The 54985-nt window shown below is 63.3% G+C and carries 56 protein-coding genes, 1 tRNA gene and 1 riboswitch (1 of these 58 only partly in view); of the genes, 29 read left to right on the forward strand and 28 right to left on the reverse strand.

Annotated elements, in window-relative coordinates:
• Positions 1 to 28: 28 nt before the first annotated feature.
• Both AACZ65_RS10620 and AACZ65_RS10625 read left to right on the forward strand, forming a co-directional pair.
• Positions 29 to 1495 (forward strand): divergent polysaccharide deacetylase family protein, encoded by a 1467-nt coding sequence (locus AACZ65_RS10620; protein ID WP_339670644.1) that lies wholly within the window; start codon positions 29 to 31, stop codon positions 1493 to 1495.
• 120 nt (positions 1496 to 1615) lie between these two features.
• Positions 1616 to 2359, forward strand: coding sequence for a 1-(5-phosphoribosyl)-5-[(5-phosphoribosylamino)methylideneamino] imidazole-4-carboxamide isomerase (locus AACZ65_RS10625; RefSeq protein ID WP_339670793.1), 744 nt, complete (start codon positions 1616 to 1618; stop codon positions 2357 to 2359).
• Between the two features lie 10 nt (positions 2360 to 2369).
• Here the strand turns inward: AACZ65_RS10625 and AACZ65_RS10630 are convergent, their stop codons facing one another.
• The 8 genes from AACZ65_RS10630 to fabI form a co-directional block, all read right to left on the reverse strand.
• Positions 2370 to 2912: a pseudouridine synthase gene (locus AACZ65_RS10630; RefSeq protein ID WP_297539614.1), complete on the reverse strand. Its 543-nt coding sequence runs from the start codon at positions 2910 to 2912 to the stop codon at positions 2370 to 2372.
• A 38-nt stretch (positions 2913 to 2950) separates the two neighbouring features.
• Complete coding sequence (locus tag AACZ65_RS10635; protein WP_339670647.1) at positions 2951 to 3568, reverse strand: sulfurtransferase; 618 nt, start codon at positions 3566 to 3568, stop codon at positions 2951 to 2953.
• Between the two features lie 91 nt (positions 3569 to 3659).
• Positions 3660 to 5171: an anthranilate synthase component I gene (trpE, locus tag AACZ65_RS10640; protein WP_339670650.1), complete on the reverse strand. Its 1512-nt coding sequence runs from the start codon at positions 5169 to 5171 to the stop codon at positions 3660 to 3662.
• Positions 5172 to 5182: 11 nt separating this feature from the next.
• Positions 5183 to 7027: a peptidyl-prolyl cis-trans isomerase gene (locus tag AACZ65_RS10645; protein ID WP_339670652.1), complete on the reverse strand. Its 1845-nt coding sequence runs from the start codon at positions 7025 to 7027 to the stop codon at positions 5183 to 5185.
• Between the two features lie 47 nt (positions 7028 to 7074).
• A complete protein-coding gene (locus AACZ65_RS10650; protein WP_339670654.1) occupies positions 7075 to 8280 on the reverse strand; it encodes an aminotransferase in 1206 nt (401 codons plus the stop codon).
• 1 nt (position 8281) lies between these two features.
• A complete protein-coding gene (gene gpt / locus AACZ65_RS10655; protein WP_037270818.1) occupies positions 8282 to 8779 on the reverse strand; it encodes a xanthine phosphoribosyltransferase in 498 nt (165 codons plus the stop codon).
• A 4-nt stretch (positions 8780 to 8783) separates the two neighbouring features.
• On the reverse strand, positions 8784 to 9389 hold the full coding sequence (locus AACZ65_RS10660) for a LysE family translocator (RefSeq protein ID WP_339670657.1): 606 nt from the start codon (positions 9387 to 9389) through the stop codon (positions 8784 to 8786).
• Between the two features lie 11 nt (positions 9390 to 9400).
• Positions 9401 to 10207: an enoyl-ACP reductase FabI gene (gene fabI, locus AACZ65_RS10665; RefSeq protein WP_339670659.1), complete on the reverse strand. Its 807-nt coding sequence runs from the start codon at positions 10205 to 10207 to the stop codon at positions 9401 to 9403.
• A 166-nt stretch (positions 10208 to 10373) separates the two neighbouring features.
• Here fabI and pdxH point away from each other — a divergent pair, with 166 nt between their 5' ends.
• The 5 genes from pdxH to AACZ65_RS10690 all read left to right on the forward strand — a co-directional run bounded on the left by pdxH (position 10374) and on the right by AACZ65_RS10690 (position 16418).
• Entirely contained in the window at positions 10374 to 10976 is a 603-nt protein-coding gene (pdxH, locus tag AACZ65_RS10670) for a pyridoxamine 5'-phosphate oxidase (protein WP_037270826.1), read from the forward strand.
• Positions 10977 to 11097: 121 nt separating this feature from the next.
• Positions 11098 to 11631: a cold shock domain-containing protein gene (locus AACZ65_RS10675; RefSeq protein WP_339670662.1), complete on the forward strand. Its 534-nt coding sequence runs from the start codon at positions 11098 to 11100 to the stop codon at positions 11629 to 11631.
• Entirely contained in the window at positions 11631 to 12095 is a 465-nt protein-coding gene (locus AACZ65_RS10680; protein WP_037270831.1) for a DUF192 domain-containing protein, read from the forward strand. The genes AACZ65_RS10675 and AACZ65_RS10680 overlap by 1 nt, the downstream gene beginning before the upstream one ends.
• A 64-nt stretch (positions 12096 to 12159) precedes the next feature.
• A tRNA-Pro gene (locus AACZ65_RS10685) sits at positions 12160 to 12236 on the forward strand.
• 504 nt (positions 12237 to 12740) lie between these two features.
• Positions 12741 to 16418: a vitamin B12-dependent ribonucleotide reductase gene (locus AACZ65_RS10690; RefSeq protein ID WP_339670664.1), complete on the forward strand. Its 3678-nt coding sequence runs from the start codon at positions 12741 to 12743 to the stop codon at positions 16416 to 16418.
• Positions 16419 to 16684: 266 nt separating this feature from the next.
• Here the strand turns inward: AACZ65_RS10690 and AACZ65_RS10695 are convergent, their stop codons facing one another.
• Together AACZ65_RS10695 and fsa are read right to left on the reverse strand one after the other, a co-directional pair.
• Entirely contained in the window at positions 16685 to 17155 is a 471-nt protein-coding gene (locus AACZ65_RS10695; RefSeq protein WP_339670666.1) for a copper chaperone PCu(A)C, read from the reverse strand.
• A 95-nt stretch (positions 17156 to 17250) separates the two neighbouring features.
• Positions 17251 to 17904: a fructose-6-phosphate aldolase gene (fsa, locus tag AACZ65_RS10700; protein ID WP_339670667.1), complete on the reverse strand. Its 654-nt coding sequence runs from the start codon at positions 17902 to 17904 to the stop codon at positions 17251 to 17253.
• A gap of 94 nt (positions 17905 to 17998) precedes the next feature.
• Between fsa and AACZ65_RS10705 the strand changes: the two genes are divergently transcribed.
• The 4 genes from AACZ65_RS10705 (at position 17999) to AACZ65_RS10720 (ending at position 22884) form a co-directional block, all read left to right on the forward strand.
• The gene (locus tag AACZ65_RS10705) at positions 17999 to 20200 is read left to right on the forward strand and encodes a primosomal protein N' (protein ID WP_339670668.1); all 2202 of its coding nucleotides are present in this window, start codon (positions 17999 to 18001) and stop codon (positions 20198 to 20200) included.
• A gap of 102 nt (positions 20201 to 20302) precedes the next feature.
• Complete coding sequence (locus AACZ65_RS10710; protein WP_339670670.1) at positions 20303 to 21535, forward strand: MFS transporter; 1233 nt, start codon at positions 20303 to 20305, stop codon at positions 21533 to 21535.
• Positions 21536 to 21558: 23 nt separating this feature from the next.
• A complete protein-coding gene (locus tag AACZ65_RS10715; RefSeq protein WP_339670672.1) occupies positions 21559 to 22431 on the forward strand; it encodes a 50S ribosomal protein L11 methyltransferase in 873 nt (290 codons plus the stop codon).
• 108 nt (positions 22432 to 22539) lie between these two features.
• Positions 22540 to 22884, forward strand: coding sequence for a hypothetical protein (locus AACZ65_RS10720; protein ID WP_339670674.1), 345 nt, complete (start codon positions 22540 to 22542; stop codon positions 22882 to 22884).
• Positions 22885 to 22962: 78 nt separating this feature from the next.
• On the opposite strand, the gene AACZ65_RS10725 is transcribed toward AACZ65_RS10720, so the two are convergent.
• Positions 22963 to 23160 (reverse strand): DUF1127 domain-containing protein, encoded by a 198-nt coding sequence (locus AACZ65_RS10725; protein WP_339670676.1) that lies wholly within the window; start codon positions 23158 to 23160, stop codon positions 22963 to 22965.
• A gap of 310 nt (positions 23161 to 23470) precedes the next feature.
• Between AACZ65_RS10725 and ruvC the strand changes: the two genes are divergently transcribed.
• The 6 genes from ruvC (at position 23471) to AACZ65_RS10755 (ending at position 28621) form a co-directional block, all read left to right on the forward strand.
• Positions 23471 to 23977, forward strand: a complete 507-nt coding sequence (ruvC, locus tag AACZ65_RS10730; protein WP_339670678.1) for a crossover junction endodeoxyribonuclease RuvC — start codon at positions 23471 to 23473, stop codon at positions 23975 to 23977.
• A complete protein-coding gene (gene ruvA / locus AACZ65_RS10735) occupies positions 23974 to 24639 on the forward strand; it encodes a Holliday junction branch migration protein RuvA (RefSeq protein WP_339670680.1) in 666 nt (221 codons plus the stop codon). Before ruvC ends, ruvA begins: the two co-directional genes overlap by 4 nt.
• Before the next feature lie 3 nt (positions 24640 to 24642).
• Positions 24643 to 25671, forward strand: coding sequence for a Holliday junction branch migration DNA helicase RuvB (gene ruvB, locus AACZ65_RS10740; RefSeq protein ID WP_339670682.1), 1029 nt, complete (start codon positions 24643 to 24645; stop codon positions 25669 to 25671).
• 80 nt (positions 25672 to 25751) lie between these two features.
• Positions 25752 to 26423, forward strand: a complete 672-nt coding sequence (locus AACZ65_RS10745; RefSeq protein ID WP_339670683.1) for a hypothetical protein — start codon at positions 25752 to 25754, stop codon at positions 26421 to 26423.
• An 88-nt stretch (positions 26424 to 26511) separates the two neighbouring features.
• On the forward strand, positions 26512 to 27594 hold the full coding sequence (locus AACZ65_RS10750) for a transporter substrate-binding domain-containing protein (protein WP_339670684.1): 1083 nt from the start codon (positions 26512 to 26514) through the stop codon (positions 27592 to 27594).
• A 4-nt stretch (positions 27595 to 27598) separates the two neighbouring features.
• A complete protein-coding gene (locus tag AACZ65_RS10755) occupies positions 27599 to 28621 on the forward strand; it encodes a transporter substrate-binding domain-containing protein (RefSeq protein WP_339670685.1) in 1023 nt (340 codons plus the stop codon).
• A 66-nt stretch (positions 28622 to 28687) separates the two neighbouring features.
• Here the strand turns inward: AACZ65_RS10755 and AACZ65_RS10760 are convergent, their stop codons facing one another.
• The 4 genes from AACZ65_RS10760 to AACZ65_RS10775 all read right to left on the reverse strand — a co-directional run bounded on the left by AACZ65_RS10760 (position 28688) and on the right by AACZ65_RS10775 (position 31572).
• Entirely contained in the window at positions 28688 to 29227 is a 540-nt protein-coding gene (locus AACZ65_RS10760) for an adenine phosphoribosyltransferase (RefSeq protein WP_339670687.1), read from the reverse strand.
• Between the two features lie 60 nt (positions 29228 to 29287).
• The gene (locus AACZ65_RS10765; RefSeq protein WP_037270865.1) at positions 29288 to 29668 is read right to left on the reverse strand and encodes a hypothetical protein; all 381 of its coding nucleotides are present in this window, start codon (positions 29666 to 29668) and stop codon (positions 29288 to 29290) included.
• A gap of 76 nt (positions 29669 to 29744) precedes the next feature.
• Positions 29745 to 30620, reverse strand: coding sequence for an S-methyl-5'-thioadenosine phosphorylase (locus tag AACZ65_RS10770; protein ID WP_339670688.1), 876 nt, complete (start codon positions 30618 to 30620; stop codon positions 29745 to 29747).
• A 139-nt stretch (positions 30621 to 30759) separates the two neighbouring features.
• Positions 30760 to 31572 carry a cysteine hydrolase gene (locus AACZ65_RS10775; RefSeq protein ID WP_339670690.1) on the reverse strand — a complete coding sequence of 271 codons (813 nt, stop codon included), beginning with the start codon at positions 31570 to 31572 and terminating at the stop codon, positions 30760 to 30762.
• Positions 31573 to 31701: 129 nt separating this feature from the next.
• On the opposite strand from AACZ65_RS10775, the gene AACZ65_RS10780 reads away from it, so the two are divergent.
• A complete protein-coding gene (locus AACZ65_RS10780; protein WP_339670692.1) occupies positions 31702 to 32616 on the forward strand; it encodes an AraC family transcriptional regulator in 915 nt (304 codons plus the stop codon).
• On the opposite strand, the gene AACZ65_RS10785 is transcribed toward AACZ65_RS10780, so the two are convergent.
• The gene (locus AACZ65_RS10785) at positions 32617 to 34002 is read right to left on the reverse strand and encodes a diguanylate cyclase (protein WP_339670694.1); all 1386 of its coding nucleotides are present in this window, start codon (positions 34000 to 34002) and stop codon (positions 32617 to 32619) included. It abuts the gene before it with no gap.
• A gap of 92 nt (positions 34003 to 34094) precedes the next feature.
• Between AACZ65_RS10785 and AACZ65_RS10790 the strand changes: the two genes are divergently transcribed.
• The 4 genes from AACZ65_RS10790 to AACZ65_RS10805 all read left to right on the forward strand — a co-directional run bounded on the left by AACZ65_RS10790 (position 34095) and on the right by AACZ65_RS10805 (position 37609).
• Positions 34095 to 34373, forward strand: coding sequence for a DUF3572 domain-containing protein (locus AACZ65_RS10790; protein ID WP_206018431.1), 279 nt, complete (start codon positions 34095 to 34097; stop codon positions 34371 to 34373).
• A complete protein-coding gene (locus AACZ65_RS10795; RefSeq protein ID WP_339670697.1) occupies positions 34370 to 35062 on the forward strand; it encodes an HAD family hydrolase in 693 nt (230 codons plus the stop codon). The genes AACZ65_RS10790 and AACZ65_RS10795 overlap by 4 nt, the downstream gene beginning before the upstream one ends.
• Positions 35059 to 35946 (forward strand): DMT family transporter, encoded by an 888-nt coding sequence (locus AACZ65_RS10800; protein WP_339670699.1) that lies wholly within the window; start codon positions 35059 to 35061, stop codon positions 35944 to 35946. Before AACZ65_RS10795 ends, AACZ65_RS10800 begins: the two co-directional genes overlap by 4 nt.
• Positions 35947 to 36046: 100 nt before the next feature.
• Entirely contained in the window at positions 36047 to 37609 is a 1563-nt protein-coding gene (locus AACZ65_RS10805; RefSeq protein WP_339670701.1) for a trimethylamine methyltransferase family protein, read from the forward strand.
• A 129-nt stretch (positions 37610 to 37738) separates the two neighbouring features.
• Here the strand turns inward: AACZ65_RS10805 and AACZ65_RS10810 are convergent, their stop codons facing one another.
• Positions 37739 to 38467 carry an NYN domain-containing protein gene (locus tag AACZ65_RS10810; protein WP_339670703.1) on the reverse strand — a complete coding sequence of 243 codons (729 nt, stop codon included), beginning with the start codon at positions 38465 to 38467 and terminating at the stop codon, positions 37739 to 37741.
• Between the two features lie 280 nt (positions 38468 to 38747).
• Here AACZ65_RS10810 and AACZ65_RS10815 point away from each other — a divergent pair, with 280 nt between their 5' ends.
• Positions 38748 to 39218 (forward strand): VOC family protein, encoded by a 471-nt coding sequence (locus AACZ65_RS10815; RefSeq protein ID WP_297539542.1) that lies wholly within the window; start codon positions 38748 to 38750, stop codon positions 39216 to 39218.
• Positions 39219 to 39315: 97 nt separating this feature from the next.
• Here the strand turns inward: AACZ65_RS10815 and AACZ65_RS10820 are convergent, their stop codons facing one another.
• Genes AACZ65_RS10820 through AACZ65_RS10830 form a run of 3 tightly spaced genes read right to left on the reverse strand, consistent with a single transcriptional unit; the run spans position 39316 to position 41450 of the window.
• Positions 39316 to 40059 (reverse strand): ABC transporter permease, encoded by a 744-nt coding sequence (locus tag AACZ65_RS10820; protein ID WP_339670705.1) that lies wholly within the window; start codon positions 40057 to 40059, stop codon positions 39316 to 39318.
• Positions 40056 to 40712 (reverse strand): TenA family protein, encoded by a 657-nt coding sequence (locus AACZ65_RS10825; RefSeq protein WP_339670707.1) that lies wholly within the window; start codon positions 40710 to 40712, stop codon positions 40056 to 40058. The genes AACZ65_RS10820 and AACZ65_RS10825 overlap by 4 nt, the downstream gene beginning before the upstream one ends.
• A 12-nt stretch (positions 40713 to 40724) precedes the next feature.
• Positions 40725 to 41450 (reverse strand): ABC transporter ATP-binding protein, encoded by a 726-nt coding sequence (locus AACZ65_RS10830; protein WP_339670709.1) that lies wholly within the window; start codon positions 41448 to 41450, stop codon positions 40725 to 40727.
• Positions 41451 to 41495: 45 nt separating this feature from the next.
• A riboswitch (TPP riboswitch) is annotated at positions 41496 to 41595 on the reverse strand.
• A 127-nt stretch (positions 41596 to 41722) separates the two neighbouring features.
• Here AACZ65_RS10830 and AACZ65_RS10835 point away from each other — a divergent pair.
• Positions 41723 to 42325 carry a heme NO-binding domain-containing protein gene (locus AACZ65_RS10835; RefSeq protein WP_297539534.1) on the forward strand — a complete coding sequence of 201 codons (603 nt, stop codon included), beginning with the start codon at positions 41723 to 41725 and terminating at the stop codon, positions 42323 to 42325.
• Entirely contained in the window at positions 42322 to 43332 is a 1011-nt protein-coding gene (locus tag AACZ65_RS10840; RefSeq protein ID WP_339670712.1) for a diguanylate cyclase, read from the forward strand. The genes AACZ65_RS10835 and AACZ65_RS10840 overlap by 4 nt, the downstream gene beginning before the upstream one ends.
• A 164-nt stretch (positions 43333 to 43496) precedes the next feature.
• Here AACZ65_RS10840 and bchO read toward each other — a convergent pair whose 3' ends face one another.
• The 4 genes from bchO to AACZ65_RS10860 are packed head-to-tail and all read right to left on the reverse strand — an operon-like array spanning position 43497 to position 47775.
• On the reverse strand, positions 43497 to 44369 hold the full coding sequence (gene bchO, locus AACZ65_RS10845) for an alpha/beta fold hydrolase BchO (protein ID WP_339670714.1): 873 nt from the start codon (positions 44367 to 44369) through the stop codon (positions 43497 to 43499).
• A 3-nt stretch (positions 44370 to 44372) separates the two neighbouring features.
• Complete coding sequence (locus tag AACZ65_RS10850) at positions 44373 to 46031, reverse strand: magnesium chelatase subunit D (RefSeq protein WP_339670715.1); 1659 nt, start codon at positions 46029 to 46031, stop codon at positions 44373 to 44375.
• Positions 46028 to 47032, reverse strand: a complete 1005-nt coding sequence (gene bchI / locus AACZ65_RS10855; protein WP_339670716.1) for a magnesium chelatase ATPase subunit I — start codon at positions 47030 to 47032, stop codon at positions 46028 to 46030. The genes AACZ65_RS10850 and bchI overlap by 4 nt, the downstream gene beginning before the upstream one ends.
• Positions 47029 to 47775, reverse strand: a complete 747-nt coding sequence (locus AACZ65_RS10860; RefSeq protein WP_339670718.1) for a spheroidene monooxygenase — start codon at positions 47773 to 47775, stop codon at positions 47029 to 47031. Before AACZ65_RS10860 ends, bchI begins: the two co-directional genes overlap by 4 nt.
• 70 nt (positions 47776 to 47845) lie before the next feature.
• Between AACZ65_RS10860 and AACZ65_RS10865 the strand changes: the two genes are divergently transcribed.
• The 4 genes from AACZ65_RS10865 (at position 47846) to AACZ65_RS10880 (ending at position 51814) form a co-directional block, all read left to right on the forward strand.
• The gene (locus tag AACZ65_RS10865; RefSeq protein WP_339670720.1) at positions 47846 to 49402 is read left to right on the forward strand and encodes a phytoene desaturase; all 1557 of its coding nucleotides are present in this window, start codon (positions 47846 to 47848) and stop codon (positions 49400 to 49402) included.
• On the forward strand, positions 49399 to 50448 hold the full coding sequence (locus AACZ65_RS10870) for a phytoene/squalene synthase family protein (RefSeq protein ID WP_339670722.1): 1050 nt from the start codon (positions 49399 to 49401) through the stop codon (positions 50446 to 50448). The genes AACZ65_RS10865 and AACZ65_RS10870 overlap by 4 nt, the downstream gene beginning before the upstream one ends.
• Positions 50445 to 50906 carry a TspO/MBR family protein gene (locus tag AACZ65_RS10875; RefSeq protein ID WP_339670724.1) on the forward strand — a complete coding sequence of 154 codons (462 nt, stop codon included), beginning with the start codon at positions 50445 to 50447 and terminating at the stop codon, positions 50904 to 50906. The genes AACZ65_RS10870 and AACZ65_RS10875 overlap by 4 nt, the downstream gene beginning before the upstream one ends.
• 98 nt (positions 50907 to 51004) lie before the next feature.
• Positions 51005 to 51814, forward strand: coding sequence for a DUF2189 domain-containing protein (locus AACZ65_RS10880; protein WP_339670726.1), 810 nt, complete (start codon positions 51005 to 51007; stop codon positions 51812 to 51814).
• Between the two features lie 21 nt (positions 51815 to 51835).
• On the opposite strand, the gene AACZ65_RS10885 is transcribed toward AACZ65_RS10880, so the two are convergent.
• From AACZ65_RS10885 to AACZ65_RS10900, 4 genes are all read right to left on the reverse strand, one after another.
• On the reverse strand, positions 51836 to 52048 hold the full coding sequence (locus AACZ65_RS10885) for a hypothetical protein (protein WP_339670728.1): 213 nt from the start codon (positions 52046 to 52048) through the stop codon (positions 51836 to 51838).
• On the reverse strand, positions 52048 to 53202 hold the full coding sequence (locus AACZ65_RS10890; RefSeq protein WP_339670730.1) for an aromatic ring-hydroxylating dioxygenase subunit alpha: 1155 nt from the start codon (positions 53200 to 53202) through the stop codon (positions 52048 to 52050). Before AACZ65_RS10890 ends, AACZ65_RS10885 begins: the two co-directional genes overlap by 1 nt.
• Positions 53203 to 53318: 116 nt before the next feature.
• Positions 53319 to 53879, reverse strand: coding sequence for an acetolactate synthase small subunit (ilvN, locus tag AACZ65_RS10895; RefSeq protein ID WP_297539513.1), 561 nt, complete (start codon positions 53877 to 53879; stop codon positions 53319 to 53321).
• A 52-nt stretch (positions 53880 to 53931) separates the two neighbouring features.
• Positions 53932 to 54985 carry the 3' portion of an acetolactate synthase 3 large subunit gene (locus tag AACZ65_RS10900; protein ID WP_037270901.1) on the reverse strand. It continues 701 nt past the right edge of the window, so only the last 1054 of its 1755 coding nucleotides appear in the window; its start codon lies off the right edge, out of view; it ends in the stop codon at positions 53932 to 53934.

Genomic DNA, 54985 nt, shown 5'->3' on the forward strand with positions numbered 1-54985 from the left:
AGTGGCACGCGGAGTATTGGCAGGCATGATGACGGGAACGCTGGTCTCGGGGCTGGCGTTGGGTACACTGTCTGTGCTGAGCGGCGCACCGGGCGAGGCCCCGCCCGAGGCGGTCAGCCTTGAAGTTCCGGCGGGATCGGGGTTCGATCTGCGGCGCGAGGATGCGGAGGCGGATCTGCCCGAAACACAGCCCGCGCCCGAGGCGACGGGGGTGTCGCAGGTGTCACCGCCCACGCCGGATGACAGTGCGGGGATCGGTGCGGTCGAGACTGCGCCAGCGGCAGCCCCCGAGACGGGCGACGTGGCGGCCTTGGCCGAGGCCCCCGAGGTGGCAGTTGAGGGGGCTGGTGTGACGGTCGAGAGCGATGATCCGGTGTTGCCCAGTCCGCAGGGAACGCCGCCGGTGGTGCCGTCGAGCGAGGGGGCCGTGGCGATTTCGACTGATCCGGCGCAGCCACCCGCACCTGAGGCAGCTGAGGAGAGCGCGGGGCTGAGCGCGCCAGATGAGGAAACGGAGGGGACAGAGGCCGGGTCGATCTTTCCGCAGGAAGAGCCGGCACCGGTGCTGATCCCTGACGCCTCTGGCGCAGAGGGAGAGGGGGTGAAGGATATGTCGCCCGAAGCCGAGGCGCAGGCCGAGGCGGCACCCTTGCCCGAGATTGACGCAGAGACCGAGAGCGCAGCCAAGACCTTGCCTGCGTTGGGCACAATCGGCAACCGGGCCGAGGGGGTGACAACCAACCGTTTACCCAGTGTCGGCGCACCCACGCCGGATACGCCAGAGACTACGGTGGAGAGTGTTGCAGAGCCTGAGACGGTGAAAGGCGCGCTCGCGCGCAATCGGGTGGCGTTCGACAATTCCGAGGGCAAGCCGCTGATGGCGATCATCCTGATGGATGACGGGCAGAGCCCGATCGGGATAGAGGCGCTCCAGAGCTTTCCCTATCCGCTGAGTTTCGCGGTCGATGTGACCTGGCCTGGTGCGGCGGCGGCGGCGGAACGCTATCATGCGGCCGGGTTCGAGGTCTTGGCGATGGCCGATCTGCCAGAGGGCGCGCGGCCCGAGGATGCCGAGGTGGCGATGCAGGCGTGGTTTGCGCAGGTGCCGCAGGCAGTGGCGGTGCTGGAGGGCACGGGCACTGGCCTGCAATCGAGTCGCGAGGCCACGGCGCAACTCGCCCCGATCCTGAAAGAAAGCGGGCATGGGTTGGTGATGCATCCGAGCGGGCTCAACACCGCGCAAAAGCTGATTGCGCGCGAGGGCGTGCCCTCGGCCAGCCTGTTTCGGGATTTCGACGGGCAGGGGCAGAATGCCGCCGCGATCCGCCGCTTTCTGGATCAGGCCGCGATGCGGGCCGATCAGCAAGAGGACGGCGTGATCATGCTGGGCCGTTTGCGGGCAGATACGATCAGCGCGCTTCTGCTGTGGGGTTTGGCGGACCGGGCGGCAAGCGTGGCGCTGGCACCGATCTCGGCGGTGTTGGAGGCGGAATAGCCCCCGAGGGCCGGTATCCGACTCAGGCCGCGAAAGGGCCTCATGATGCCGCACCGGGGACAGCCGGGATTGCGGATTGCCCCCAATTTGCGCCCACACGCATAGCAAAAGGGCATGGCGATGATCCTCTATCCCACCTTGGAAATTCTTGACGGCAAATGTGTCACCCTGACTCGTGGACGGCTGGAGGAACCGGTGCGTTGGCATGTGGACCCGGTCGAGACTGCGCGCGGGTTTGTGGCGGCGGGTGCCGAGTGGATGCACCTGACGGATATGAACGGGCTGCGCGGTGCGGGCGACAATGATGATCTCATCGAGCAGATCATCCGTGCCGTGGGTATTCCGGTGCAGCTTGGGGGCGGGTCCCGCACGCGCGAGGCGGTGGAGCGCTGGATCGACAAGGGCGCAGGGCGGATCGTGCTGGGCACAATGGCCGTGCAGAACCCTGATGCGGTCAAGGCCTTGGCCAAGTATCACCCGGATCAGATCGTTGTGGCCGTCGACATATATCAAGGGCAGTTGATGACCGATGGTTGGCGCACGGCGTCGGCCTTTGGCCCGGCCGAGTTCATCGCAGCCTTTGACGGTGTGCCGCTGGCGGGATTGTTGATCACCGATATTGACGCCGATATCGAGGATAGCGATGGCAGTTTGGGGCTGATTTCCGGGCTGGCGGCAGGCACGCGGCATGCCGTCATTGCGCGCGGCACGGTTCGCACGGTCGATGATGTGGCGCGGCTGCGCTATATTCCGAATATCGCCGGCACAATGATCGGACGCGCGCTGATGTCCAAGGATGTCGATCTGGGCGAGGCTCTGGCGGTTGCGCGGGCGGTGCCCGAGGCGAAGGCGGAGTTTCTCTGAGTGCGACGTCTCAGCCCCGCCATTGACCGGGGCTGAGGCCATCCAGCGTCCACTCTCCGATGCGCCAGCGGATCAGGCGTAGCGTGGGGTGGCCGATATGGGCGGTCATACGGCGCACTTGGCGGTTGCGCCCCTCCGAGATGGTCAGCTTCAGCCAGCAATCGGGCACGGATTTGCGAAAGCGGACGGGCGGTGTGCGCGGCCAGAGGATTGGAGGCGCCGCCCGTTCCACGCGCGCGGGGCGCGTTGGGCCGTCGTTGAGCGTGACACCGGCACGCAGGGCGGCGAGGGCCGCGTCATCGGGCAGGCCCTCGACCTGGGCGTAGTAGGTTTTTTCCATTTTGAAACGCGGGTTTGCGATGCGCGCTTGAAGTTGGCCGTCATCCGTCAGCAGCAGCAGCCCCTCGCTGTCACGATCCAGCCGACCGGCGGGATAGACGCGCGGCACGTCGATGAAATCCGAGAGCGTGGCGCGGGGGCTGCCTGCGCTTCCACGGTCGGTGAATTGCGACAGCACGTCATAGGGCTTGTTGAAGAGGATGAGGCGGGCCATGTGCCTGTCTTGCCCGAGGGCACAGCCTGCCGCAAGTCTCAGTTATAGCCGGGGCGCAGACCCGCGCGCACCTTGTAGGTCCAGGGCAGACCAGCATTGCGCCAGCCGTTGACGACGCGCGCGCCTGCGTCGTTCGTGTCGCCTTCGAACCCGTCCACAACATTGTAGAGCGTCACATCCACCCCGGCCTCTACCAGCCGGGAGATTGCCGCCGCGCTGCGTGAACCGGAGCGGCACATCACCAGCAGGGTATCCACGCCTGCGGCGGCATCGCTGGCGAGCCAGGCCTTCATCTCGTCTACGAATGCGGGATTATCGACCATTTTATACATGCCCTTCTTGGCGTCGAAGGAGAGGGCAGGGTCCATCAGTTTCGAGGGGATATTGGCGGCGGCGGCGGTGGCATAGCCGATCAGGTTCACCTCGGACGGGGTACGCACGTCGATGAGCGCAACATTGGGGTTGTCGGCCAGCACGCGGCCGGCATCGGCGGCGGTGATATAGAGACCGGGGGTGGTCTGTTTGCTCTTGCTGAGCGTTTCGGCGGCCACGGGCTCTTGCAGGGGCAGGGCCTCGCTGGCGGCGCTGGCGAGTGGGGTTAAAGCCAAGGCCAGAGCCAAGAGGGCCGGGGTGGCGAATCGGGTCATGCGGATCATGGGCTTCCCTCCATTATATTCCTTAATTGGAATATGATGTGGTAGACCTACGCCCGCAAGAGCGCGCGCGCTTTGACCTGAGTCAAATGGCTCAGCCGTTGGCGTCACCACCAAAGCGCGCGGCATCGGCCGCTGCACGGCGGATGGCGTTCGATTTATGGACGGTTTCCATATATTCCGCCTCGGGGTCGCTGTCATAGACCACGCCGCCGCCGGCCTGAATATAGAGGTTCTCCTCCTTGACCACGGCTGTGCGCAGGGCGATGCAGACATCCATGTCGCCGCCCGAACTGAAATAGCCGACACCGCCGCCATAGACGCCGCGCTTCTCGGGCTCCAACTCGTCGATGATCTCCATCGCGCGGACCTTGGGTGCGCCGGACACGGTGCCTGCGGGCAGACCGGCCAAAAGGGCGCTGAGCGCATCCTGATCCTCGGCCAAGTCCCCAACCACGTTCGAGACGATGTGCATGACGTGGCTGTAGCGCTCGATGATGAATTTTTCGGTCGGATGCACTGTGCCGATCTTGCAGACGCGGCCCGCGTCGTTGCGGCCCAGATCGAGCAACATGAGATGCTCGGCCAGTTCCTTTTTGTCGGCCAGAAGATCTGCCTCGAGCGCGCGATCCTCTTCGGGAGTGGCACCACGGGGCCGGGTGCCTGCGATGGGACGGATCGTCACCTCTTGGCCAAAGACGCGCACGAGGATTTCGGGGCTGGCCCCGATCACCTGAAAGCCGCCGAAGTTGAAATAGAACATGAAGGGCGACGGGTTGGTGCGCCGCAAGCTGCGATAGAGCGAGAAGGGCGGCTGGCGAAAGGTCTGCGTCCAGCGCTGGCTGGGCACGACCTGAAAGATGTCGCCTGCGCGGATGTAGTCCTTGGCCTTTTCCACGGCGGCCTTGTAGCCTTCGCGGGTAAAATTCGACACCGGGGCCGCGTCTTCGCGGGCTTCGCCAAGTGCGCGGCTGGATTGCGGCAAGGCGCGTTCGAGATCGCGGACCGCGTCCATCACCCGTTCGGCGGCCTGTGCATAGGCCGCACGCGCCGATTGTCCGCTGCTGACCCAAGCGGGGGCCACCACCATCACCTCACCCTTTACGCCATCCAGAACGGCCACGACAGAAGGGCGCAGCATCACGGCATCGGGCAGGCCAAGCGGATCGGGGTTCACATCTGGCAGGTGTTCGACCAACCGGATCATGTCATAGCCCAGATAACCAAAGAGACCGGCACTGGCAGCAGGCATGCCTTCGGGCAGGGCGATGCGGCTCTCGGCGATGAGGGCGCGCAGGTTGGCCAAGGGATCGCCTTGCTGATCCTCAAAGGCGTCGTGATCGAAACGGGCCTGACGGTTGATTCGGCTGGTGGTGCCGTGGCACTGCCAGATCACATCGGGTTTCATGCCGATGATGGAATAGCGCCCGCGCAATTCGCCGCCCGTCACGGATTCGAGCAGGAAGGCATCACGCGCCGCCCCAGTCAGCTTGAGCATCAGCGATACGGGCGTGTCGAGATCGGCCGCAAGCCGCGCATGCACCACCTGATTTTCCCCCGCCTCATAGGCGCGGGCGAAATCCTCGAACGACGGGGTCAGTTCCAATTGCGCGGTCCTCAGTTGAAATTGGCATGCACGGCGTTGAGGGCCGCTTGATCCAGCTCTACGCCCGCGCGGGCGCGGATGTCATTGGCCAGCACCTGAAAGAGATCCTGCCCGAGATCGGCGGCGACCTGATCCTGAAGGGCGCTGCGCAGGCGGGCGAGATCCTCGTCCTCGTCTGCGGGAAGGGGCGGTTCGATACTGTCGAGGCGCAGCACGAAGAGCCGGCCTTCGCCCTCGATCACGCGGACCTCGCCCTCGGTCATGGCAAACACAGTGTCGATGAATTCGGCGGGTGCGTCGGGGCGGTAGTCGCGGCGGGTCATGTCGGTCACTTCGGTTGCGGTCAGCCCAAGATCGGCAAAGCTCGCGCCTGCCCGCAATTCGGCAAGCTGCGGTTCCAGTTGGGCGCGCAGCGCGGCCACCGTGGCCTCAGCCCGCCAGCCGGCCAGCACCGCGTCGCGCACGTCTTCGAGCGGTTGGATGCGCGGCTCCTGGATGCCGTCGAGGCGCAGGGCGAAAATGCCACCATCGGCGAGCTGCGCAACCTCGGGGTAGTCGCCTTCGGCCACGGATTCGGCGGCGGTGCGGAAGCTGTCATAGCCCGCCATGCCTTCGGTCAGACCAGAGTGCCAATCGATGCTCCCGAGTTCGAGATCGGTTTCCTTGGCCACATCTTCGAGCGTGGCCCCTCCGGCGAGGAGGTCATCCACCGTGTCGATCTGAGCCTCGATCACGCGGCGGGCGCGGTCAGTGGCAAGCTCTTCGCGCAGCCGCGGTTCCGCCTCTTCAAAACTCGTGACCTGAGCGGCGAGCACGGCGTTGACGCGAAAGAGCGCGGGGCCAAGATTGGTGTCGATCGGGCCGACCACATCGCCGGCCTCGGCGGAGAACACCGCATCACCGGCTGCGCCCAGTTCCTCGCGGGTGACATCGCCCATGTCGATATCTGCCATGTCGAGCCCCCGTTCGGAGACCAGCATTTCAAGGGCGATGCCCTCGTCTATCCGGGTACGGGCGCGGGCGGCGGCCTCGGTATCGGCAAAGGCCAGGCGTTCCACCAGTCGGCGTTCGGGCATGTTGAATTCCGCCTCGCGCTCGGCATAGGCCTCGCGCAGCGCGGCCTCGTCCACTTCGACGCTGTCGAGGATCATCGCGGGCGTGACCCAGGCATAGGTAATGGTCTTGGTTTCGGGCGTGGTGAAATCGGGCAGATGGCTCTGGTGATAGGTCTTGAGGTCATCCTCTGACGGGACCGGCAGGCCGGTTTGCAGCGCGTTGCGGTCGAGCACGGCAAAGGCAAGGCTGCGCCGCTCGGCCAGATAGGTCATCATCGTGTCCATATAGGTGCTGGGCGTCTGCAATCCTGCCAAGGCGGCGGCCTGCACCAGCGTGCTGGCTGTTTCGGCGCGGATGTTTTCCTCGAACTGGGATTCGTTCAGCCCTGCCTGATCGAGGGCAAAGCGATACGCCTCGCGATCAAAGCTTCCGTCGAGACCCTGAAACGCGGGGATGTCGAGGATCTGCTCGCGCAGGTTCTCGTCGCCGACCGAGAGGCCAAGGCGATTGGCCTCATGTTCCAGCGCAGCGCGCGCCACCAGACGTCCCAGCACATCGGTATCGACCCCGGCGGCGCGGGCCTCGGCAAAGGTCATGGAAGAGCCGCGTTCGGCCTCGAGCGCGCGGATTTCGTTTTGCAGGGCGCGGGCGTAGGTGGTCACGTCAATCTCGGCGGTGCCGACATGGCCGATGCTGCGCACATTGCCCGAGAGGTTGGTTGCGCCGAACCCGGCAAGGCCGACGATCAAGAGGCCCATGAGAACCCACATCGCGCCCTTGTAGATACCTTTGCCCGCCATGATGGCCCCCTCACTGTTGGTGGCTTGCGCCCGTGTTGGGCGACTGTCTACGCGCTGTGACCGCCCGCGACAAGGGGCCAGCGGAGGGCTGCGAGCCGGTCAAAGAGCGTGTCGATCCCCGCGCGATCGAGATTGGCGAAGGCCACGCGCAATTCGCGCGCGCCCTGTGCGTCATCGGCGGGCCGGAACATGGTGCCGGGGAGCAGAAGAACGCCCGCCTCGGGCACCAGCGCCTGTGCCAATTGGGCCGAGTCCATGGCGAAAGGATGTGCCATATAGGCAAAATAGGCACCGCAGCCCAAGAGGCGCCAGCCTTGGCTTGCAAGTTTCGGCATGTTGTCGTGGATCGCCGCGCGCCGGTCGAGGATTTCGGCGCGTTCACCGGCCAGCCATTGCCCAAGGTTGCGCATCCCCCAGAGGGCCGCGATCTGGCCCAGTTGGTTGGGGCAGATGGTGACGGTGTCGAGGAATTTCTCGACCTCGGCCAGACGGGTCGGAGAGGCCACCATCGCGCCGACGCGATGCCCGGTCAGCCGGTAGGCCTTGGAAAAGGAATAAAGCTGGATGAGTGTCTCGGCCCAGTCGGGATCGTGAAAGAGATCATGGCCCGCGCCGGGGCGGGCATCGAAATCGCGGTAGGTTTCATCGACGATGAGGGCGATGCCGCGCTCTTGCGCCAGCGCGTAAAAGGCGCGGGTGAGGTCGGCGGGATATTCCACGCCGCCCGGATTGTTGGGGGTGACGAGCACGATGGCGCGGGTGCGCGGCGTGATGAGCGCCGCTGCGTGATCCGGATCGGGCAAGAGTTCGGCCCCCGCAGGCAGCGGAACTGCGCGCACGCCTGCCATGTCGAGCCACATTTTATGATTGAAATACCAAGGGGTTGGAAGGATAACTTCATCCCCTTCGCCGCAGAGCGTGGTGATCGCCGCGCAAAAGGCCTGATTGCAGCCCGAGGTGATGGCGACCTGAGCGGGTGCGACGGTGCCGCCATAGCTGGCAGACCACTGCGCCGCCACTTCGGCGCGCAGGTCGGGCAGGCCCAGCACGGGGCCATAAAGATGCGCCTGCGGCTCATTGAGCGCCGCCTCGGCCACCGCGCGGCGCAGCGCCTCGGGGGGCGGGGCGACGGGGGCGGCCTGGCTCACGTTGATAAGCGGGCGGTGGGGCGGGAATGTCACCCCATCGAGCCAACGCCGCGCCTCCATCACGGGGGGCGAAAAGGTGCAGGCAGTGCGGGGCAGGTTGGTCATGTCAGGCGCCCCGATAGGGTTCGACATATTGCAGGGCCATATCCCAGGGGAAGAAAATCCAGGTGTCCTGGCTGACTTCGGTCACGAAGGTGTTGACCTGCGCGCGGCCCATCGGCTTGGCGTAAACGGTGGCGACATGGGCACGCGGCAGGTGCTGGCGCACCACCTCGAGGGTGCGACCCGTGTCCACGAGATCATCCACGATGAGCACGCCCGCGCCGTCACCCATGATGGACATATCGGGGGATTTGATCACCACGGGGGCGGTCTGGGTCTGGTGGTTGTAGGATTTCACGCTGATCGTATCGACGGTGCGGATGTCCAACTCGCGCGCCACGATCATCGCCGGGGCCATGCCGCCGCGCGTGATCGCCACGACCGCGCGCCAGCCGCCTTCGGGAGCTTCGCCCTGAAGCCGCCACGCAAGCGCGCGGGCGTCGCGGTGAAGTTGATCCCAGCTTACGTGAAAGCCTTTTTCATGGGGGAGGCGGTCCATCATGGTGTTACCTGCTCAAGAGAAGTTTCAGCCCGAGCGCGCCCAGCAAGAGGGCCGCCACGCGGTCGATGATCGGTTTCGCGCCAAGATAGGCGCGGCGGGCGGCGGCCCCGCTCAGCAGGGTGGCAAAGCCTGCGTAAAAGAGCCACTCCACCAGCATGTGATTGGCGGTGATGAGCGCGATTTCCGCGGCGGTGAGGCCCTTGGGAAAGATCACAACCAGCACAGAGGCGGCAAAAAGCACCGATTTGGGATTGCCGAGGTTGATCAGCACCCCGTCAAGAAAGGCGCGGCCGCGTGGTTTGCGCGGACCTTCGGTCACGGGCTGTCGCGCGGTGCGCCAAGTGGTCCACGCGATATAGAGGAGATAGGCCGCTCCTGCGATTTTGAGCGCGAGATATGCCCATGGAAAGAGGGTAAAGAGTGCCTCGAGACCAAGAAGCGCCGCGAGGGTCCAGAGGGCCGCGACAAGACCAAGGCCCATGCCCGCCGCAATGCCTGCAGCGCGGCCATCGGCCAGTGCGGTGCGCAGGGCAAAGAGCAGGGCCGGGCCGGGGCTGAGGATGGCGGCGGCCAGAACCGCGTTGAAGGTCAGAAGATCGAGCGCGGTCATGGGCTGTCCTTTCAGGTGGCGTCGATGTCGGGGGCGTCGACGGCCTTCATGCCGACGATATGGTAGCCCGCATCGACATGCAGCGTCTCGCCGGTCACGCCAGAGCCCAGATCACTGAGCAGGTAAAGTGCGGAACGGCCCACGTCGTCGATGGTCACGTTGCGGCGCAGCGGCGAGTTCAACTCGTTCCATTTCAGGATATAGCGGAAATCGCCGATGCCGGAGGCGGCCAGTGTCTTGATCGGACCGGCGCTGATAGCGTTGACGCGGATGCCGTCCTTGCCCAGATCCTCGGCCATGTATTTCACGGAGGCCTCAAGCGCGGCCTTGGCTACGCCCATGACGTTGTAATGCGGCATCACCTGTTCGGCACCGTAATAGGTGAGGGTCAGGGCCGATCCGCCCTCGCCCATCATCTTTTCTGCGCGCTGCATCACGGCGGTAAAGGAATAGACCGAGATGTCCATGGTCATCAGAAAATTGTCGCGGCTGGTGTCGACGTAACGCCCGCGCAATTCGTTCTTGTCGGAAAAGCCGATGGCGTGCACCACGAAATCGAGGCTGTCCCAATGGGTGGCGAGATCGACAAAGAGTTGGTCGACCGAGGCCATATTGCCCACGTCGCAGGGCAGAACGATGGTCGAACCCAGTTCTGCCGCCAGCGGATCGACCCGCTTTTTCAGCGCATCGCCCTGATAGCTGAAGGCCAGTTCCGCGCCGGCATCGGCGCAGGCGCGGGCAATACCCCAGGCGATTGATTTGTCATTGGCGAGCCCCATGATAAGCCCGCGTTTTCCCGCCATCAGATTGTTCGACATTCCCAGCCCCCGACCATCAGATTTTTCTGACCTTTAGGCGATTGGGGGGATTGCATCAAGGGCTGGTCATTTTCCAGGGCAGGGTGTCAAATGCCGTTCAGAACACTAGTTTGACACATATGGTAACATAAGAGCGAATTCTCGCAGGCAGCATCAAGGGAAGTTCATGGAACGCGACGGACTATTTGCAGGGGATGACCCGTTCGAGATTGCACGCGGCTGGCTGGCCGAGGCTGAGAAATCAGAGATGAACGATCCCAATGCCGTCGCGCTGTCGACGGTGGATGCCGATGGGTTGCCGAATGTGCGGATGGTGCTGCTCAAGGAGATTTCCGAAGACGGCTTCATCTTTTACACCAATTACAACAGCGCCAAGGGGCGCGAACTGACCGCCAATCCCAAGGCGGCGATGGTGCTGCATTGGAAATCCTTGCGCCGTCAGGTGCGTATTCGTGGTATGGTGAGTCGGGAAGAGGGCGCGCGCGCGGATGCCTATTATGCCTCGCGCTCGCTCAAGAGCCGTCTTGGGGCCTGGGCATCGGAGCAATCGCAGCCGCTCGACAGCCGGACGACCTTGATGGCGAAGGTGGCCAAGATCACGGCGCAGAAAGGTCCGAATCCGCCGCGGCCACCATTTTGGGGTGGTTTCAAGATCGCTCCGGTGGAAATCGAATTCTGGGCTGACGGAGCGTTTCGGTTGCACGACCGCTTTGTGTGGCGGCGAAAAGGCATAGGGGAAAACTGGGAAATTCAACGCCTGAACCCATGAATTTCACGTTGCGTGAAATGCAAGGCATTGAAAGTAATTGATATTAACCGCTTGCAAGCGGGGGCGAATATGACGCAAGTGTTACACAGTCTTGGGGATGAAGGCTGTTAGGTAGGACAAAGTGACGATACAGGATGACGATATTCGCAGATTGAAAGGGCGTGTTAAGTGGTTTGACCCTGTAAAAGGGTTTGGGTTTGTGATCGCCGATGAAGGTGGCCCAGATATTTTGCTACATGCCAATGTTCTGCGGAACTTTGGCCAAAGTTCGGTTGCGGATCGCGCCGGAGTTGAATTGGACGTGCAGCAAACCGAACGCGGTCGGCAGGCCGTGGCGGTGCATGCCATCAGCCCGCCGGATGATCTTGAACACACAGGGCTTGCCGATCTCGACGAGATTGATCCCGAGATCATTCGCAACGCGCCGCTGCAACCCGCCCGCGTCAAATGGTTCGACAAGGGCAAGGGATTTGGCTTTGCCAATACCTTTGGTCGCGACGAAGACGTATTCGTGCATATCGAGGTTTTGCGCCGCTCCGGTCTTGCGGATGTTCAGCCCGGCGAGGCGCTGGCAATCCGCGTGATTGATGGTAAAAGGGGGCGAATGGCAACCGAGGTGTGTGGATGGGAAACGGCGGTAAAAGTGTCCGAGTGATGGCGGCCGTCGTGCTTGCCGGTCTGGCAAGCACGGCAGCGGCGGAGAGTTGCCGCGAAGACGTGGTGATGCTGCGCAGCGATGCCGGCACCGCGCGTTTCCGCGTCGAGGTGGCCGATGACAAGGCCGAGCGCGCCCAAGGCCTCATGAATCGCGAGACGATGTCGATGAGCGCGGGCATGCTCTTTGTCTATCCCGAACCGCAGCCGGTTGGGTTTTGGATGAAGAACACGCTGATTCCGCTCGACATGATTTTCATGGACGAGACAGGCACCGTGAAGAAGGTACATCACGAGGCGCAGCCGCTGGACGAGTCGCCGATTTTTGGCGGTCAGGACATTTTGGCGGTGCTGGAGATCAATGGTGGTCTGGCGCGTAAAATCGGAATTCGCGAAGGTTGGACCATGCGGCATGCCGCGATTGACCAGACCAAGGCGGCCTGGCCCTGCGCCGAGAGCCAATAAAGCGTCACGAGGCCGGTTTTTGGCTTTTCAAGCTCGGTAATCACCAGTATGGAGGCGCACGGTCCGGGGCGTAGCGCAGTCTGGTAGCGCACCTGTTTTGGGAACAGGGGGTCGTAGGTTCGAATCCTATCGCCCCGACCATTTCACCCACACGCTTATGTCAGGTCCCCTCCGGGGTCTCTTTTCCAAGGCGCGCGCGCCGCATTTTGCGGCAGGCGCAAAGCGCACCAAACTTCAACCTCTGTGATAGCTATGCCCGGCAAATGCGCCGGAAATAACGGCTTCTTTACGGGGCTGGCTGTGGATGAATCACGTCCGCGATCGAGGGGGCGTGACCTGAGACTTAGTCAAACGTTTTTTCTGCCAAAATCCGAAAAGTTTTCGTTGACCGCCTATGGCAATATACGTCAGTTTGTGTGGGCGGGCAGCAAGGCCACAACATATAGTGGCTCGCCCCGGCAGGGACATGACACCGACACTCAGGACGACCAGACAGTGACCACTCCGCACGGCAGGGCCAGACGGCGTTTCGCAACGCCTGACAAGCGCCGTCCATGGGGAAAACGACAAACTCACATCAGGCCAAACGCCTGAAAATCACACTGGGCCAAAAGGCCAGAAAACGATTGCGATGGGGCAGAAGAGATGAAGATCGAAAGAAAATTCACCACCGCCGGACAAGACGCCTATGCAGCGCTCGAATTCGTGACCACGAGTTCCGAAATCCGTAACCCGGATGGCACGACGGTTTTCCGGCTGGATGACATCGAAGTGCCCCGCGGCTGGAGCCAGGTCGCAAGCGACGTGATCGCGCAGAAGTATTTCCGCAAGGCGGGCATCCCCAACCGGATCGAAAAGGTCAAGGAAGAGGGCGTGCCTGAGTTCCTGTGGCGCTCGGTGCCTGCGGCGGACAATGACGGCTTTGGTGGCGAGACGAGTGCCAAGCAGGTGTTTGACCGGCTGGCGGGCGCCTGGTGCTACTGGGGCTGGAAGGGCGGCTATTTCACCAAGGAATCGGACGCCCGCGCCTATTTCGACGAGATGCGCTATATGCTGGCGCGCCAGATGGCGGCGCCCAACAGCCCGCAGTGGTTCAACACCGGGCTGCACTGGGCCTATGGCATCGACGGTCCGAGCCAAGGGCATTACTACGTCGATTTCCAGACCGGCGAATTGACCAAATCCAGCTCGGCCTATGAGCATCCGCAGCCGCATGCCTGCTTTATCCAGTCGGTCAAGGATGATCTGGTGGGCGACGGCGGGATCATGGACCTCTGGGTGCGTGAGGCGCGTCTGTTCAAATACGGCTCTGGCACGGGCACCAATTTCAGCAGCCTGCGCGCCGAGGGTGAAAAGCTGTCGGGCGGTGGCAAGTCGTCTGGCCTCATGGGCTTCTTGAAAATTGGCGACCGTGCGGCTGGCGCGATCAAGTCGGGCGGCACCACGCGGCGCGCGGCCAAGATGGTGATCTGTGATGCCGATCACCCCGATATTCAGGAATTCATCAACTGGAAGGTCAAGGAAGAGCAGAAGGTTGCCAGCATCGTCGCAGGCTCGAAGATGCACGAGCAGAAGCTCAACCAGATCTTCGCCGCGATCCGGGCCTGGGATGGCAGTTCCGAGGATTCCGTCGATCCCAAGAAGAACGAGCAACTCAAGGCTGCCATTCGCAGTGCCAAGCAGGTGCAAATCCCCGAAACCTACGTCAAGCGGGTGTTGGACTATGCCAAGCAGGGCTATGAGAGCATCGAATTCCCGACCTATGATACGGATTGGGATTCGGAGGCTTATGCCAGCGTGTCGGGTCAGAATTCCAACAATTCGATCCGCGTTACTGATGCGTTTCTGAAGGCGGTCAAGGACGATGCCGATTGGGCGCTGATCAACCGCACCGATGGGTCGGTTGCCAAGACGATCAAGGCGCGTGATCTGTGGGAAGATGTGGGGCACGCGGCCTGGGCCTGCGCTGATCCGGGTATTCAGTATCACGACACGGTCAACGCGTGGCACACCTGCCCGGAAGATGGTGAGATCCGGGGGTCCAACCCCTGTTCGGAATATATGTTCCTGGATGATACGGCGTGCAACCTGGCCTCGATGAACCTCTTGAAGTTCTACGCGGATGGCAAGTTTGACGCAGATGCCTATATGCATGCGACGCGCCTCTGGACCGTGACGCTGGAAATCTCGGTGACGATGGCGCAGTTCCCGTCGAAGGAGATTGCGCAACTCAGCTATGAGTTCCGCACCCTGGGTCTGGGCTATGCCAATATCGGCGGTTTGCTGATGAACATGGGCTTTGGCTATGACAGCGACGAGGGCCGCGCGCTTTGCGGGGCGTTGACGGCGATCATGACCGGCGTGGCCTATGCCACAAGCGCCGAGATGGCCGGAGAGTTGGGGGCATTTGCGGGCTACAAGCGCAATGCCAAGCATATGCTGCGCGTGATCCGCAACCACCGCAATGCGGCTTATGGGGCCACCGAGGGGTATGAGGGGCTGGCCGTGAAACCGGTGCCGCTCGACCACAAGAATTGCCCCGATGCGCGGCTCGTTGATCTGGCGATGGCATCCTGGGATGAGGCGCTGAAGCTGGGCGAAAAGCACGGCTATCGCAATGCCCAGACTTCGGTCATCGCGCCGACGGGCACCATCGGTCTGGTGATGGATTGCGACACCACCGGGATCGAGCCCGATTTTGCGCTGGTCAAGTTCAAGAAGCTGGCAGGCGGCGGTTATTTCAAGATCATCAACCAGTCGGTTCCGGCCGCCTTGGAAAAGCTGGGCTATGGTTCGGCGCAGATCGAGGAAATCGTGAGCTACGCTGTGGGTCACGGCTCCATTGGCAATGCGCCGGGGATCAACCACACCTCGCTAATCGGTCACGGATTTGGACCCAATGAGCTGACCAAGGTGGATGCGGCCCTGGGTTCGGCGTTTGATATCCGGTTCGTGTTCAACCAGTGGACGCTGGGCGCGGAGTTCTGCACCAATGTTCTGGGTATTCCGGCGGAAAAGCTGAACGATCCGACCTTCGATATCCTGACGCATCTGGGTTATTCCAAGCGTGATATCGAATTGGCCAACGACCATGTGTGCGGTACCATGACGCTGGAAGGCGCGCCGCATCTCAAGGTGGAGCATTACAAGGTCTTTGATTGCGCCAATCCCTGCGGCAAGAAGGGCAAGCGCTATCTTGGGGTCGAGAGCCATATCACCATGATGGCGGCGGCACAGTCGTTCATCTCAGGCGCGATTTCCAAGACCATCAACATGGCCAATGACGCCACCATCGAGGATTGCCAGAAGGCCTATGAGCTGTCGTGGTCGCTGGGCGTCAAAGCCAACGCGCTCTACCGTGATGGATCGAAGCTGAGCCAGCCGCTTGCGGCAAGTCTGGTCGAGGATGATGACGAGGCCGCCGACATTCTGGAATCCGGCACACCGCAGCAAAAGGCGCAGGTGCTGGCCGAGAAGATCGTCGAAAAGGTGATCATCAAGGAAATCCAGAAATCGCATCGCGAAAAGCTGCCGGAGCGGCGCAAGGGCTATACGCAGAAGGCGATTGTCGGCGGTCACAAGGTGTATTTGCGCACCGGTGAGTACGAGGATGGCAAGCTGGGTGAAATCTTCATCGACATGCACAAAGAGGGCGCTGGCTTTCGTGCGATGATGAACAATTTCGCCATCGCGGTGTCGGTTGGCCTGCAATATGGCGTGCCGCTGGAAGAATTCGTCGATGCCTTTACCTTTACCAAGTTCGAACCGGCGGGCATGGTGCAGGGCAATGACAGCATCAAGAATGCGACCTCGATCCTTGACTATATCTTCCGCGAACTGGCGGTGAGCTATCTGGATCGCACCGATCTGGCGCATGTCAAACCCTCGGGGGCCAGCTTTGACGATCTGGGGCGCGGCGAGGAAGAGGGCGTGCGCAATGTTTCGGAAATGAGCGAGGCAGCCGCCAACCGCTCGCTGGAGGTGCTCAAGCAGATCAGTTCAACCGGCTATCTGCGCAAGCGTCTGCCGCAAGAGTTGGTGGTGTTCCAAGGCGGACAGGCCATGGCGCGCGCCGCAGGCGATGGCATGGATGCGATGAGCATGCTGGCCACGCTGGTGCCTGAAACGGCCAGTGCGACGATGTCGACCATGACCACGACTACGGCGGTCGCCTCTGGCTCGGTCAGCATGGATGCCCGCACCAAGGCGCGGCTTCAGGGCTACGAGGGCGAGGCCTGTGGCGAATGCGGCAACTACACGCTGGTGCGCAACGGCACCTGCATGAAGTGCAACACCTGTGGCTCTACGAGCGGGTGTAGCTGAGGAAATTGAGACACGGGGCGGGTGCGCTCGCCCCGGACGCGGATTGGAAGCAGGCAACAACCACAGTCGGGCAGTGAATGACACCCGATCCGCGAGACTCGAGGGGGCCTAGTGCCCCCTCTTTTTCGTCTGGGGCGTGTCGCGCCCAATCAAAACCGTCCCGGGCTTGACCCGGGACCTCGCCGACGCAGATCAAAGGCCCCGGCTCGGGGCCGGGGCGACAGAAGCCTGATCGGAGGAAAAATGCTGGTGCCCAACAGGGGGGGTCAGTGACCCATCTTGGAATGGTCCGCCCCATCCGCCGGGTCGATCATGAACTCGACCGCAATCGGCCCCGCAGGCTCGAAATGGAAGGTGGCGGGCACCATATCCCCTGCCTTGAGCGGGCCGGTCAGGCCCATCAGCATCACATGCAGCCCGCCCGGTTCCAGAACCACGGTCTCGCCTGCCGGGATCCCGATCCCTGCAACCGGCTGCATCCGGGCGACACCGTCGCTGCCATGCTCGGTGTTGTGCAGGGTGATCTTTTTCGCCGCGGCGCTCTCGATGCCGATCAGGCGAATCGCGGTGGCCCCCTCATTGCTGATGGCCATATAGGCGGCGGCTGATCTGGCCCCGGCGAAGGGCTCGTTGATATGGGGATGGATGACTTCGATCGTGTCATTCTTGACGCTATGGGCTTGGGCCATCCCGCAGAGAGTGAGCGTGCCAAGAAGGGCAAGGGCAAACCGTTTCATGAAATCCTCGTTTGTCTATAATGCGTTGCGGCCATCCGCATGCGCGACCATGAAAAAGGGGCACCCGAGAGTGCCCCTGATCTGCGCCAGGCTGGTCAGAGAATTTTCTGACCGGTCTTTTCCCAATCGGCCATAAAGGTCTTGAGCCCCTGATCGGTCAGCGGATGCTCGGCCATTTTCTTGATCACGGCGGGGGGGGCGGTCATCACGTCAGCGCCAATATGGGCGGCCTGAAAGGCATGGTTGACGGTGCGGATCGAGGCCGCGAGGATCTGGGTCTCGAACCCGTAATTGTCATAGATCGTGCGGATGTCGGCGATCAGTTCCATTCCGTCGAGGTTGATGTCATCCAGCCGCCCGATGAAGGGGGAAATGAACGTGGCCCCGGCCTTGGCCGCCAAGAGCGCCTGATTGGCGGAAAAGCAGAGCGTCACGTTGACCATGTGACCCTCGCCCGAGAGCACCTTGCAGGCCTTGAGGCCGTCCCAGGTGAGCGGTACTTTGACCGCGATATTGCCCGCGATGGCGGCGAGTTTGCGCCCCTCGGCAATCATCTCGTCGGCGGTGAGGGCTACGACCTCGGCGCTGACCGGGCCGTCAACCATTTCGGCGATCTCGCGTGTGACTTCGAGAATGTCGCGGCCTGACTTCAGGATGAGCGAGGGGTTGGTGGTGACGCCGTCCACCATGCCAAGATCATTGAGTTCGGCAATCTGATCGGTTTCGGCGGTATCGACAAAGAATTTCATGGGGTGGCCCTCTGTGGCGGGTTGGGTTTGCTTGGCGAAGCGTTTACCTCATGGGGACGTCCGCCGAAACCCCTCTTGCAACAGGAGCCGTCCGTTGACCCAAGCCTTGCCCGACTTTTACGACGAGGGGGCGTTGGTGGCCGTGCTGACGACGCAGCCTTTGGACGGGCCGCTGGATTATCTGGCCCCCGAGGGCGGGGTCATGGCCGGTGCCTTTGTCGAGGTGCCGTTGGGGCCGCGCCGGGTGCTGGGTGTGGTCTGGGGGCCGGGGCGCGGCGGATTTGACCTCAAGAAGGCGCGCAGCATCGGGCGGGTGCTCGACGTGGCGCCGATGCGCGGTGAGATGCAGGAATTTTTGCGCCGGGCGGGGGATTATACACTGACACCGCTGCCCGCGATGCTGCGGCTGGCGACGCGTGCGCCGGGGCTGAGCGACCCGCCCTCGATGCAGAAGATTTACCGTCTGGGCGAGGGCGAGCCTACGCGCCTGACCGATGCGCGGGCGCGGGTGCTGGAGGTGCTGCGCGATCATGGCGGTTTGGGCTTCACGCTCAGGGAAGTGAGCGATCTGGCGGGGGTGACATCCTCTGTGGTCAAGGGGTTGGTGGCGCAGGGCGCCGTGCTGGAAGAGGACACGCCACGCGATACGCCCTTTGCCCGGCTTGATCCCGACCTGCCCGCCAAGGCGCTGACCGAGGATCAGGCGGTGGCGGCAGAGCAACTGCGCGCGGGGTTGCGAGCGGGGGGATATGGCACGACCCTGCTGCGCGGTGTGACCGGATCAGGCAAGACGGAAGTGTATCTGGAGGCCGTGGCCGAGGCGCTGCGCCAAGGGGGGCAGGCGCTTGTCCTCTTGCCTGAAATTGCGCTGACGGCCGAGTTTCTGATGCGGGTCGAGGCGCGGTTTGGCGCGCGCCCGGCGGAGTGGCATTCCGGTGTCACCATGACCGAGCGGCGGCGGGTTTGGAAAATGGTCGGGCAGGGGGGAGCGCAAATGGTGGTAGGCGCGCGGTCCGCGCTGTTTCTGCCGTTTCAGAATTTGCGGTTAATCGTGGTCGATGAGGAACACGACACCTCCTATAAACAAGAGGATGGCGCGCTCTATCATGCGCGCGATATGGCGGTGCTGCGGGCAAGCCTGTGTGGGGCGCGGGTGGTGCTGGCCTCGGCCACGCCAAGCCTTGAGAGCTGGGTCAATGCCGAAGCGGGGAAATACGAGCGGCTGGATCTGGATGCGCGGTTCGGCGTGGCGGTAATGCCGGAGTTGGCGGCCATCGACATGCGGGCTGAAACATTGCCGTCGAACCGCTGGATTTCGCCCAGCTTGCAGTCGGCGGTGAATGCGCGGGTGGCGGCGGGGGAACAGGCGCTCTTGTTCCTCAACCGGCGCGGCTATGCGCCGACCACCATTTGCCGCGCCTGTGGGCATCAGATCGGATGCCCACAGTGCGATGCGCGGATGGTCGAGCATCGGTTTCAAAAACGGTTGATGTGCCACCAATGCGGCGAGAGCGCCGCCATGCCCGAGGCCTGCCCGTCCTGCGGTGTGGCAGGCAAGCTTGCGGCGGTCGGGCCGGGGGTGGAGCGGCTGGCGGAAGAGGCGGCGGCGCTTTTCCCGCAGGCGCGGATCGCGGTGCTGTCGTCGGATTTGTTCGGGTCTGCGCGCGCGTTGAAAGAGCAGATTGTCGAGATTGCCCAAGGGGCGGCGGACATCATCATCGGCACGCAACTGGTTGCAAAAGGGCATAATTTTCCGCTGCTTACCTTGGTGGGGGTGATTGATGCCGATCTGGGCTTGCAAGGGTCTGACCTGCGCGCCGCCGAACGCACATTTCAATTGATGCGGCAGGTGGCGGGGCGCGCCGGGCGGGCCGAACGCGCCGGGCGCGCCCTTTTGCAGACGTTTCAGCCAGAGCATCCCGTCATCCGCGCCATTCTGGCCGGGGACGAGGAGGGATTCTGGCGCGCCGAGGCCGAGGGCCGCAGGCAGGCGGGCGTGCCCCCCTTTGGGCGGATGGCGGGAATCATCCTCAGCTCGCCCGACATGCAGGCGGTGTTCGATCTGGGCGAGACCCTTGCACGGCGCGATGGGCCCATTCGGGCGGTGGGGGCGCAGGTCTTTGGCCCAGCCCCGGCACCGATCGCCCGTATCCGGGGGCGGCACCGGGTGCGGCTGCTGGTCAAGGCCCCCAAGGGCGCGGCGTTGCAGGCGGCGGTATCCGAGTGGATCGCGCAGGTGCGGTTGCCCGCGCAAATGCGCCTGACGGTCGATATTGATCCGCAGAGTTTTTACTGACGCTTTCTTGAAAAGAAAACGGGTTGAAATCTTTTCAAGATTTCGATTGGACCAATAGCGCAGCCTCTCGCCAAGGCGGCGACTTGGGCGTAAAGGGAAAATATGAAACCGCAATTTCCCCTGGGCAGAGCGCAAGAGCTGCCATTCTGGCGACGACCTGTTACGCTGCTGTTCCTGATGGCCGCCGCGATGCCGGTGGCCTTTGCCACATGGTCGGCGCTGCTCAATAACTTTGTGATCGAGGTGGCGGGGTTCAACGGCTCTGACATCGGCTGGTTGCATACGGTGCGGGAAATTCCGGGGTTCCTGGCCATCGGGGTGATCGCGTTGATCATGTTCATGCATGAGCAGGTTTTGGCGTTGGTCGCCTTGCTGCTCTTGGGGGTGGCGACTGCGATCACGGCGCATTTCCCGACACTGGGCGGGATCCTCACGATCACCATGCTCAGTTCCATCGGGTTTCACTATTTCGAGACAGTGAACCAATCGCTGCAATTGCAATGGCTGGACAAGTTGCGCGCGCCGCAGATGCTGGGCTGGTTGATGGCGGGCGGGTCGGCGGCGACGCTGGTGGCCTATGTGCTGATCGTGTTGACCTGGCAGGCGTTCGATCTGAGTTACAATTTCGTCTATCTCGTGTCGGGCGGCTTTACTGCATTGGTCGCGGTGTTCTGCCTGATCGCCTATCCCCGGTTCGAGGCCCCCAATCCGCAGCTCAAGAAGATGGTGCTGCGGCGGCGCTATTGGCTCTATTATGCTCTGCAATTCATGGCCGGGGCGCGGCGGCAGATCTTCATTGTCTTTGCTGGCTTCATGATGGTCGAGAAATTCGGCTTTGAAGTGCATGAGGTAACGGCGCTCTTTCTCATCAACCTCGTGGTCAACATGATTTTCGCGCCCCTGATGGGCAAGGCGGTGTTTCATTTTGGCGAGCGGCGCACGCTGCTCTTTGAATACGCCGGGTTGGCGATCGTGTTTCTGGCCTATGGCGGCATCTACTTCTTTGGCTGGGGCGTGGTGCTGGCGGCGACACTCTATGTGATCGACCACATCCTGTTTTCGCTGGCTCTGGCGCTCAAGACCTATTTCCAGAAGATCGCCGATCCCGGTGATATTGCGCCCACTGCGGCGGTGGCCTTTACCATCAACCATATCGCGGCGGTGTTCCTGCCGGCGGCCTTGGGCTATCTGTGGCTGGTGTCGCCTGCGGCGGTGTTCGTGGGGGCAGCGGGGATGGCCGTGGTCTCGTTCTCGCTTGCGCTGCTGATCCCGCGCCACCCCGAACCGGGCAACGAGACAGTGTTGTCGCGCTTTGTCGCCGCCCCTGCCGAGTGATTTATCCCCGAGAAGGACCATCAATGCCGACCTATACCGCCCTCACCACCCTTCCTGAAAAGGCCAACGCCGAAGCGATGGCCGAGGCGCTGGAGCATCTGGAACCGGAGCCGACCGGTATCGGATCATTCGAAATGGAGGATGGCTCGGGCCTGTGGGAAATCGGTGCCTATTTCGAGGAGGCCCCAGACGAGGTGGCGCTGGCGCTTTTGGCTAAGGTGCACGGGGCCAAGCCCTTTGTCATTTCTGAATTACCCGAGGTGGATTGGGTGGCCAAGGTGCGGCGTGACCTCACGCCCGTGGTGGCGGGGCGGTTCTTTGTCTATGGCAGCCATGATGCCGACAAGGTGCCCGAGGATTGCGAGCCGCTGTTGATCGAGGCGGCGATGGCCTTTGGCACCGGGCACCACGGCACGACGCAGGGCTGTCTCAAGGCGCTGGACCGGCTGGCCAACGCGGGCTTTGTCGGGCAGTCGGTGCTCGATCTGGGGTGCGGCACGGCAGTTTTGGCAATGGCCGCGGCGCGGATCTGGCCGGGCGTCATGCTGGCCAGTGATATTGACGCGGTGGCGGTCGAAGTGGCGAGCGCCAATGTGACGGCCAATGCGCTCGAGGGGCGGGTGGAGTGCATCGAGGCCGAAGGGCTGGAGCATCCCCGCCTGAGTGCGGCGGTGCCCTATGATCTGGTGTTTGCGAATATCCTGAAAGGCCCGCTGATTGCTCTTGCCCCTGGGATCACGGCGGCGCTGATGCCGGGAGGCAAGGTGATTCTCTCGGGTATTCTGAACGAGCAGGCAGATGAGGTGCGCGACGTTTATTGCGCGCTTGGAAACAGTGTAGAGTGCCGCGAAGAGATTGGTGACTGGACCACCCTGACCCTATCTAAAAGTCTATAAAAATGCGTCAGGATTGGGGCTGATCCGGAGCGCTGCCTTGGTTCTGCCACATTTCGGACGTACCTTCTCCTTATCGCGGTGGGGGTCGTGATAACGGGATGTCTCGATATGAGTGAAGCATTTCAAGGGTTCGACTCGCGCCTCAAGGCGATTGGCCGCAAGCGCACTCGATTGGCTCAGGGCTATGTCAGCAAAGTCGGTAAGGATGGGCTGATCATTTTTCGGCCCAAGCGCCGTAAGAGCGGACTTCCTCTGCGTGGGCTTCTGTATCTCGTGCTGGGCTTTACCTTTTTCAAGGCTGTGATCATCGCGCATCTGGGCGCGCCGCTCTATGCGGATCGGTTGGCGCAATTGGCGCAGGGCAGCATTGTCGAACAGGCAGGGGCCGTGGTGATGCAATCCGATCCGGTCAGCCAGATGCTCTCGGCCTATCTGCGCCCGATCTTGCGCTGAGCGCCAAGTCTTCTACGCATGAAAAAACCCGCGCGGTGCATACCGGCGCGGGTTTATTGCTTGAAGCTCATGGCGAGATCAGATCTGGCGTGCGACCAGATCAATGTCACCACGGCTGAGGCCGATATCGTCAAGTTCGCGGTCCGAAAGACGCGACAGGGCGGCGCGGGTGGCGCGACGCTCGTTCCAAGCGGCGAGAACCGAGAAAGCGCGGGCAAAGAGTGCGCCGAAACCGGCGTGAGAAGCGTGAGAGCGGGTGCTGTCGAGAGCGGCCATGATTTTATTCCTATTGAATGAGGGGACAGAGCGTGTCTGTTTCTGAGCCGCAGGTAATCCGCACCTGTCGTTCTCGCAAGGCGAGTTTATTGCATAGTTCTTATGCGTTTTATGCATGGGTATAACAAGGCTTAAGCACGTTGTTTTAAAACGATTTTAGAATTTCTAGTGATCGCGTGCCAAGCTTATGCGCGACATTTCTGCAACGCAGCGATGGGAAAACGGGCAGTTTGTGAACGCGCATTCTGCTTGGTGCTTGTTCTCGTTTCGTGCTATTGCTGAAAAAAATCAAAACGAGCAGGGCAGCGAGATGCGGGTATTGGGGATTGATCCGGGGTTGCGCAACCTCGGCTGGGGCGTGATCGATGTCGAGGGCAGCCGACTGAGCCATGTGGCCAACGGCATCTGTCATTCAAGTGGTCCGGACCTCGCGGCGCGGCTCTTGTCGCTCTATGAGCAACTCACCGATATTCTGCACCGGTTCGACCCGCAGGCGGCGGCGGTCGAGCAGACCTTTGTCAACAAGGACGGGGCGGGCACGCTGAAACTGGGGCAGGCGCGGGGCATTGCCCTGCTGGTGCCCGCGCAATACGGGCTGAGCGTGGGGGAATATTCGCCCAACACGGTCAAGAAAACGGTGGTGGGCGTGGGCCATGCCGCCAAGGAACAGGTGGCGCATATGGTCAAGGTGCAGTTGCCGGGCGTGGTTCTGGCCGGGCCGGATGCGGCGGATGCGCTGGCGATTGCGATTTGCCACGCGCATCACGCGCGCTCGGGCGATGTGCTGGCGCGTGCAGTGGCGAGGGCCAGCGCATGATCGGGCGCGTCGCCGGGCGGATTGATTATCGCGGCACGGATCATGTGCTGATCGACGTGCGCGGGGTGGGCTATCTCGTTTATTGTTCAGAGCGGACGCTTTCGGCGCTGCCGGGCGTGGGGGGGATGGCCGCGCTCTACACGGATTTGCTGGTGCGCGAGGATCTCTTGCAGCTTTTCGGCTTTCCCACGCTGGTGGAAAAGGAATGGCACCGCCTGCTGATGAGCGTGCAGGGGGTAGGGGCCAAGGCGTCGTTGGCCATTCTGGGGGCGCTTGGGCCAGAGGGCGTGGGGCGCGCGATCGCGATTGGAGATTGGCATTCGGTCACGGCGGCCAAGGGGATCGGGGCCAAGACCGCGCAGCGCGTGGTCAACGAGTTGAAAGACAAGGTGCCGATGGTGATGGCGATGGGGGCGGCATCGCCTGCCGCTCCGCCTGCGCCGGATGCAGGCGAGGTGATTGAAAGCGCAGCGGTGGTCACACCCACCCCCGTTCCGCCCAGTCCCGGCGCACAGGCCGAAGCCCTTTCGGCGCTGACCAATCTGGGATATTCCCCCGGCGAGGCGGCGGGCGCGGTTGCGCAGGTGGCGGGCGAGATGCCCGAGGGCACAACCTCCGATCTGATCCGCGCCGCGCTGCGGCGGCTGGCGCCGAAAGGGTAGAGCATGGCTGAACCGGACCCGACATTGCGCGGCGCGGCCTTGCCCGAGGATCAGGACCGTAGCCTGCGACCACAGGCGCTGTCCGAATTCATCGGGCAGCGCGAGGCGCGGGCCAATCTGGCGGTATTCATCCAGTCCGCCCGGCAGCGCGGGGATGCGATGGATCACACGCTCTTTCACGGCCCCCCCGGTCTGGGCAAGACCACGCTGGCGCAGATCATGGCGCGCGAATTGGGGGTGGGGTTTCGCATGACCTCTGGTCCCGTGCTGGCCAAGGCCGGGGATCTCGCGGCGATCCTCACCAATCTCGAGCGCAATGATGTGCTCTTCATCGACGAAATCCATCGCCTTAACCCGGCGGTAGAAGAGGTGCTCTATCCTGCGATGGAGGATTTCGAGCTGGATCTGGTGATCGGCGAAGGGCCCGCAGCGCGCACCGTGCGGATCGAGTTGCAGCCCTTCACGCTGGTGGGGGCGACGACGCGGCTAGGCCTGCTTACGACCCCTCTGCGCGACCGGTTCGGTATTCCGACGCGGCTGCAATTCTACGAGATTGATGAGTTGCACGAAATCGTGACGCGCAACGCAAAGCTCTTGAACATTCCCACCGACACCGACGGCGCACGCGAGATTGCCCGCCGTGCGCGCGGTACCCCGCGTATCGCCGGGCGTTTGCTGCGCCGGGTGGTGGATTTCGCCGTGGTTGAGGGCGGCGGCAAGATCAGCCGCGCGCTGGCAGACAGTTCGCTGACCCGGCTTGGCGTGGATCATCTGGGGCTTGATGGCGCCGACCGGCGCTATCTGCGCCTGATTGCCGAGGCTTATCAGGGCGGGCCGGTGGGAATCGAGACCATCAGTGCGGCGCTGAGTGAGAGCCGCGATGCGCTGGAAGAGGTGATCGAGCCGTTTCTCCTGCAACAGGGCCTCATCCAACGCACGCCGCGTGGACGGATGTTGGCGCAGGGCGGTTGGGCGCATCTGGGGTTGGCCGCACCGGGGCCAAAGGGGCAGAGTGATCTTTTCGGCAAGTGACGCGTCGCGGGCAGGCGTTGAAGGTGAGTATTTTCACCAAGAAGAAGGACGGGTTTGCGAGAAGCAACTTGGCTTGATACATGGGCGCAAAAATCGGAGACCTGCCCATGACCGACACCCTGACCTCTGACGAGATTGCGGCGCTGTTTACCCGTGCGGACGGCGAATTTCTCTTTGCCCGCTGGGGGCGGCCCATTGTGCCGGTGGTGTTCGGCACGGATGACGCGACGTTGAGCGTGGTCAAGGGCGCGGTCGAGGCGGTTGTGGCCTTGGCCGGGCATCAGATGGCCGAGACCGACCCGGAACTGGGCGCGAACCTCATGCTCTTTTTCTTTTGCGACTGGAAGGAGTTGCCGGAGGTGCCGGGGCTGGATCGTCTGATCCCCGATCTCGGCCCGCTGGTGGCGCGGCTGGAGGCGGCGGAGGCCAATCAGTACCGGATCTTCCGATTTGATCCGGCGGGGGCCATTCGGGCGTGCTTCGTGTTCCTGCGGATGGACGCGCATCTGAGTGCGGTGCCCGCCGAAACATTGGCGCTGAGTCAGATCGTGCAAAGCATGCTTTTGTGGTCGGACCGGGCGTTTCAGGACCGCTCGGCGCTGGCGGTGCTGCCGGGGGGCGGTGTTGTGCTGCGGCCCGAGATCGGGGCGCTGATCCGGGCGAGCTATGACCCTGTGTTGCCGCCGGTCAGCCAAGATGCGAGCCACGCGCTGCGACTGGCGGCTCGGATTGGGTCGGGCGGCGCGCACTGAGCCTCCAAAGCGGTATGGCGAGGCGGAAACGGCTTGACCGAATCTGCCGGATTGGCCTTAGTGCCCTCATTATCTGGGGGATTGTATTATGAAGAGCGCTATTTGTGGGGTTGTGTTGCTGCTGGCCGGGGTATTCGCCGGGCAAGCCCAAGCGCAGGGGTGTGGCGGCAGCTACGTCGTACAGCGCGGTGACAGTCTCTCGCTGATTGCGGATAGCCAATACAAGGATGCTGGAAAGTGGACTGCCATCCACTCTGCCAACATGGATCAGATTGGCCAAGATCCAAACAATATCCGGGCGGGTATGCGGCTGCGGCTGCGCTGTATCGACGGTTCGCCCACCGGGCTGGACGGGGGAACCGTGGCCCCAGAGGCGACGCTTGCCGCCGCCGCGCCCTTGGTTGTGGCCCCCGGCAACGCCGCGACCCGGCGCAAGATCAACATTCTGACGGGCGGCGATTTCTGGCCGTTCACGGATAAGGCGATGCCGAATGGCGGGATGCTTGCGGAGGTGGTGCAAGCCGCGATGGAGGCGGCCGCTCCCGAGCAGGGGTTTGCCATTCACTGGGTCGATGACTGGGCAGCGCATCACGAACCACTCTTGTCCAATGCGCTGCTGGATATCGGGTTTCCGTGGTTCAAGCCAGATTGCGAGAGTGATCCCGAGACCTATCGCTGTGCGAACCTGCTGTTTTCAGAGTCAATGTTCGAAGTGCTGATGCTGCTCTTTGTCGACAAGACGCGACCCATGGCCTTTACCTCTGACGCCGATATTCAGGGCAAGACCCTGTGCCGACCGGCCGGGTATTCGACCTACATCTTCGACCAGCATGGACGTAACTGGCTCAAGAACGGGGTTATCACCCTCAAGACGCCCACATCGCCCGGCGATTGCCTGCGGCTGTTGGTGGAGGGAGAAGTTGATGGCGTTGTCCTGAACGAGTTTCTGGGGCGGGGCAAGATCAAGGAACTTGGGCTTGAAGACCGTGTGGTCGTCGCCCAGGGGCAGCCGATCTCGGTCGATGGCAATCACATGGTCGTTCACAAATCGCATCCCGATGGGCCGGCATTGTTGGCCGTTTTCGAGAAAGGCCTCGCGGAGATACGTGCAAATGGCACTTATCAGAAAATCATCGACGCGCATATGAGCCGCGTCTGGGCGGGGTTCTGAGGCGATGCGGAGAAGCCTCACGGTTGCACTGTTCGCAGCGGGCTTGCTTTTGCCGGGGGGCGCGCAGGCGCTGTGCGATGTGACCTACCGGGTTCAGCCCGGAGATACGCTCGCCTCGATTGCCCAGACGCATTACGAGGATGCCGAGCAATGGACCCTGATCTATTACGCCAATCAGGCGACACTGGCGGGACAGGTTCAGTCGCTGGTCTCCGGGCGCGACATCTATATTCCCTGTCCTGCGGAGAACCCCGAGCCGGATGCCACACCGCTGCGGCAAAGCGGGGCGGAACTGACCCTGCTCACCGCCGGGGGGGACGTGCCCTTTGCCGATCAGGATTGGCCGGGCGGCGGCATGGTCACCGAGTTGGTCAATGCCGCGCTGGAGCTGAGCCCATCACCGGTGCCCTATGAAATCGTGTGGGAGCCGGATCGCAGCCAGCATCTGGGCCCGCTCTTGGGGCAAAAGCGCTATGATATGGGCTTTCCCTGGATCAAGCCGGATTGCAGCCTGACGCCGGAAGACGACCTCTGCACCGCGTTTCACTTTTCCGAGGCCTTGATGGATTTGCCGGTAATGCTGTTCCGGCGCGCTGACAGCGATTTTCGCTACACCGAGGATGCGGATATTCTGGGCAAGCGGCTCTGTCGTCCGGCGGGGCGTTTTACCCATGATCTCGATCGGGCCGACCGGCGTTGGCTGGCAGAGGGCAAGATCAGCCTGAACCAGCCCGGCAGCCCGGAGGAATGCTTTGCGCTTTTGATGGCGGGGGCGGTGGATGCGGTCAGTCTGGATGTCTTTGAGGGCGCGGCCAAGATCGTGGCCATGGGGCTGCGCGGTCAGGTGGTGCCCGTCGATCAGCCGCTGTCGCGCGAGGCGCTCCATGCGGTGATTTCCAAGACGCATTGGCGCGGCACGACGCATCTTTACCGGCTGAATGCGGGACTCGCCAAATTGCACGAGAGCGGGCGCTATGGCGAAATCGTCCAGCGGCATCTGGCGCTCTTTTGGGAGGCGCTGAAATAGCCGGACGCGGCCTGTTTCGTGGCAGGCGTTGTCATTTGAGTATTTGAAGAACGATGAAAGGGGCGCTCAGAGCCCCTCAAAAGCGCAGAGCGTGTGGACGTCCATGCCCATGTCGATCAGCCGCTTGTGCCCGCCCAGGTCGGGCAGATCGACGACAAAGGCGCAGCCGGTGATGTTCCCGCCCAGCCGTTCGAGGAGCCGAATCCCCGCCGCCGCCGTGCCGCCTGTGGCCAGAAGGTCATCAACCAGAAGCACGCGTTCGCCGGGCTGAATGGCGTCATCATGGATTTCAACCACCGCCTCGCCATATTCGAGCTGATACTCCTCCGAGATCACCGCGCCGGGCAGCTTGCCTTTTTTGCGGATCGGCACAAAGCCCACGGATAGCTGGTGCGCGATGGCACCGCCAAGGATGAAGCCACGCGCCTCGAGCCCCGCCACCTTGTCGATGGGCTGGCCTGCATAGGGGTGCAGCATCTGGTCGATGGCCATGCGAAAGCCGCGCGGATCGGCAAAGAGCGTGGTCACATCGCGAAAGAGGATCCCCTCATGCGGGAAATCGACGATGGTGCGGATATAGTCCTGAACGGTCTTGAGGGGGGGCATGGCGTGGCTCCGGTTGGCTGCGGCAGGGTTGTGGCGCAGGGCGCGCGCAGGCGCAAGCGCTCAGTGCGTGGTGCGATACTGGGCAATGACCTCGGTCAGGGCGCTGATCGCCCAGAGGGTGAGGCCAAAAACCACGATGCAGAGAAGGAAATTGAGCGCCGATTGGGCAAGCCGACCAAACCGCCCCGCCGGATTGCCGAGAAAGGCGATCTCGGGCCGCAAGAGAAAGCGCGACGCGATATAGCCAAAGAGCAGCGCAGAGAGACCCCAGTAGGTGACGAGAATGATCGGCTGGTCATTGGTGCGTGCCAGATAACTGGCAAAGCCCACCACCAGAACCCAGCGGATGACCTGAAATATCTCATCGGTCAGCGCCTCAAAGCGGCGGCCCATGGCATAGCGCCAGTTTTGATCCGCGAGTTTGTCGATAAGATGCGTCATGCCCTTTTATTGGGCGTGGCGCGGGCAGGCGTCCAGTGGTGTCACAGGCCGCGCGCGAAGAGTTGAGCAGAGGCGATCAACCCAGCACGCGCCCCGCCACCGCATCGAGCCGCGCCAGAACAGCGGGGTCGCGTTTCTCGGGGGCGGTGATCAGGGCAAAGTCGAGCGCGCGGTCGCAGCCATGCGGGCAGGGATCGCGCTCGGGGCCGAGCAGCGCAGGCAGGCGGCGCACCAGGTTGCGCCCCTTGTCGGCATTGCCGGTCAGGGTGGCGATGATCGCGCTGATATCGACCGCGCCGTGATCCGGGTGCCAGCTATCATAATCGGTGATCATGGCGACAGAGGCGTAGCAGAGCTCTGCCTCGCGGGCGAGCTTGGCCTCGGGCATGCCGGTCATGCCGATCACGTTGCAGCCCCAGACATCGCGGTAGAGCTTTGATTCCGCGAGGGTCGAGAATTGCGGGCCTTCCATGGCGAGATAGGTGCCGCCTTCGTGCAGGGTGATGCCGGCATCGCGCGCCGCGACGGCGCAGGCTGCCGAGAGGCGCGGGCAGGTGGGATGCGCCACGCTGACATGGGCCACGCAGCCGGGACCGAAAAAGCTCTTTTCTCGAGCAAAGGTGCGGTCGATATACTGATCGACAAGCACGAAATCGCCCGGTGCCATGTCTTCGCGAAATGATCCGCAGGCCGAGACAGAGATCACGTCGGTCACGCCCAGACGTTTCAGGGCGTCGATATTGGCGCGGTAGGGAACGGAGGTGGGGCTATGCACATGACCGCGCCCGTGGCGGGGCAGAAAGGCCATCGGCACCCCGTCGAGCGTGCCGGTGAGGATCGCATCCGAGGGCACGCCCCAAGGGGTTTCCACCGCGCGCCATTCGGCCCCTTGCAACCCGCCGATCTCGTAGAGCCCGGAGCCCCCGATTACCCCGATCATTGTCTCTGTCATGTGCTGCTGTCCTGTCTGATGCCACTTGGGGTCATGGTTACGACGGTTCGCGGCAAATGAAAATGCCCGCGCGGGTCCGTGATCCGCGCGGGCTGCCCTGCCTGTCATCCCCGGCAGGCAGGTGCAATGGCGGCGGGCGTCAGCCCAGCATCGCCACGACCTCTTCGGTGGTCCAGACGGCGTTGGCCATGTAGCGGAAGTTGATCAGGGCGGCGAGATAGCCGTCGCCCTCGGGCAGCATGGCGGCGGCGGTGGCGTCCTTGATCACCGCGACCTCAAAGCCCTGTTCCAGCAATTCGCGCATATGGCTTTCGGTGCAGAGGTTGGCGGACATGCCCGCGAGGATCACCTGATCGATGCCCTGTTTGCGCAGTTGCAGGGCAAGGTCGTTATGTTCTGGCCCGTAGAGCTTGTGCGGCGAGGTGACGATGGTCTTGCCGTCGTTGATATAGGGTTTGTAGATTTCGAGGAAATCGGCGCCCGAGCCTTCGAACCCTTCGAGCGACAGCGGATCCTTGCGGTCGAACATGCCGATCTTGTGCATCAGCTTTTCCAGCGCGCCTTCGAATTTCCAGCCGTGATCGCTCGGATAGTAGTAATGCGGTGACACGGCGACGGTGATGCCAGCGGCCTTGGCCGCCTTGAACAGGCTTTCGATATTGGCGACGGTGTTGTTGCGCTCGACGCTGGCACCGACCACGCCCCAGGTCACGCCATTGGGGCTGAGAAAATCGTTCTGCGGGTCGGTGACGACAAGCGCGACGCGCGCGGGGTCGATTTTCATGTCGCTAGGCGGCAGGGCGGGTTCGGCGGGCTCGGCATAGGGGTTGTCCTGCGCCTTGGCGCCGGTGGCGGCAAGGCCGGTCGCGGCGGCGGCAAGGGCCACGGTGCCGGTCAGCGCCTGACGGCGGGTGAGTTTCGGATCGTGGTTGTGGTCATGACAGTTGCACATGGTCTCTCTCCTGAGTGGCGGTTGAATAGAGTGAACTTGGCAGAGGCCATGTGCCTTTGCGTCCCGAATACGTGGCGCACGGCATAAATTCAGTGCCAATCCTGCAAGAGTCATGGCACGCTGCACGCCATGCAGATCACCGAGACCCATGACCGAATCCTGAGCGAGCTCGACATCCGGCCAGAGCCCTTTGCGCTCTGTGCGCTGGAGGGGATGTGCAGTCTCGGGCTCGGGCGCGTGCCAGGCGCGACCTTGCATTATGTCCTGAGCGGGGAGGGGCATCTGAGCCTGCAAGGGCACGCGCCCATTTCGCTTGCACCGGGGCGGCTGGTGTTGGTGCCGTCCTGTGCGCGCCATTCGCTGAGCCATAATGGCAAAGGCGCGACAGTGGTGCCGGAGTGCAAACCTGCAGGTCTCGATCTTGAGGAACACGTGGCGCGCGGCGAGGGCGAGGGCACGATGGTGGTGCTTTGTGCGCGGCTGCATCTGGGACTGCGTGGCACGCATGGGCTGATTGATCTCATGCGTGCGCCGCTCAGTCTTGACCTGAATGCGGCACCGGGCGCCGGACGGGCGATGGAGACGTTGCTGGGCGAGGTGGCGCAGCAGAGAACCGGCGGGCGGGCCATGGTACGCGTGCTGCTCTTGCAATGCGTGATCGAGATGCTGCGCGGGCGGATCGAGGCGAGGGACCCGGCGGTTATGTGGCTGGGGGCGCTGGCCGATCCGGGCCTGTGGAGGGCGCTCTGCGCGATGCTCGATGATCCCGGCGCGCCTCATGCGCTCGAAAGCCTTGCCGAGGCGGCGGGCATGAGCCGGTCGCGATTTGCAGAGCGGTTTCAGGCCGCCTATGGACAGGGTCCGATGGGGTTTCTGCGTGCGTTGCGGCTGGCGCGTGCGGCGCAGCTCTTGGTGGATCAGCGCATGCCGGTCAAACGGGTGGCGCAAATGGTGGGCTTTGCCAGCCGCAGCGCGTTTACCCGCGCCTTCGTCGAAGTCTGGGGACAGTCGCCGCGCGCCTTTCGGCTGGGACAAGAGCGGTGATCACGCGGGGGAACGGGCGCAGAATGTGACCATGTTGCGCCCCTGCGCCTTGGCGGCATAGAGCGCGCGATCCGCCTCTTCGAGCAATTGGGCGACGCTGGAGGGCTGACCCATCGGCGTGGCCATGGTCACACCGATAGAGATGGTGACATGCAGCGGGGGCGTCTGGGCTGCAACTGCGATAGGGGTTTGTGCAACTATGGCGCAGAGCCGGTCGGCGGTGCGCTGGGCGCGCCTGCGGCTGGTGGCGGGGGTCACGATCAGAAACTCCTCGCCGCCGATCCGGGCGAGCATGTCGCCGTCACGCAGGTGGGTGCGCAGGTGGCGCGTGACCGCGCAAAGAACCTGATCGCCCGCGGCGTGGCCATGGCGGTCATTGACCTGTTTGAAAAAATCGAGATCGGCCAGCATCACGGCAAAACTTTCGCCCGAAAGATGGCTGGTGTCGATCAGCCGTTGCAGAAAGGGCAGGGCATAGCGGCGGTTATGCGCACCCGTGAGCGGGTCGAGCATGGCCGCGTTGAGCCCGTCGCGCAGTGCCGCGCGTAGACGTTCGGCGCGCCGCCTGCGGCGCAGTTGCGCCGAAAGGCGCAAGATCAGTTCGCGCGCGTCAGGGTGGCCAATGATCACGTCGTCAGCGCCCATATCTAGCAAGGTCACGCCAAGGGCCGCTGCATCGGCGTCGACCAACACGATGATCGGGCGGGCACGGCTGCGCGGTGCGGCCTTGAGTTCTGCCAAGAGGCGCAGGCCCTCTTCGGCCTCGGTCCCGGTGATTTGCAGCAGATAGACATCGGCCGGCGATTGCGTTTCCGAGAGCGACAGAGCGCGATCGGCGTCGATCACGGTCGTGACATGGGATGAATGGCGTGCGAGCAGGGTTTGCAGGCCATAGGCCCCGGCTCGGGTGCGGGCGATGAGTCCGACGCGGCCCGGCGCATCAAAGCCCGGAGGAGCCTCGGCAAAGCCCAGCGCCTGTGCGCCACCGAACTGCAGATTGAGTTCCTGTTCCCCATGATGCTGGCGCAAGAGATTCCGCAGGCGCGCGAGCAGCAGCGCCTCGGGGACCGGTTTGCTCAGGACGTCATCCGCCCCGGCGCTTAGGGCCGCGCGGCGTTCTGTCGGACAGTCCGTCGTCTGCAGGACCATGACCGGCGTGGCCCTCGCCCCTTCGGCGTGGCGCAGTGCTGCGATGAACTCTGCCGCTGTGGCATCAGACAGGCGCGCATTGGCCAAAATTAGATCGGGGCGCTGTATGGCAACCAAGCGAAGCCCCTCCTTTGCCGATGCCGCCTGCACGACCTCGTAGTGGGCGTGGCAGAGTTTGACCTTGAGCACGATCCTGTTGGTCGCAAGATCGTCGACGATCAGAATTTTTCCTGACATGGACGCGACGCCTTTGCTCTTGCCCTTTACGATTGGTTCACTATCCATGGCAGAGGTTAAGAAAACCTTTCCAGAAATTAACCGGGATCACGATGCAGCAGGAAACCGCCGAAACGATTGCCTTGCAGGCGCTGGGCTGGCTCGCGGCGCAAGACGAGCTTTTGCCGGTTTTCCTCGGGGCGACGGGGGCGTCAGAACAGGATGTCCGTATGCGCGCCACCGAGCCGGAATTTCTGGGCGCGGTGCTGGATTTCCTGATGATGGACGATGCCTGGGTCGTGGGATTCTGCGATGCGCAGGGCTTGAAATACGAGACGCCGATGATGGCACGCGCGGCCTTGCCGGGCGGGGCACAGATGAGCTGGACATGAGCCGCGCCGACGGAATCCTCTTTGACAAGGACGGCACGCTTTTTGATTTCCATGCCACATGGAGCGTCTGGGCGCATGGGGTCATTCACGATCTGTCGAAGGGGGCCCCCGATGTCATGGCACGAATGGCCCGTGAGGCGCATTACGATCTGGAGGCGCGGCGATTTCACCCGACCAGCCCGATAATTGCGGGAACCAACCGGGAAGCCGCCGAATGTCTGGGCCGCGCCTTGCCGGGCCGAGCCGTGGACGAAATCGAGGATCACCTGAGGCTGAGCGCCGCCACCGCACCGCTTGCCCCTGCCGTGCCGCTTGCCCCCTATCTCGAAGGGTTGGCCGCGCGGGGCCTGCGGTTGGGCGTGATGACCAATGACACCGAATACGGCGCGCGCGCGCATCTGGGCGCGGCGGGGGTGCTTGGGCATTTCGATTTCATCGCCGGGTTTGATTCAGGCTATGGGGCCAAGCCCGCGCCGGGGCCGCTCTTGGCCTTTGCGCGCGCCATGGCGCTGGAGCCTGCGCGCGTGGTCATGGTGGGCGACAGCACCCACGATCTGATGGCCGGGCGCGCGGCGGGGATGCAATGCGTGGGCGTGCTGACCGGCACGGCGCGCCGCGCCGATCTGGAGACGCTCGCCGATATCGTGCTGCCTGACATTGGTCATATCCCGGCTTGGCTGACCGCATGAGGCAACATCCCCTGTTCGGTCTGGCGCTGGCGACGTTCGGCGCGCTGATGCTTACGCCCGATGCGCTCTTCATGCGGTGGTCGGGCATGGGCGGCTATCAGATGGTCGGCTGGCGCGGCCTGATGATGGGCCTTGTTTTCATGGTCTTCTGGGCCGCGACCTCCAGGCACAGGGTACGCGATCTGGGGGTTCTGGTCAGTGGGTATGGGGCTGGCATCGTGATCTGCCAATATGCCAATGCAACGCTCTTCAGCCTTGGCATCGCCAATGCGCCGGTCGCTGTCGTGCTCTTTGCCGTGGCCACGGTGCCGATTTTCGCGGCGCTCTTTGCACGGCTCATCATCGGAGAACCGACGCGCAGGGCGACATGGATCGCCATTGTCGTGGTCATGGCGGGCATCGCTTTGGCGGTCTTTGGCGGCGGACATGGGGATGTGACGCTGGACCGCGCCGCGCTCTGGGGGGCATTGGCGGGATTGGGCGTGGCGATGGTGCTGGCGCTGAATTTTGTCATCCTGCGGGCACAGCCGCAGGTGCCGATCCTTATGGTGATCGGGTTGGGCGCGGTGCTGGCGGGGGCCACTGGCGTGATCGTGACCGGGCCTGCGACCATGATGCAAGGCGAGGTCTGGGCGATCGCGATCTGTGGCCTTGTGATTCTGCCGGTGTCGTTTTTCTCCCTGTCGCTTGCGTCGCGCTATACCCATGCCTCGAATGTGAGCCTGCTGCTGCTGCTGGAGACGGTGCTCGGGCCACTCTGGGTCTGGCTGGGAACGGGTGAGGGACCGACGCCGATGATGCTTTTGGGCGGCATCATCGTGGTGGTCACGCTGGCGATTTACCTCTGGCAGACCGGGCGGCGGCGCATGGCGCGGCAATCGTGATCCGCGAAAAGCAAAAACGACAGCATAGGTCGCTAAGCGGCATGTGAGGCCGCCCCGAGCGGTGTTTCGTGAGGTCAAACGAGCACCGGAGGGGCATCAGATGGCCGAAGATCTCAAACGCAGGACACGCAGCGGCGGGCGCGCAGGCGGGGCGGCCCGGCGCGGCAGCGCAGTTATCGAGCAGATGCCGTGGAACCCTCCCATCAACCGGGATCGGCCCACCGAACCGCTCACCGATGCGGGCGTGCTGGCGATTCACGACGGCGCGATGCGGATCCTCGAAGAGATCGGCATCGAGTTTCTCAACCCCGAGGCGGTGGCCATTCTGCGCGCCTCGGGCGGCTGCGAGATCAATGGCGAGAATGTCCGCATGGGCCGCGATTTCGTCATGGAGATGATCGCCAAGGCCCCCGAAAGCTGGACCATCACACCGCGCAACCCGGACCGGACCATCACCATCGGGGGCAACCACCTGAACTTCGGCAACGTGTCCTCGCCGCCCTCTTATTGGGATATGAAGATCGGGCGCAAGGTCGCGGGCACGCGCGAGATGTGCCAGAACCTCTTGAAATTGACGCAATATTTCAACTGCATCCATTTCGCAGGCGGCTATCCGGTCGAGCCGCAGGATATTCATGCCAGCGTCCGGCACCTTGACGTGCTTTATGACAAGCTGACGCTGACCGACAAGGCGATGCACGCCTATAGCTTGGGTGCCGAGCGGGTCGATGACGTGATGGAAATGGTGCGGATTGCCGGGGGTCTGACCCACGAGGAATTCGAGGCCAGCCCGCGCATGTATACCAACATCAACTCGACCTCGCCGCTCAAGCATGATTATCCGATGCTGGATGGCTGGATGCGTCTGGCGCGGCGCGGTCAGGGGCTGGTTGTGACGCCCTTTACACTCGCCGGGGCCATGGCGCCGGTGACGATGGCGGGGGCCGTGGCGCAGTCGATTGCCGAGGCGCTTTGCGCCGTCGTGCTGGCGCAACTGATCCGCCCCGGCGCGCCCTGTGCGATTGGCACCTTCACCTCGAATGTCGATATGAAATCCGGCGCGCCCGCCTTTGGCACGCCGGAATACATGCGCGCCACGCAGATGACCGGGCAATTGGCGCGGTTCTACAAACTGCCGATGCGGGCCTCGGGTGTCTGTGCGGCGAACGTGCCGGACGGTCAGGCCATGTGGGAGACCTCGAACAGCCTCTGGTCTGCCGTGCAGGCGGGCGCGCATATGGTCTATCACGCCGCCGGATGGCTGGAAGGCGGGTTGATCGCAAGCCCTGAGAAATTCGTCATGGATTGCGAGATTTTGCAACAGATTCAGCGCTATATGGACCCGATGCTATGGGCCACCGGACCTGACGAGATTGCCGTCGAGGCCATCCGCGAAGTGGGCGACAAGGGGCATTTCTTTGGCATCCAACACACGCAGGACCGTTACACCACGGCCTTTTATCAGCCCTTCCTGAGCGATTGGCGCAATTACGAGGCCTGGGAATCGGCGGGTGCCGTCTGGACACCGGCGCGGGCGCATCAGGTGTTTCAGGACATCATCGCAGGTTTCGAGGCACCGCCGATGGACGACGCGGTGCGCGAGGAGCTGGCGGATTTCGTGGCCCGCCGCAAGGCCGAGGGCGGGGCACCGACGGATTTTTGAGGCAGTGATGTCGGCGTCGGTATTCTGTCGGTATCGCGTCGGTGCTCGGGCAACGATGGGGAACAGACGATTGTCCAGTAGCCGCGTCTGGCAGGAAGCGGAGAAAATCTCGAACAGAGCCTTTGCAATTTAGGCGGTCACGGTCTTGAAAGCGTCCGGCCTGTAGCGAACCTTGGCTTTGGGCCCTTTGGGGTCGAGCGAGTAGAGCGCGGGGCGTTTTGCAAGATAGGCGCGCCAGGACTTCTCTGGACTCTTGCTGATCATGACCCCGTGCAGCTTGTGCATGTGCACCGAGAGCAAATTAATCTCGTACCCTGAGTTATCGGTACAATGGGACCTGATCACAATCCTGATCTTGTGATCCAGGTCTGTTGGCGCATCTGTGGATCTCTGACCTGCTGGTTCTGGGGCGGGCGTGACACAGGCTGGGATGCTGACGAGTTCATGAAACTCCGAACACGCCGCCCTAAACCGCTCGGAAGTCTTGGCCTCTCCGACGCCGATCACAGCCAGCCCATAGCCCCGCAAGCGGGTGGCGAGATGGGTGAAATCCTGATCCGAACTGGCCAAGAGCACCGCCGCGCATTGATCCGAGAGCGCGCGTTCCATCGCGTCAACGCAGATCAGCATGTCGGTTGCATTCTTGCCGCTGCCGGAATGGACGAACTGAAAGCCGGCGACCTTGTCCCAATCAGGCAGAAGGCTGACATTGCCATAGGCACGCAAAAGGTCGGGGTCGCCGTAGCGGCGGGCCAGATCGAGGATGCTCCGAGCGTGCGTCACGGGAATATTCTCGGCATCGACAAAGACCGAGAGGCGCGGCGCAGGGCTAAGGCGGGTCGGGGGCAAGGTGCTCATGGCCCAAGCCTAGGATGGCAATCCGGATTGATTTGCGGCATCAGGCGATCTTTTTCATGGCGCACACGTCAGGCGGGTGATTGCGGGGCCGGAGGCTGGGAGGAGTATTTGGACCAAGAAGAAGATGGGGCTTGGGCATGCTTGCTGACTGAGTGACAATGCGCAAGCATCTTGTCGTTCGCGCCGACGCGGCCCGTGCCCATCTGCGATGGATTGAATTTTGCGCAGCCCCAATACGGATCGGAATACGAGAGATGCGCTAGACCATTGGAGGAACACGATGACCTTTGTTATCAACGCGCTCGTCCCGGAGTTGTGGTGCTCGGAATTCGAGGCTTCGCTTAAGTTCTACACCGACATTCTTGGGTTTGATGTCGCGCAGCGGCGGGGGTGTGATCCGCATGCTTATCTATCGTTGCAAGGCGCGCAGATCATGATTGCCCACTGGACGCTCGATGGCACTTGGGTGCCGTGGCGTCGACAAGAAATGAATCGGCCTTATGGTCGTGGGATAAACCTGCAATTTTTTGTGCCCGAGGTGCGCGGCTTATACGAGAGGGTCCTTGCGGCGGGCGTAAAGCCGCTCGTGGAAATCTATGAAGATGAAATATGGAAGACCGATTGCATGGACAGGCGCCGCCAGTTCCTGATCTCTGATCCTGACGGCTATGTGTTGCGCTTCGCGCAAAGCATCGGGACGCGCCCCTTGGACCCAGCCGATGATAAAAATCAGGACGCGCAGACCGTGTAAGTGGTGTGCCGCCGATGCTCGTTCAAAGAGCAATCGGCATCTTATTGGATCAAAGGGAAAGCGAACCGGACGTGGCTATCTATGCAGCCCCCCGCCTTCACCCCACCGCCTTGCCATCCAGCCACCGCCGACAGCCCCGGTCCACCCCCGCGTGCAGGAGGAGCGTCAGCACTGCCAGCACGATCAGGGCGGCGAACATGAGGTCGATCTTGGCGCGGCCATTGGCCAGCAGCATGAGATAGCCCAGTCCCTTGGACGCGCCCACCCATTCGCCGATGATCGCCCCTATGGGCGCATAGACCGCCGCGAGGCGCAGACCCGAGGCAAAACCCGGCAGCGCGGCAGGCACGCGGATATGCCACATGAGCCGCGCCCGGTTCGCGCCCATGACGCGCGCGAGGTCGAGCCAATGCGGCGGTGTGCGCATCAACGCGTCGAAGAACGCCGATGTCACCGGGAAATAGATGATCAGGAGCGCCATCGCGACCTTGGACCAGAGGCCATAGCCCAGCCAGAGGGTGAGAATGGGCGCGAGGGCAAAGACCGGGATCGCCTGCGAAAACACCATCATCGGGCGGATCAGACGCCGAGCCACATGCGAGGACGCGAGGCCAATCGCCGAGAGGCCGCCGAGGATCGCCCCCAAAGCGAGGCCAATCAACACCTCTGCCGCCGTAATGGTCGCGTGGTGCGCAATCAGCGCGCGGCTGGCCCAGAGGGTTTCGGCCACGCGCGCCGGCCCAGGCAGAATGAAGGGCGGCAAGGCCGCGAGCGTCACCAGCGCCTGCCAGAGCACAAGCGCGAGCGCTGTAGAGGTGGCGATGGTGACAAGACGGCTCATGGGGCAGGGTATCCGGCGAGGGCCGCATCGAAGAACGCGCGCTCCAGCCTTGTAGCTGTGACAAAGGCGGATCGTGCAGCGGCTTGATCCTCGGGCGAGAGGGTGGGCCAGACCAGATCAAGCTGGCCGCGCAGATAGGCGACCACGCCCTCGAACCCCGGCCCGCTGTGCAGAGTGATCCATTCCCCGAACCAGAACGGCAAGTCTTCGGCGCGGTCCGCGTGGGGGCTGGCCCAATCCAGATAGGTCCATTCCGCCACGCTGAGGACCGCGATCATCTGCGCATAGCACCCTGATCTGGCAGCCGCGCGCATCAGCGCCTGAAACTCGGCCGTTACAGGATGAGGAGTGGCGGGCGGTTCGGTCGTGCCGCCCAAGGCCACGATCGCGCGCAGGAAATAGGTGTTCTCCGGCCCGGAAATCAGCCCCAGAAACTGTGCGGCCGGGATGGCATCGGGCAGGCTGGGCGCATGGGCGATGGCAGAGGCCAAGAGGCGCACGAAATCCTCGATGAAGAGGTAATCCTGTTGCAGATAGGTCAACATGCGCGTTTCGGGCAGGGTGCCCGCCGCAAGCTGATCGGTGAAAGCGTGCCGGGTGGCGGCCTGCCAATCGGTGGCCACAAGGGATTTGAGGTGGTCGGTGGGGCGCATCTTTGTCTCCGTTCAGGCGGGCGCGCGCAGGCGGGTCAAGAGACGCCCCTGTGCGGCGAGGGATTCGGGATCATCCACCGCGCGCGGCACCGGCGCCGCTGGGGGTGTCACATCCTCCAGCCCCGTTTCGGTGAGGATATGGATGGCGTGTCCCATGCGCGCGGCCTCGGCCGGGTCATGGGTGACCATGAGCACCGTGCGCCCCGCCAGATGGGTGGCGGTCAGATCCTGCATCTGCGCGCGGGTGCGGGCATCGAGCGCTGAAAAGGGCTCGTCCAGAAGCACGATGGGGCGATCTTCCATCAGGGTGCGGGCGAGCGCCACGCGCTGTTTCTGCCCGCCCGAGAGCGCATGGGGCCGCTTGTCGGCATGATCCGCCAGACCGACCCGCGCCAGCATCTCGCGCGCCCGAGCCGTATCGCGCGGCATTCCGCGCAACCGCGCGCCAAGGGTCACATTGCCCAGCACGTCAAGCCACGGCATCAGCATGTCGCCTTGGGCCATCAGCGCCATGCGGCCCGGCAGGGGCAGCCCGTCCGAGGCGGTGATCGTGCCGGTGAACTCTGTCACCTCATCCACCCCGGCAATCAGGCGCAGGAGCGTGGTCTTGCCCACGCCCGATGGGCCAAGCAGGCAGGTGATGCGCCCTGCGGGCAAATCGAGACGCAGCGGGCCAAAGACCGACAGAGCTCCGATCCGGGCGCAACCATCGAGGGTCAGACTGGGCGGGGCGGTCATGCGCGGCCTCTTCAAACAGGGCTCGCGGGCAGGGGGGTGGCGCGCGGATGCGCGGTTTCCGTTCCCTCCGCCGGTGCGAGCCGGATCAGGTTCGATGGGTTGGTGCAAAACCTCTCAGCCCCAAGGGGCACCCCAACGGATACCCCAGATGTAGCGGCAGCGCCCCGCGATGACAAGGGCGCGATAGGGTCTGCCAAATGCCGGGCATTTTAGATGTTCAGGGTGCGTTAACCCTTGGGTGTCAGGATGCGGGCATCTGAGGGGAGAATTTCATGCACGGGCTGGTCAACCGCGCCATCGAGCGATTTGTCAGGGATACCTATGGGCGCGATGTCTGGATCGGCACCATTCACAAACTGGATCTGGGGTTTACCGAGTTCGAGGCGATGATGACCTACGAGCCACGCATCACCGAACAGGTGTTGACGGTGGTGGGCAACCGGCTGGCGCGCGGGCGCGACGATCTGCTGGAGGATATCGGCACCTATCTGGTCTCGCATCCCGCGACCGAGGCATTGCGCCGCCTGCTGCGCTTTGGCGGGGTGGATTACGTGGATTTTCTGCATTCTCTCGATGATCTGCCAGAGCGTGCGCGCCTTGCGGTTGCCGATCTGGGGTTGCCGGGGCTGGAATTGCAGGACAGGGGCGGCGGGCTTTATCATCTGCACGTCGGGCTGCCCGAGGGGCACGATCTGAGGCTTGGGCCGGTGGTGGTGGGAATTCTGCGTGCCATGGCGGACGACTATGGTGCGCTGGCGCTGGTCGAGCATCAGGGCGACGGCGCGGACCATGAGATCATCGCGGTGCGATTGCTGGAAGAGGGGTTTGCCCATGGGCGTGCCTTTGCATTGGGAGTTGGGGGAAGCGCGGCATGACGGCGCGAGAGAGAACGCTGTTGCCCCTGCTCGCGGACCTTTGCCCAATGCACGCGGTTCTGGATGCCCAAGGCCATGTGGTGCAGGCGGGGCCGACCTTTGCCAAGCTCTTTGGCGCGCAGCCCCCTCTCGGCATGCGATTTCTCGACCTCATCGAGCTGCGTCGCCCGCATCAGGCGGAGGATATGGTGGCTCTGCTGGCCTGTGCGGGCGCGCGGCTGCGGCTGCGGCTGCGCGCCTCCCCCCATACGGCACTCAAGGGCGTGCTCTTGGCCTTGCCCGGCGGGGGCGCGGTGGTGAACCTCTCGTTCGGGTTTTCCGTGGTTGAGGCGGTGCGCGACTTTGGCCTGACGGGTGCCGATTTTGCCGCGACGGACCTGACGACCGAAATGCTCTATCTGATCGAGGCGAAATCCGCCGCGATGGAGGCCTCGCGCAAGTTGAACCTGCGCCTGCAAGGCGCGCGCATTGCGGCGGAAGAGCAGGCCTTTACCGATATGTTGACGGGTCTCAGGAATCGCCGGGCGCTCGATCATGTCCTGGACCGGCTGATGCAGAGCGAGCAGGATTTCGCGCTTTTGCATCTCGATCTCGATTTCTTCAAACAGGTGAACGATACGCTGGGTCACGCGGCGGGCGATCACGTGCTGCAAGAGGTGGCGCGGCGCCTGCGCGACGCGGTGCGCGCGAATGACCTGATCGCGCGGGTTGGGGGCGACGAATTCGTCATTCTGTTGCTCGGCATGACCGAGCGGGCACCAGTGCGCGACTTGGCAGAGCGGATGATTGCCCGACTGGAAGAGGCAGTGCTCTACCGCGCGCAGGAGTGTCGGATTTCGGGCAGCATCGGCATCACGCTCAGCTGTGCCTACGACAGCCCGGATCCGGCGCGGATGATGGCCGATGCCGATCTGGCCCTTTATGCCGCAAAGGGGCTGGGGCGGGGCTGTGCTCGGTTTCACGAGCCGCCCGATAAAAGCGTGGCTCCGCTGCGCGGCATTGCCTGAGCGCGCGGGTGTTCTGGTCTTTCGCTGATCCGCCGAATGGCTCCAAATCTCTTCGGGCGCTATGCGCTCCATCGAAACCGCACCCGCCCCGGGCTGACAAGGGATCCGCCGAGGCCCCGGCTCAGGGGCCGGGGCGACACGATCCCGATCAGACGCCGCCTGCCTCAGGCGGGCCAGCTCCCCGGATCGAGAATCGCGGCCAGAACGCGCGCGGCATCCTCTTCTTGGGCGACATGGCCCAGACCGTCGAGCGACAGGTTGCGCGCGCGCGGCAGTTGCGCGGCGGCGCGAACAGAGGTTTCGGGCGGCACCGCCAGATCGCGGCTGCCAGTGATCAGGAGACAGCGATTGGGGATCGTCCCCAACCGTTTCAGAAGCGGGGCCACGTCCCACTGCGCCATCATCTGCAATGTCCCATCAACATGCGCGCGGTCGCCGATCAGCCGCGCATAGAGTGCGAGCCCCTCGGACGACAGATGCGATCCGGTGCTCTCGATCAGGCGGCGGGCGCGCGTGACCTTGTCCGCCCCAAGGGTGAAAAGCGTGGGGGTGAGCGGGTTGAGCGCCAGCACCTTGGCCAGAACTGGAAACAGCCAGCCTGCCACGCCTTCGAACGGGCCGAGGGCTGCGTTGACGCAGGCAATATCGGGCGGTTGACTTGTGGGCGTGACCAGCCGCGTGGCGAGTTCGAGCGCGAGCGCGCCCCCCGCTGAATGACCGAGGATCAGATCCGGTTGCCAGCCTTGGGCGATGCAGAGCGCGGCAATATCCGCGGCCATGCCGGACAGGCCCAGACGCCGCCGGTTGCCGGCGCGCGAAAAACCCTGACCGGGCAGATCAAGCGCAATGACCCGGTGGCTGTGCGCCAGAAGCGGCATCAGATCGCGCCAGCTATGGGTCGAGCCTCCGGCCCCATGCAGCAAGAGCGCCAAGGGCCCGTGCCCCATCTCTTGCACATGCCAGTGGTGGGGGGGGTGATGGATGCGGCGTGACCGGTCATTGAGCGGCCATGTCGCCAGATCGCGCTGCCAATCCATCGCTCAGCCCCCGAGGGCCAGGGTGACCGCCGTTGAGATGCGCCGGGCATCGGCGCGCGGCAGGGGCAGGTGGCGGGCGTTCATCTCTGCGGCAAGCTGTGCCGGTTCCGGCCCCGGACGCGCAGAAATGTCGATCACGATCGCAGGCAGGTTTTGCGCGCGCCAGAGGCGAGCCATGGCGGTGGTGTCCTTGGTCGCCTCGGCACGGTCGCCGCGCCCGTCGAGCGTGATATTGGCCCGCGCATCGGTCAGGAGCGCCAGTGTGGGGCTCAGCCCATGGGCCTGCGATTGCCGCGCGAGGGTGAGCGCCGCGCCAAGGGCCGCCGCAAGCGGCGTGCCGCCGCCGCCGGGCAGGGCGCCCAGACGTCGCTTGGCCTGCACCAGGGCGCGGGTGGGCGGCAGGATCAGGTCCGCGCCCGTCCCGCGAAACGCGATGAGCGCCACCTGATCGCGCCGGGAATAGGCCTCGGCCAGCAAAAGCTCGACCGCGCCCTTGGCCTCGGCCAGCCGTGCCAGCGCTGAGGAGCCAGAGGCATCGACCGCGAAGATCACCAGCCGGTCGGCGCGATCCTCGTAGCGTTTGAGGTGAATATCGGCGGCGTGGATGATCACGCCCGGCGCGTCGGGTCGGGTGCTGCGACGCAACGGTTGCCATGGGGCGGCGGCGCGCAGAGTGGCGATGAGGTCTATCCGCCCGCGCCCGTCCGGCGTGCCGGGTCGCGCAGGCAGAGGGCGGCCGCGCTGATGCGCCCTGCGCCGGGCACCGGCCCCCGAACCCGCGCCACGTCGCATGGCCCCGCGTTGGGTCAAGAGATCCAGCAGCGCAGGTGGCAAAAGGGCAGCCACCGCCGCGATGAGCAAGTCGTCGGGAATGTCGGGCGTATCGCTCTGGCGCTGTTCTTCGGGTTCGGGCGCGGCATCGGGCTTCTCTGGTTCCGCATCTTGCGGCAGTTGCGTGGCGCGGGCGGGATAGACCAGCTCTGCCGCCTCGCGCAGATCGTCGGGTGTCACCTGCGTATGGGCCGCGAGCGCCGCAAACGCGCGGGCTGCGCGCAGCGCAAGCCAAGGCGCGCGCAGGCTGTCGATGCCGAAGCTTGCGGCCAGCGCCGTCAGGGTGGCGATATCTTCGGGCGTATGGCTGACGCCGCCCAGCCGGGCGCGCGCCTCTGCCAGGTCGGCGGCGGCGGGCATGAGGGCGGGGGCCGCATCATGGCGGATGTCGTCGAGAGTCACATGAAGCGCCAGCCGCTCGCAGAGGGTTTGCGGGGCTGTCTCCTCGGCGTCGATCCCTTCGTCAAAGAGCACGAGTGTATGATCCGGGCTTTGGTCCAGCAGTTGCGCCAGCCGGGCGGCGAGGGCGGGCGGCGTGCGTTCGGCCATGGTCAGGATCAGCCGTGCCGGGGTTTCGGCCAGCCCGCCGCTCTGGATCAGGCGACCGGCGGCAAGGGTGGCGGCAATATCCGCGCCGCCAAAAAGCTGCGTGTCGCTGAGATCGGGATGGATGCGCCGCGCGGGGCCGGGCAGGCGCGCGAGTGCTGCATCGAAAGCTTGGCGTACCGGGCCTGCGCGAGCGCGCAAGGTCAGGCCGCGCAGGCCCTCGGGATCAACCGCCAGAAGGGTAAGCGCCCGCAGGGCGCGCGCCCATGCGGGGCTGGGCGTCATCCCCAGACCTCGGTCATGGCGCGGGCGATGCGCGCGGCACTGCCCGCCTCGTCCAGCGGGTCACGGCGCAGCCGGTGACTGAGCGCTAGCGGAGCCACTTGGTGCAGGTGCTCGCGGGTGACGGCGGCATCGCCCTCATAGGCGGCAAGCGCGCGGGCGGCGCGCAGCAGGGTCAACTCGCCGCGCAGCCCGTCCGCGCCGATGGCGATGCAGAGGGTGGCGCAGTCGCGCAAGACGTCGTCGCGAGCCTCGACATCGCGCAAGGCGCGGCGCGCCGCCAGAATCCGGTCACGGATCAGGGCATCCTCGGCCTGCCATATCGCCATAAACGCGTCGGTGTCGCGCTCATAGGCATCGCGGCGGCGGATGACCTCGATGCGTTCGTCGATGTTCTGAGGCGAGCGCACCTCGACCGAGAGGCCGAAGCGATCCAGAAGTTGCGGGCGCAATTCGCCCTCTTCCGGGTTGCCCGAGCCCACGAGCACGAAACGCGCCGGATGACGGATCGAGAGCCCCTCGCGTTCGACCACGTTCTCGCCGGATTGGGCCACGTCGAGCAGCAGGTCGACGATATGATCCTCAAGCAGGTTGACCTCGTCTATATAGAGATACCCCCGGTTTGCCCGCGCCAGAAGGCCGGGTTGAAAGGCCTTTTCACCCAAGGTGAGCGCCCGCTCGATATCGAGCGCGCCGGTCACGCGGTCCTCGGTCACGCCGAGGGGCAGATCGACCACAGGCGTCGGCCGCTCGATGATCTCGCCCAGGGGCGCGCTCGACCAGTCGGGCGTATCCTCGGGGCGTTCGGCGTTGATCGGGCTGCCGTCGATCATGCGGATGGGGGGTAAAAGTGCGGCCAACGCGCGCACAGCCGTGGATTTGCCGGTGCCGCGGTCGCCGAACACCAGCACGCCGCCAAGCCCCGGCTCGATCGCCGTGAGGATCATGGCGCATTTCATGTCGTTCTGACCGACGATGGCGGAAAATGGAAAGGCTGCGGTCATTGTTCTTCCTTGATATGGTCGAGCGGGCTGCTGCCGCCCCATGTGCCCGCCTCGCCGATAACGCGAAACCGGGCGTAGAGTTCTTCGCGGAACCAATCGCCATCGCGCACGGCGGCGATGGCGCGGGCATGCGGGCCGTCACGGCGGGCAAAGTCGGCCATGCTGCGGCTGTCAGGCCAGATCGAGAAGGTCACCTGATGCAAGAGCGGCACCTCGCCCACGCCGATCTTGAACGCGACATTGCGGTCGGCACCGATCACCGCGCTGATATCCGGCACGCGGCGCCAGAATTGCAACGCTTTGCGTGGGCGCACAGTGGCGCGGGTGAGCGCGGCGAGGGGGCCTTTGTCCTCGGGTGTGGTGATTTCAAATGGGACGGCCCCTGACCATTGACCGCGCACCGATGTTGGCGACAGAAAGAGGGTCCAGCTTTCGCTGGCGCGGGCGAGATAGCGGCGAAAGACGCGGGCGCCCCCGGTCTGCGCGCGCGCCGTGGCGGCATCGGGCCAGACCGCGAGAATCGCATAGACCCCGGTATTGGGGATGGGAGTGAAGCCCTCGCCGGTGCCTGATCCAAGCAGTTTCCAAAAACCTATGCCCTGAACGCGCGGCAGCATGAAGCGCGCAGCCCCCATCATCATCAGCGCCCAAAGCCGGTCGATACCGCGGGAAAAGCGAAAGAAACTGAGGCTGACGGTCTGAATGGTACCGCTCCTTGAGGGACTGTCAGGCAAGTTTGACATGGATTTTGTTCCAAGAAAAGAGGCGCGAGAAAGGATTGTCAATTAAACTAGACACCTGTAGTCTAAACCTATGTTGACAAGAGTCGATCCGCGCCTGATTGAACAGGCCACACGCGCCGACGCCCCGCATGCGCTGGTCATTGGAGCAGGACTTGGCGGTTTGGCCTCGGCCATGCGTTTGGGGGCCAAGGGATATCGGGTCACGGTTCTGGATCGTTTGGATAGCCCCGGGGGGCGCGGTTCGAGCATCACAAAGGACGGGCACCGGTTCGATCTGGGGCCGACCATTGTGACTGTGCCGCAGCTCTTCCGTGAATTATGGGCGGCCTGTGGGCGGGATTTTGACGCGGATGTCGATCTGCGGGCGCTTGATCCCTTCTACGAAATTCGCTGGCCGGATGGGTCTACCTTTACCGCGCGACAAGACCGGGATGCGATGCGCGCGGAGGTATCGCGCCTCTCGCCGGGTGATCTGGCGGGTTACGACCGCTTCGTCAGGGACAGCGAGGCGCGCTATTGGTTCGGGTTCGAGGATCTGGGGCGGCGGTCGATGCACCGGCTGGTCGATCTGATCAAGGTCTTGCCGAAGTTCGCTTGGTTGCGGGCGGATCGGTCAGTTTATGCCCACGCGGCAGGCCGCATGAAGGATGAGCGCCTGCGCATGGCGCTGTCGTTTCATCCGCTCTTTATCGGCGGTGATCCGTTCAATGTCACGTCGATGTATGCGCTTGTGAGCCATCTAGAGGCGGCGTTTGGCGTGCACTATGCCATCGGTGGCGTCGATGCCATCGCCCGCGCCATGGTCCGGGTGATTGAGGGGCAGGGCGGGATGATCCGGCAAGGGGCCGAGGTCGATGAAATCGTGATCAGGGACGGGCGTGCGATGGGCGTGCGCCTGACCGGGGGCGAGGGGATCAGCGGCGATATCGTGATCTCTAATGCGGATGCGGGCCATACCTATGATCACCTCTTGCGCAATCACACGAAACGGCGTTGGACCACGGCGCGGCTCAAGCGGTCGCGCTGGTCTATGAGTCTGTTCGTCTGGTATTTTGGGACAAAAGGCACGCGCGGCATGTGGCCGGATGCAGGCCATCACACCATTCTGAACGGTCCCCGATACAAGGGGCTGGTGCGCGACATTTTTCGGCGCGGCGTTCTGGCCGATGACATGAGCCTTTATGTGCATCGCCCCTCCGTGACCGATCCGGGCGTGGCACCCGAGGGGGGCGATACGTTTTATGCGCTCAGCCCTGTGCCGCATCTCGGCCATTCAAATCCGGTGGATTGGGCGGCCGAAGCCGAGCCCTATCGCCAAAAGGTGCAAAAGGTGCTGGAGGATCAGTTGCTTACGGGCCTTGGGGCGCATTTGACCGCCTCCGAGGTGTTCACGCCCGAAACCTTTCGCGACCGATATCTTAGCCCGCATGGCGCGGGTTTCTCGATCGAACCGCGCATTCTGCAAAGCGCTTGGTTCCGTCCCCATAATGTCAGCGAGGAACTGCGCGGCCTCTACCTTGTAGGGGCGGGCACACATCCGGGGGCAGGTCTGCCGGGGGTGATTTCCAGCGCCGAAGTTCTGGCACAACTGGTGCCGGATGCGGTGCCGGTCGGGGTGATGCAATGATCGCGCCGCAGGATCTGGAGCATTGCACCGAGGCGATCCGCCACGGGTCGCGGTCTTTCCATGCCGCGTCCAAGCTCTTGCCTCGCAGCGTGCGCGATCCGGCGCTGGCGCTTTATGCCTTTTGCCGTCTGGCCGATGATGCGGTGGATGAGAACCGCGAAAAGGCGGCGGCGGTGCTGGCACTGCATGAACGCCTAGATTTGGCCTATGCCGGGCGACCCCGCAATGCGCCGGCTGACCGCGCCTTTGCCGCGATCATCGAGGGTTTCGACATGCCCCGCGCCCTGCCCGAGGCGTTGCTGGAAGGGCTGGCGTGGGATGCCGAAGGTCGCCGCTACGAGACGCTGTCCGAGTTGCGCAGTTATTCGGCACGCGTGGCCTCTGCGGTGGGGGCGATGATGTGCGTGCTCATGCGGGTGCGCGCGCGCGACGCGTTGGCACGGGCCTGCGATCTGGGCGTGGCTATGCAACTGACCAATATCGCTCGCGATGTGGGCGAGGACGCGCGCGAGGGGCGGCTATACCTGCCATTGGAATGGTTGTCCGAGGCCGGGATGACGCCGGAGGGTTTTCTGCGCGCACCTGCCCCTGATGCTGAGGTGCGTCGCATGGTGCGCCGCTTGCTGATGGAGGCGGACAGGCTCTATGCCCGATCAGAAGCGGGGATTGCCGCGCTGCCGCTATCGGCGCGGCCCGGTATTTTCGCCGCGCGCTATATTTATGCGGGTATCGGCGCGCAGGTGCGCCGCGCGGGCCATGACAGTGTCACACGCCGTGCGCGCACCAATGGCTCGCAAAAACTTGGCTGGCTGATGCTGGCCGTGCTACGGGCGGGGGGGAGCGTGATCTTGCCACGCTCGCCCGTGATCTTTGCTCGGTCGCTGCCTGAGACGGAATTTCTGGTGCGTGCCGCAGCACAAGACGCGCCGCGCGCCACCGATTGGAGCGATACGCTCTATGAGGCGCTTGCCCGTCTCAAGGCACAGGATATGGCACGCGAGTCAGGCTTGAGCCGGGATGCCGGGCGGGTTAGAGAGACCGCATGATATGGATCACCTTCGGGATTTTTCTGGCGGCTTGTTTCGCGGCAGGCTCGACCGGCGGGCTCTTTCCGCCGGGTGAGTGGTATGCGCGGCTGAAAAAGCCGTGGTGGACACCGCCCAACTGGTTGTTTCCAGTGGCCTGGACAACGCTTTACATTTGCATGGCGGCTGCGGGGGCGCGGGTGGCAGTAAGCCCCGGCAATGGTATTGCAATGGCGCTCTGGTCCTTGCAAATCGCGCTCAACGGTCTCTGGACCCCGGTGTTTTTCGGGCTTCAGCGCATGAAATTGGGGTTGATCGTGCTGTGCTCGCTTTGGGCCTCTGTTGCGGTAACACTGGTTGCACTCTGGACTGTGGACTGGATCGCGGGGCTGCTTTTCGTGCCCTATCTCACTTGGGTGAGCGTGGCCGGTATGCTTAACCTTGCCGTACTACGGCTCAATCCGGATGCGGCGCGGTAAGGTGCTGCGCGCACCCCGAACCTGCTCTGCACAGAAAATCCCTATCCTCTTACGGTGAAATTGCTCTAGGCTCTCACAAAAAAGGGAGGAGGGGCACCATGCCGCAGAACGAGGTCAAGCCGCTGGGCGTGCCGGAGATGGGTGACGTCCGGCTGGATATGCTGGCAGAGGCGCTGCGTCGCGGTTGGGCGGATATGCGCCGCGCGCCGGGCTTTGCGGTAATTTTTGCCGGGGTCTATGTGGTGATCGGGCTGGTTCTTGCGTGGATCACATGGATCACGGGAAAGAGTTATTGGCTGATCTTTGCCGCTGTGGGATTCCCCCTGGTGGGGCCATTTGCGGCTGTGGGGCTCTATGAGGTGAGCCATCGATTGAGCACGGGCCGAGCGCTTGTGGCCTCGGAAATCTTTGGCGTGATCGCGCATCAGAGGCGGCGGCAATTGCCTTCGATCTGTGCCATCATCATCATGGTGTTCCTGTTCTGGTTCTTTATTGCGCATATGATCTTTGCGCTCTTTATGGGGCTGTCGACCATGACCAATGTCTCAAGTTCGTTGGAGGTTTATTTCACGCCAGAGGGGCTGAGCATGTTGACGGTGGGGACAGGTGTTGGCGCGATCTTTGCGCTGTTGCTCTATAGTCTGACGGTGGTGTCGCTGCCCTTGTTGCTGGACCGGGAGGTCGATTTTGTCACTGCGATGCTGACAAGCCTTCGGGTGGTGATCGAAAACCCGGTGCCGATGCTGGTCTGGGCGGCTCTGGTGGCGGGACTGACGTTTCTGGCGATGCTGCCTGCGTTTCTGGGGCTATTTTTTGCGCTGCCGCTTTTGGGGCATGCAACATGGCATCTCTATACGCTGATTTGCGAGGCGGGGGGCGCTGCCCCCCGGACCCCCCGGAGTATTTGAGCCAAAAAGAAGCAGGAGGCGCTATGCCTCTCGCCCGTGGGCGATCAGGCGGGCGTGCAGATGTGCGGCCTCAAACGCGCCGGCCTCAAGTGCGAAGATATAGGCATGGGTGAGAAAAAAGCAGGCGGCGTCAAGGGTTTCGGCCCGGTCTGCCGCCTGCGTATAGAGCGAGATCAGCGCTGCCCGGTCGCCCGTTTCATGGGCGCGGACCATCGCGCTGTCGAGGTCGGTCATTATGCTGCGCGGGCCATGGCGCGATGTGCCTCGACGCGGTCTGCCACCCAAGCGTGAAAACAGTGTGTGGGGCTGTCCATTACCGGAGAGAAACGCCCGCCGTCGAAATAGGTCGCGTGGCGGCCACGCTGCATGCCCTCGACCACAAAGATATCCTCTTCGAACACGGTTTTCCAAAGCTGGGTATTGCGCAGGCGCAGCCCACCATCGGCATTGGGAACCGAGTAATAGAGGTGGATATGCTCGACCGTGCGCTCTGGCCCTTTCGGCTCCAATATAATGGCAAAGGCGTGGTCGCGGTGAACGCCCAAGAGGACATTGGGATAGGCCGCGACATATTCGGCCTGTTCGTTCCATTTCGCCCCCACTTCGGCGAAATCCGGGAATGTCGCGCCGGTCTCATTGGTCAGTTGGCGATAGACCATCGTGCCCTGACCGGAATATTCGCCCGGTTTCTCGATGTGGTAATGATCTTCGAGCCGGGAATAGCTGTTGAGGCCGGGGTGGACCCACGGCAGGTGATAGCTCTCGCAATAGTTCTCGACCGCGAGTTTCCAGTTGGTTTTCACCTCAAGCGTAAAGCGGCTATCCGCCCCGCCGTGATAGACCGGCAGATCAAATTCGCGCCAGCGGGCGATGAGATCAGCCATCGCATCCTCAAACGCGGGGGCATCGCCCGAGACATTGATCCAGACCACATCGCGCCAGATATGGCTGCGAATCTCGGTCAGGCCCAGGTCGTCGCGTTTGATGCTCTCGTGGGTGTTGTGCCCCGGTCCGCCGACATGCGGGGTCGAGACGAGCGCGCCCTTGGTCGAATAGCACCACGAATGATAAGGGCAGCGGATGGCCCCCTCGATCTTGCGCGGTTCCTCGACGAGGATCATGCCTCGGTGGCGGCATATGTTCTGAAACACGCGTACCTGACCGTCCTTGTCACGCAGGAGCAAGAGCGGCATGCCCAGGAATTCGATCGGTTTGGCATCGCCCGGTTCCGGCACATCGGCCCCTACGGCAAGACCGGCCCATTGGCTGAAGAGCAGCGCGTGCTTTTCTTCCTCGAAGACGCCGGGATCTATGTAATGGGCATTGGGCAGGCCGTTGGCCTGATCAACGGATGTGCGGACATTCGAAAGATCGGTCAGCGCGGGCATTTTGGTGTCTCCGGAGGTTAGGGCTGACGCATATTGCGCCAGTGCCCCGCACCCACACGCGCCTGTCTGCGACGCGGCGCGTCAAACCCGCGACAAGCCTGTGACCGTGGCCCCGATCAGAGGCCGCGCGGCAGGGCCGCGACGCCTGTGCGTGCCATTTCCACAAGGCCAAGCGGACGCATCAATTCGGCGAAGGCGTCGATTTTCTCGGGCGCGCCGGTGATCTCGAACACAAAGCTTGTGAGCGTGCTGTCCACCGCATTTGCGCGGAAGATGTCGGCCAGGCGCAGTGCCTCGACGCGCTTGTCGCCGGTGCCTTCGACCTTCAGCAGCGCCAATTCGCGCTCGACGCTGGCCCCTTCGACGGTGAGGTCATTGACCTTGTGGACCGGCACGATGCGGCCCAACTGTGCCTTGATCTGTTCGATCACCTGCGGCGTGCCTGTGGTCACGATGGTGATGCGGCTTGTGTGGCCGGTGTGATCCACCTCGGCCACGGTGAGGCTGTCGATATTGTAGCCGCGCCCCGAGAAGAGGCCGATGACGCGGGCGAGAACACCGGGTTCGTTATCGACCAGCACCGCCAAAGTATGGGTTTCCTGCACATCCGAAAAGGTTGGGCGCAGGTTATAGGCGGAATGTTTGGACGAGCCTTTTTTGATTTGCAGAGCGGACATTATGCGGATTCCTTGTTGATCTGGCGTGGCTGGTGGTGGGGTGAGCCCCGCGTCACACCAGAACCGCGCCGCCCTCTTTGATGGCGTCCTTGGTGCTTGCCTCACCCAGCAGCATCTTGTTGTGCGGCTCGCCGGACGGGATCATCGGGAAGCAGTTTTCGTGCTTTTCCACGAGGCAATCAAAGATCACCGGCCCGTCATGGTTCAGCATCTCCATGATCGCGTCATCGAGATCGGCAGGGTCCGAGCAGAGAATCCCCTTGGCGCCAAAAGCCTCGGCCAGCTTTACGAAATCAGGTAGGGATTCCGACCAGCTTGACGAATAGCGCTCTCCATGCAGCAATTGCTGCCACTGGCGGACCATACCCAAACGCTCGTTGTTGAGGATGAACTGTTTGACGGGCAGGTGATATTGCATCGCCGTGCCCATTTCCTGCATGTTCATCAGCCAAGACGCCTCGCCTGCGACATTGATCACGAGCGCCTCGGGATGGGCGATCTGCACCCCGATGGAGGCCGGAAAGCCATAGCCCATTGTGCCAAGCCCGCCCGAGGTCATCCAACGGTTTGGATCGTTGAAGCCCAGATACTGCGCCGCCCACATCTGATGCTGTCCCACCTCGGTGCAGATATAGCGGTCATGATCCTTGGTCAGCGCTTCGAGCCGGGCAAGGGCGTGTTGCGGTTTGATGGTCTTGCCCTTTTGGGTGAACTTGAGGCAATCGACCTTTTTCCACTCGTTGATGCGCTCCCACCACTTGGCGATGCCTTCACGGTTGAGTTTGGAGCCGCGCGCCTTCCAGACCTCAATCACATCGGCCAAAACATTGGCGATGTCGCCGACGATGGGGATATCAGCGCGAATCACCTTGTTGATCGACGAGGGGTCGATGTCGATATGGGCCTTGATGCTGTCGGGGCTGAACGCGTCGAGACGTCCGGTGATGCGATCGTCAAACCGCGCGCCGATGTTGATCATGAGGTCACAGCCATGCATGGCCATGTTCGCCTCGTAGAGCCCATGCATACCGAGCATGCCGATCCAGTTTGTGCCATTGGCGGGATAGGCCCCTAGGCCCATGAGAGTTGAGGTGGTGGGAATGCCC

Origin of the sequence: uncultured Roseovarius sp., assembly GCF_963972555.1 — a bacterium.
GTDB lineage: Bacteria > Pseudomonadota > Alphaproteobacteria > Rhodobacterales > Rhodobacteraceae > Roseovarius > Roseovarius mucosus.

Excerpts from the sequence above, each read along its gene's own strand:
- AACZ65_RS10620 (WP_339670644.1), top strand. The coding sequence starts at position 29 with ATGACGGGAACGCTGGTCTCGGGGCTGGCGTTGGGTACACTGTCTGTG.
- AACZ65_RS10625 (WP_339670793.1), top strand. The coding sequence starts at position 1,616 with ATGATCCTCTATCCCACCTTGGAAATTCTTGACGGCAAATGTGTCACC.
- AACZ65_RS10630 (WP_297539614.1), bottom strand. The coding sequence starts at position 2,912 with ATGGCCCGCCTCATCCTCTTCAACAAGCCCTATGACGTGCTGTCGCAA.
- AACZ65_RS10635 (WP_339670647.1), bottom strand. The coding sequence starts at position 3,568 with ATGATCCGCATGACCCGATTCGCCACCCCGGCCCTCTTGGCTCTGGCC.
- AACZ65_RS10645 (WP_339670652.1), bottom strand. The coding sequence starts at position 7,027 with ATGGCGGGCAAAGGTATCTACAAGGGCGCGATGTGGGTTCTCATGGGC.
- AACZ65_RS10650 (WP_339670654.1), bottom strand. The coding sequence starts at position 8,280 with ATGACCAACCTGCCCCGCACTGCCTGCACCTTTTCGCCCCCCGTGATG.
- gpt (WP_037270818.1), bottom strand. The coding sequence starts at position 8,779 with ATGATGGACCGCCTCCCCCATGAAAAAGGCTTTCACGTAAGCTGGGAT.
- AACZ65_RS10660 (WP_339670657.1), bottom strand. The coding sequence starts at position 9,389 with ATGACCGCGCTCGATCTTCTGACCTTCAACGCGGTTCTGGCCGCCGCC.
- fabI (WP_339670659.1), bottom strand. The coding sequence starts at position 10,207 with ATGTCGAACAATCTGATGGCGGGAAAACGCGGGCTTATCATGGGGCTC.
- pdxH (WP_037270826.1), top strand. The coding sequence starts at position 10,374 with ATGGAACGCGACGGACTATTTGCAGGGGATGACCCGTTCGAGATTGCA.
- AACZ65_RS10680 (WP_037270831.1), top strand. The coding sequence starts at position 11,631 with ATGGCGGCCGTCGTGCTTGCCGGTCTGGCAAGCACGGCAGCGGCGGAG.
- AACZ65_RS10690 (WP_339670664.1), top strand. The coding sequence starts at position 12,741 with ATGAAGATCGAAAGAAAATTCACCACCGCCGGACAAGACGCCTATGCA.
- AACZ65_RS10695 (WP_339670666.1), bottom strand. The coding sequence starts at position 17,155 with ATGAAACGGTTTGCCCTTGCCCTTCTTGGCACGCTCACTCTCTGCGGG.
- fsa (WP_339670667.1), bottom strand. The coding sequence starts at position 17,904 with ATGAAATTCTTTGTCGATACCGCCGAAACCGATCAGATTGCCGAACTC.
- AACZ65_RS10710 (WP_339670670.1), top strand. The coding sequence starts at position 20,303 with ATGAAACCGCAATTTCCCCTGGGCAGAGCGCAAGAGCTGCCATTCTGG.
- AACZ65_RS10715 (WP_339670672.1), top strand. The coding sequence starts at position 21,559 with ATGCCGACCTATACCGCCCTCACCACCCTTCCTGAAAAGGCCAACGCC.
- AACZ65_RS10720 (WP_339670674.1), top strand. The coding sequence starts at position 22,540 with ATGAGTGAAGCATTTCAAGGGTTCGACTCGCGCCTCAAGGCGATTGGC.
- AACZ65_RS10725 (WP_339670676.1), bottom strand. The coding sequence starts at position 23,160 with ATGGCCGCTCTCGACAGCACCCGCTCTCACGCTTCTCACGCCGGTTTC.
- ruvC (WP_339670678.1), top strand. The coding sequence starts at position 23,471 with ATGCGGGTATTGGGGATTGATCCGGGGTTGCGCAACCTCGGCTGGGGC.
- ruvA (WP_339670680.1), top strand. The coding sequence starts at position 23,974 with ATGATCGGGCGCGTCGCCGGGCGGATTGATTATCGCGGCACGGATCAT.
- ruvB (WP_339670682.1), top strand. The coding sequence starts at position 24,643 with ATGGCTGAACCGGACCCGACATTGCGCGGCGCGGCCTTGCCCGAGGAT.
- AACZ65_RS10745 (WP_339670683.1), top strand. The coding sequence starts at position 25,752 with ATGGGCGCAAAAATCGGAGACCTGCCCATGACCGACACCCTGACCTCT.
- AACZ65_RS10750 (WP_339670684.1), top strand. The coding sequence starts at position 26,512 with ATGAAGAGCGCTATTTGTGGGGTTGTGTTGCTGCTGGCCGGGGTATTC.
- AACZ65_RS10755 (WP_339670685.1), top strand. The coding sequence starts at position 27,599 with ATGCGGAGAAGCCTCACGGTTGCACTGTTCGCAGCGGGCTTGCTTTTG.
- AACZ65_RS10760 (WP_339670687.1), bottom strand. The coding sequence starts at position 29,227 with ATGCCCCCCCTCAAGACCGTTCAGGACTATATCCGCACCATCGTCGAT.
- AACZ65_RS10765 (WP_037270865.1), bottom strand. The coding sequence starts at position 29,668 with ATGACGCATCTTATCGACAAACTCGCGGATCAAAACTGGCGCTATGCC.
- AACZ65_RS10770 (WP_339670688.1), bottom strand. The coding sequence starts at position 30,620 with ATGACAGAGACAATGATCGGGGTAATCGGGGGCTCCGGGCTCTACGAG.
- AACZ65_RS10775 (WP_339670690.1), bottom strand. The coding sequence starts at position 31,572 with ATGTGCAACTGTCATGACCACAACCACGATCCGAAACTCACCCGCCGT.
- AACZ65_RS10780 (WP_339670692.1), top strand. The coding sequence starts at position 31,702 with ATGCAGATCACCGAGACCCATGACCGAATCCTGAGCGAGCTCGACATC.
- AACZ65_RS10785 (WP_339670694.1), bottom strand. The coding sequence starts at position 34,002 with ATGTCAGGAAAAATTCTGATCGTCGACGATCTTGCGACCAACAGGATC.
- AACZ65_RS10790 (WP_206018431.1), top strand. The coding sequence starts at position 34,095 with ATGCAGCAGGAAACCGCCGAAACGATTGCCTTGCAGGCGCTGGGCTGG.
- AACZ65_RS10795 (WP_339670697.1), top strand. The coding sequence starts at position 34,370 with ATGAGCCGCGCCGACGGAATCCTCTTTGACAAGGACGGCACGCTTTTT.
- AACZ65_RS10800 (WP_339670699.1), top strand. The coding sequence starts at position 35,059 with ATGAGGCAACATCCCCTGTTCGGTCTGGCGCTGGCGACGTTCGGCGCG.
- AACZ65_RS10805 (WP_339670701.1), top strand. The coding sequence starts at position 36,047 with ATGGCCGAAGATCTCAAACGCAGGACACGCAGCGGCGGGCGCGCAGGC.
- AACZ65_RS10810 (WP_339670703.1), bottom strand. The coding sequence starts at position 38,467 with ATGAGCACCTTGCCCCCGACCCGCCTTAGCCCTGCGCCGCGCCTCTCG.
- AACZ65_RS10815 (WP_297539542.1), top strand. The coding sequence starts at position 38,748 with ATGACCTTTGTTATCAACGCGCTCGTCCCGGAGTTGTGGTGCTCGGAA.
- AACZ65_RS10820 (WP_339670705.1), bottom strand. The coding sequence starts at position 40,059 with ATGAGCCGTCTTGTCACCATCGCCACCTCTACAGCGCTCGCGCTTGTG.
- AACZ65_RS10825 (WP_339670707.1), bottom strand. The coding sequence starts at position 40,712 with ATGCGCCCCACCGACCACCTCAAATCCCTTGTGGCCACCGATTGGCAG.
- AACZ65_RS10830 (WP_339670709.1), bottom strand. The coding sequence starts at position 41,450 with ATGACCGCCCCGCCCAGTCTGACCCTCGATGGTTGCGCCCGGATCGGA.
- AACZ65_RS10835 (WP_297539534.1), top strand. The coding sequence starts at position 41,723 with ATGCACGGGCTGGTCAACCGCGCCATCGAGCGATTTGTCAGGGATACC.
- AACZ65_RS10840 (WP_339670712.1), top strand. The coding sequence starts at position 42,322 with ATGACGGCGCGAGAGAGAACGCTGTTGCCCCTGCTCGCGGACCTTTGC.
- bchO (WP_339670714.1), bottom strand. The coding sequence starts at position 44,369 with ATGGATTGGCAGCGCGATCTGGCGACATGGCCGCTCAATGACCGGTCA.
- AACZ65_RS10850 (WP_339670715.1), bottom strand. The coding sequence starts at position 46,031 with ATGACGCCCAGCCCCGCATGGGCGCGCGCCCTGCGGGCGCTTACCCTT.
- bchI (WP_339670716.1), bottom strand. The coding sequence starts at position 47,032 with ATGACCGCAGCCTTTCCATTTTCCGCCATCGTCGGTCAGAACGACATG.
- AACZ65_RS10860 (WP_339670718.1), bottom strand. The coding sequence starts at position 47,775 with ATGTCAAACTTGCCTGACAGTCCCTCAAGGAGCGGTACCATTCAGACC.
- AACZ65_RS10865 (WP_339670720.1), top strand. The coding sequence starts at position 47,846 with ATGTTGACAAGAGTCGATCCGCGCCTGATTGAACAGGCCACACGCGCC.
- AACZ65_RS10870 (WP_339670722.1), top strand. The coding sequence starts at position 49,399 with ATGATCGCGCCGCAGGATCTGGAGCATTGCACCGAGGCGATCCGCCAC.
- AACZ65_RS10875 (WP_339670724.1), top strand. The coding sequence starts at position 50,445 with ATGATATGGATCACCTTCGGGATTTTTCTGGCGGCTTGTTTCGCGGCA.
- AACZ65_RS10880 (WP_339670726.1), top strand. The coding sequence starts at position 51,005 with ATGCCGCAGAACGAGGTCAAGCCGCTGGGCGTGCCGGAGATGGGTGAC.
- AACZ65_RS10885 (WP_339670728.1), bottom strand. The coding sequence starts at position 52,048 with ATGACCGACCTCGACAGCGCGATGGTCCGCGCCCATGAAACGGGCGAC.
- AACZ65_RS10890 (WP_339670730.1), bottom strand. The coding sequence starts at position 53,202 with ATGCCCGCGCTGACCGATCTTTCGAATGTCCGCACATCCGTTGATCAG.
- ilvN (WP_297539513.1), bottom strand. The coding sequence starts at position 53,879 with ATGTCCGCTCTGCAAATCAAAAAAGGCTCGTCCAAACATTCCGCCTAT.